The organism is Micromonospora sp. NPDC048905 (assembly GCF_040649655.1).
GTDB lineage: Bacteria > Actinomycetota > Actinomycetes > Mycobacteriales > Micromonosporaceae > Micromonospora.
Genome location: NZ_JBEZFV010000017.1, coordinates 1 through 56,261, shown reverse-complemented (window position 1 = coordinate 56,261; position 56,261 = coordinate 1). Strand labels below are relative to the sequence as shown.

General features: G+C 72.3%; 51 protein-coding genes, 1 pseudogene and 1 riboswitch (1 of these 53 running past the window's edge). Of the genes and pseudogenes, 24 read left to right on the top strand and 28 right to left on the bottom strand.

Annotation, left to right across the window (positions count from 1 at the left end; translation table 11 throughout):
• Together AB0C01_RS30315 and AB0C01_RS30310 are read right to left on the bottom strand one after the other, a co-directional pair.
• A protein-coding gene (locus AB0C01_RS30315) for a response regulator transcription factor (protein WP_357248955.1) crosses the window boundary here: on the bottom strand, positions 1 to 475 show its 5' portion. The gene continues 131 nt to the left of window position 1, outside the view; only the first 475 of its 606 coding nucleotides appear in the window; it begins with the start codon at positions 473 to 475; its stop codon lies beyond the left edge, outside the window.
• Complete coding sequence (locus AB0C01_RS30310; protein ID WP_357572752.1) at positions 472 to 1,623, bottom strand: histidine kinase; 1,152 nt, start codon at positions 1,621 to 1,623, stop codon at positions 472 to 474. The genes AB0C01_RS30315 and AB0C01_RS30310 overlap by 4 nt, the downstream gene beginning before the upstream one ends.
• 132 nt (positions 1,624 to 1,755) lie before the next feature.
• On the opposite strand from AB0C01_RS30310, the gene AB0C01_RS30305 reads away from it, so the two are divergent.
• Together AB0C01_RS30305 and AB0C01_RS30300 are read left to right on the top strand one after the other, a co-directional pair.
• Entirely contained in the window at positions 1,756 to 2,628 is an 873-nt protein-coding gene (locus AB0C01_RS30305; RefSeq protein ID WP_357572751.1) for a hypothetical protein, read from the top strand.
• Between the two features lie 94 nt (positions 2,629 to 2,722).
• A complete protein-coding gene (locus tag AB0C01_RS30300) occupies positions 2,723 to 4,468 on the top strand; it encodes a DEAD/DEAH box helicase (RefSeq protein ID WP_357248948.1) in 1,746 nt (581 codons plus the stop codon).
• Positions 4,469 to 4,569: 101 nt separating this feature from the next.
• Here the strand turns inward: AB0C01_RS30300 and AB0C01_RS30295 are convergent, their stop codons facing one another.
• A complete protein-coding gene (locus tag AB0C01_RS30295) occupies positions 4,570 to 4,974 on the bottom strand; it encodes a DoxX family protein (protein ID WP_357248946.1) in 405 nt (134 codons plus the stop codon).
• Between the two features lie 135 nt (positions 4,975 to 5,109).
• The gene (gene lon / locus AB0C01_RS30290) at positions 5,110 to 7,440 is read right to left on the bottom strand and encodes an endopeptidase La (RefSeq protein WP_357572750.1); all 2,331 of its coding nucleotides are present in this window, start codon (positions 7,438 to 7,440) and stop codon (positions 5,110 to 5,112) included.
• 196 nt (positions 7,441 to 7,636) lie between these two features.
• On the opposite strand from lon, the gene AB0C01_RS30285 reads away from it, so the two are divergent.
• Both AB0C01_RS30285 and AB0C01_RS30280 read left to right on the top strand, forming a co-directional pair.
• A complete protein-coding gene (locus tag AB0C01_RS30285; protein WP_357572749.1) occupies positions 7,637 to 8,242 on the top strand; it encodes a response regulator transcription factor in 606 nt (201 codons plus the stop codon).
• 139 nt (positions 8,243 to 8,381) lie between these two features.
• On the top strand, positions 8,382 to 8,729 hold the full coding sequence (locus AB0C01_RS30280; protein WP_357248937.1) for an Lsr2 family protein: 348 nt from the start codon (positions 8,382 to 8,384) through the stop codon (positions 8,727 to 8,729).
• Between the two features lie 127 nt (positions 8,730 to 8,856).
• Here the strand turns inward: AB0C01_RS30280 and AB0C01_RS30275 are convergent, their stop codons facing one another.
• Positions 8,857 to 10,146: a hypothetical protein gene (locus tag AB0C01_RS30275; protein WP_357572748.1), complete on the bottom strand. Its 1,290-nt coding sequence runs from the start codon at positions 10,144 to 10,146 to the stop codon at positions 8,857 to 8,859.
• A 284-nt stretch (positions 10,147 to 10,430) separates the two neighbouring features.
• Positions 10,431 to 11,312: a DUF2726 domain-containing protein gene (locus AB0C01_RS30270; protein WP_357572747.1), complete on the bottom strand. Its 882-nt coding sequence runs from the start codon at positions 11,310 to 11,312 to the stop codon at positions 10,431 to 10,433.
• 162 nt (positions 11,313 to 11,474) lie between these two features.
• Between AB0C01_RS30270 and AB0C01_RS30265 the strand changes: the two genes are divergently transcribed.
• The 5 genes from AB0C01_RS30265 (at position 11,475) to AB0C01_RS30245 (ending at position 14,407) form a co-directional block, all read left to right on the top strand.
• Entirely contained in the window at positions 11,475 to 11,666 is a 192-nt protein-coding gene (locus AB0C01_RS30265) for a hypothetical protein (protein WP_357572746.1), read from the top strand.
• A complete protein-coding gene (locus tag AB0C01_RS30260; RefSeq protein WP_357248925.1) occupies positions 11,663 to 11,977 on the top strand; it encodes an Asp23/Gls24 family envelope stress response protein in 315 nt (104 codons plus the stop codon). Before AB0C01_RS30265 ends, AB0C01_RS30260 begins: the two co-directional genes overlap by 4 nt.
• Position 11,978: 1 nt before the next feature.
• Positions 11,979 to 12,500 carry a DUF6286 domain-containing protein gene (locus AB0C01_RS30255; protein WP_357572745.1) on the top strand — a complete coding sequence of 174 codons (522 nt, stop codon included), beginning with the start codon at positions 11,979 to 11,981 and terminating at the stop codon, positions 12,498 to 12,500.
• Positions 12,497 to 13,057 (top strand): hypothetical protein, encoded by a 561-nt coding sequence (locus AB0C01_RS30250; protein ID WP_357248919.1) that lies wholly within the window; start codon positions 12,497 to 12,499, stop codon positions 13,055 to 13,057. Before AB0C01_RS30255 ends, AB0C01_RS30250 begins: the two co-directional genes overlap by 4 nt.
• 246 nt (positions 13,058 to 13,303) lie before the next feature.
• Positions 13,304 to 14,407, top strand: a complete 1,104-nt coding sequence (locus tag AB0C01_RS30245; RefSeq protein ID WP_357572744.1) for a DUF4037 domain-containing protein — start codon at positions 13,304 to 13,306, stop codon at positions 14,405 to 14,407.
• A gap of 106 nt (positions 14,408 to 14,513) precedes the next feature.
• Here AB0C01_RS30245 and AB0C01_RS30240 read toward each other — a convergent pair whose 3' ends face one another.
• The gene (locus AB0C01_RS30240) at positions 14,514 to 15,437 is read right to left on the bottom strand and encodes a TerC/Alx family metal homeostasis membrane protein (protein ID WP_357572790.1); all 924 of its coding nucleotides are present in this window, start codon (positions 15,435 to 15,437) and stop codon (positions 14,514 to 14,516) included.
• A 317-nt stretch (positions 15,438 to 15,754) separates the two neighbouring features.
• Here AB0C01_RS30240 and AB0C01_RS30235 point away from each other — a divergent pair, with 317 nt between their 5' ends.
• Positions 15,755 to 16,147, top strand: coding sequence for an FKBP-type peptidyl-prolyl cis-trans isomerase (locus tag AB0C01_RS30235; RefSeq protein ID WP_357248913.1), 393 nt, complete (start codon positions 15,755 to 15,757; stop codon positions 16,145 to 16,147).
• A gap of 168 nt (positions 16,148 to 16,315) precedes the next feature.
• On the opposite strand, the gene AB0C01_RS30230 is transcribed toward AB0C01_RS30235, so the two are convergent.
• Entirely contained in the window at positions 16,316 to 16,702 is a 387-nt protein-coding gene (locus AB0C01_RS30230; RefSeq protein WP_357572743.1) for an STAS domain-containing protein, read from the bottom strand.
• A 156-nt stretch (positions 16,703 to 16,858) separates the two neighbouring features.
• On the opposite strand from AB0C01_RS30230, the gene AB0C01_RS30225 reads away from it, so the two are divergent.
• Positions 16,859 to 17,875 (top strand): SMP-30/gluconolactonase/LRE family protein, encoded by a 1,017-nt coding sequence (locus tag AB0C01_RS30225; RefSeq protein ID WP_357248907.1) that lies wholly within the window; start codon positions 16,859 to 16,861, stop codon positions 17,873 to 17,875.
• 57 nt (positions 17,876 to 17,932) lie between these two features.
• Here the strand turns inward: AB0C01_RS30225 and AB0C01_RS30220 are convergent, their stop codons facing one another.
• The gene (locus AB0C01_RS30220; RefSeq protein WP_357572742.1) at positions 17,933 to 19,201 is read right to left on the bottom strand and encodes an Ig-like domain-containing protein; all 1,269 of its coding nucleotides are present in this window, start codon (positions 19,199 to 19,201) and stop codon (positions 17,933 to 17,935) included.
• A gap of 669 nt (positions 19,202 to 19,870) precedes the next feature.
• Here AB0C01_RS30220 and AB0C01_RS30215 point away from each other — a divergent pair.
• Both AB0C01_RS30215 and AB0C01_RS30210 read left to right on the top strand, forming a co-directional pair.
• The gene (locus AB0C01_RS30215) at positions 19,871 to 20,824 is read left to right on the top strand and encodes a sugar phosphate isomerase/epimerase (RefSeq protein WP_357572741.1); all 954 of its coding nucleotides are present in this window, start codon (positions 19,871 to 19,873) and stop codon (positions 20,822 to 20,824) included.
• A 20-nt stretch (positions 20,825 to 20,844) separates the two neighbouring features.
• Positions 20,845 to 22,932 (top strand): PQQ-dependent sugar dehydrogenase, encoded by a 2,088-nt coding sequence (locus tag AB0C01_RS30210; protein ID WP_357248898.1) that lies wholly within the window; start codon positions 20,845 to 20,847, stop codon positions 22,930 to 22,932.
• Positions 22,933 to 23,028: 96 nt separating this feature from the next.
• Here the strand turns inward: AB0C01_RS30210 and AB0C01_RS30205 are convergent, their stop codons facing one another.
• The 4 genes from AB0C01_RS30205 to pdhA form a co-directional block, all read right to left on the bottom strand.
• A complete protein-coding gene (locus AB0C01_RS30205; RefSeq protein WP_357249651.1) occupies positions 23,029 to 24,708 on the bottom strand; it encodes a right-handed parallel beta-helix repeat-containing protein in 1,680 nt (559 codons plus the stop codon).
• A gap of 136 nt (positions 24,709 to 24,844) precedes the next feature.
• Complete coding sequence (locus AB0C01_RS30200; protein WP_357572789.1) at positions 24,845 to 26,254, bottom strand: dihydrolipoamide acetyltransferase family protein; 1,410 nt, start codon at positions 26,252 to 26,254, stop codon at positions 24,845 to 24,847.
• Complete coding sequence (locus AB0C01_RS30195) at positions 26,239 to 27,243, bottom strand: alpha-ketoacid dehydrogenase subunit beta (RefSeq protein WP_357572788.1); 1,005 nt, start codon at positions 27,241 to 27,243, stop codon at positions 26,239 to 26,241. The genes AB0C01_RS30200 and AB0C01_RS30195 overlap by 16 nt, the downstream gene beginning before the upstream one ends.
• Positions 27,240 to 28,439, bottom strand: coding sequence for a pyruvate dehydrogenase (acetyl-transferring) E1 component subunit alpha (pdhA, locus tag AB0C01_RS30190; RefSeq protein WP_357572787.1), 1,200 nt, complete (start codon positions 28,437 to 28,439; stop codon positions 27,240 to 27,242). The genes AB0C01_RS30195 and pdhA overlap by 4 nt, the downstream gene beginning before the upstream one ends.
• Before the next feature lie 145 nt (positions 28,440 to 28,584).
• On the opposite strand from pdhA, the gene AB0C01_RS30185 reads away from it, so the two are divergent.
• Together AB0C01_RS30185 and AB0C01_RS30180 are read left to right on the top strand one after the other, a co-directional pair.
• The gene (locus tag AB0C01_RS30185; protein ID WP_357572786.1) at positions 28,585 to 29,019 is read left to right on the top strand and encodes an Lrp/AsnC family transcriptional regulator; all 435 of its coding nucleotides are present in this window, start codon (positions 28,585 to 28,587) and stop codon (positions 29,017 to 29,019) included.
• 74 nt (positions 29,020 to 29,093) lie between these two features.
• The gene (locus tag AB0C01_RS30180; protein WP_357248895.1) at positions 29,094 to 31,262 is read left to right on the top strand and encodes an acyltransferase family protein; all 2,169 of its coding nucleotides are present in this window, start codon (positions 29,094 to 29,096) and stop codon (positions 31,260 to 31,262) included.
• Positions 31,263 to 31,281: 19 nt separating this feature from the next.
• Here AB0C01_RS30180 and AB0C01_RS30175 read toward each other — a convergent pair whose 3' ends face one another.
• Genes AB0C01_RS30175 through AB0C01_RS30160 form a run of 4 tightly spaced genes read right to left on the bottom strand, consistent with a single transcriptional unit; the run spans position 31,282 to position 35,492 of the window.
• Complete coding sequence (locus tag AB0C01_RS30175; RefSeq protein WP_357248892.1) at positions 31,282 to 32,253, bottom strand: DNA primase small subunit domain-containing protein; 972 nt, start codon at positions 32,251 to 32,253, stop codon at positions 31,282 to 31,284.
• Between the two features lie 36 nt (positions 32,254 to 32,289).
• On the bottom strand, positions 32,290 to 33,582 hold the full coding sequence (locus AB0C01_RS30170; RefSeq protein ID WP_357248890.1) for an acyltransferase: 1,293 nt from the start codon (positions 33,580 to 33,582) through the stop codon (positions 32,290 to 32,292).
• A 21-nt stretch (positions 33,583 to 33,603) separates the two neighbouring features.
• Positions 33,604 to 34,578, bottom strand: coding sequence for an NAD(P)-dependent oxidoreductase (locus AB0C01_RS30165; RefSeq protein ID WP_357248887.1), 975 nt, complete (start codon positions 34,576 to 34,578; stop codon positions 33,604 to 33,606).
• A gap of 23 nt (positions 34,579 to 34,601) precedes the next feature.
• A complete protein-coding gene (locus AB0C01_RS30160; RefSeq protein WP_357248884.1) occupies positions 34,602 to 35,492 on the bottom strand; it encodes a glycosyltransferase in 891 nt (296 codons plus the stop codon).
• A 194-nt stretch (positions 35,493 to 35,686) separates the two neighbouring features.
• On the opposite strand from AB0C01_RS30160, the gene AB0C01_RS30155 reads away from it, so the two are divergent.
• Genes AB0C01_RS30155 through AB0C01_RS30145 form a run of 3 tightly spaced genes read left to right on the top strand, consistent with a single transcriptional unit; the run spans position 35,687 to position 38,874 of the window.
• Positions 35,687 to 37,246, top strand: coding sequence for a glycosyltransferase family 39 protein (locus AB0C01_RS30155; protein ID WP_357248881.1), 1,560 nt, complete (start codon positions 35,687 to 35,689; stop codon positions 37,244 to 37,246).
• A 43-nt stretch (positions 37,247 to 37,289) separates the two neighbouring features.
• Positions 37,290 to 38,021 carry a histidine phosphatase family protein gene (locus AB0C01_RS30150; protein ID WP_357248878.1) on the top strand — a complete coding sequence of 244 codons (732 nt, stop codon included), beginning with the start codon at positions 37,290 to 37,292 and terminating at the stop codon, positions 38,019 to 38,021.
• The gene (locus tag AB0C01_RS30145; protein WP_357248875.1) at positions 38,005 to 38,874 is read left to right on the top strand and encodes an NAD(P)H-hydrate dehydratase; all 870 of its coding nucleotides are present in this window, start codon (positions 38,005 to 38,007) and stop codon (positions 38,872 to 38,874) included. Before AB0C01_RS30150 ends, AB0C01_RS30145 begins: the two co-directional genes overlap by 17 nt.
• A 65-nt stretch (positions 38,875 to 38,939) precedes the next feature.
• Here the strand turns inward: AB0C01_RS30145 and AB0C01_RS30140 are convergent, their stop codons facing one another.
• A complete protein-coding gene (locus AB0C01_RS30140; protein WP_357248872.1) occupies positions 38,940 to 39,746 on the bottom strand; it encodes an SDR family NAD(P)-dependent oxidoreductase in 807 nt (268 codons plus the stop codon).
• A 146-nt stretch (positions 39,747 to 39,892) separates the two neighbouring features.
• A riboswitch (ZMP/ZTP riboswitch) is annotated at positions 39,893 to 39,982 on the top strand.
• A 19-nt stretch (positions 39,983 to 40,001) separates the two neighbouring features.
• Here AB0C01_RS30140 and AB0C01_RS30135 point away from each other — a divergent pair.
• Positions 40,002 to 41,438: a glycine hydroxymethyltransferase gene (locus AB0C01_RS30135; protein ID WP_357248869.1), complete on the top strand. Its 1,437-nt coding sequence runs from the start codon at positions 40,002 to 40,004 to the stop codon at positions 41,436 to 41,438.
• A 135-nt stretch (positions 41,439 to 41,573) separates the two neighbouring features.
• Here the strand turns inward: AB0C01_RS30135 and AB0C01_RS30130 are convergent, their stop codons facing one another.
• The 10 genes from AB0C01_RS30130 to AB0C01_RS30085 all read right to left on the bottom strand — a co-directional run bounded on the left by AB0C01_RS30130 (position 41,574) and on the right by AB0C01_RS30085 (position 50,146).
• Positions 41,574 to 41,825 carry a hypothetical protein gene (locus tag AB0C01_RS30130; protein WP_357248866.1) on the bottom strand — a complete coding sequence of 84 codons (252 nt, stop codon included), beginning with the start codon at positions 41,823 to 41,825 and terminating at the stop codon, positions 41,574 to 41,576.
• Positions 41,826 to 41,994: 169 nt separating this feature from the next.
• Positions 41,995 to 42,312: an antibiotic biosynthesis monooxygenase family protein gene (locus AB0C01_RS30125; RefSeq protein ID WP_357248863.1), complete on the bottom strand. Its 318-nt coding sequence runs from the start codon at positions 42,310 to 42,312 to the stop codon at positions 41,995 to 41,997.
• Positions 42,309 to 43,559, bottom strand: a complete 1,251-nt coding sequence (locus AB0C01_RS30120; protein WP_357249636.1) for a beta-ketoacyl synthase N-terminal-like domain-containing protein — start codon at positions 43,557 to 43,559, stop codon at positions 42,309 to 42,311. The genes AB0C01_RS30125 and AB0C01_RS30120 overlap by 4 nt, the downstream gene beginning before the upstream one ends.
• Before the next feature lie 23 nt (positions 43,560 to 43,582).
• Positions 43,583 to 44,857, bottom strand: a complete 1,275-nt coding sequence (locus tag AB0C01_RS30115; RefSeq protein WP_357248860.1) for a beta-ketoacyl-[acyl-carrier-protein] synthase family protein — start codon at positions 44,855 to 44,857, stop codon at positions 43,583 to 43,585.
• A gap of 115 nt (positions 44,858 to 44,972) precedes the next feature.
• Complete coding sequence (locus AB0C01_RS30110; protein WP_272611493.1) at positions 44,973 to 45,377, bottom strand: cupin domain-containing protein; 405 nt, start codon at positions 45,375 to 45,377, stop codon at positions 44,973 to 44,975.
• Positions 45,370 to 46,125 carry an SRPBCC family protein gene (locus AB0C01_RS30105; RefSeq protein ID WP_357248857.1) on the bottom strand — a complete coding sequence of 252 codons (756 nt, stop codon included), beginning with the start codon at positions 46,123 to 46,125 and terminating at the stop codon, positions 45,370 to 45,372. The genes AB0C01_RS30110 and AB0C01_RS30105 overlap by 8 nt, the downstream gene beginning before the upstream one ends.
• Complete coding sequence (locus AB0C01_RS30100) at positions 46,122 to 47,564, bottom strand: acetyl-CoA carboxylase biotin carboxylase subunit (protein ID WP_357248854.1); 1,443 nt, start codon at positions 47,562 to 47,564, stop codon at positions 46,122 to 46,124. The genes AB0C01_RS30105 and AB0C01_RS30100 overlap by 4 nt, the downstream gene beginning before the upstream one ends.
• A gap of 19 nt (positions 47,565 to 47,583) precedes the next feature.
• Complete coding sequence (gene accB, locus AB0C01_RS30095) at positions 47,584 to 48,075, bottom strand: acetyl-CoA carboxylase biotin carboxyl carrier protein (RefSeq protein ID WP_357572785.1); 492 nt, start codon at positions 48,073 to 48,075, stop codon at positions 47,584 to 47,586.
• 17 nt (positions 48,076 to 48,092) lie between these two features.
• Positions 48,093 to 49,811 carry an acetyl-CoA carboxylase carboxyltransferase subunit alpha gene (locus AB0C01_RS30090; RefSeq protein WP_357572740.1) on the bottom strand — a complete coding sequence of 573 codons (1,719 nt, stop codon included), beginning with the start codon at positions 49,809 to 49,811 and terminating at the stop codon, positions 48,093 to 48,095.
• Entirely contained in the window at positions 49,808 to 50,146 is a 339-nt protein-coding gene (locus tag AB0C01_RS30085; RefSeq protein WP_357248845.1) for a TcmI family type II polyketide cyclase, read from the bottom strand. The genes AB0C01_RS30090 and AB0C01_RS30085 overlap by 4 nt, the downstream gene beginning before the upstream one ends.
• A 444-nt stretch (positions 50,147 to 50,590) precedes the next feature.
• Between AB0C01_RS30085 and AB0C01_RS30080 the strand changes: the two genes are divergently transcribed.
• The 5 genes and pseudogenes from AB0C01_RS30080 to AB0C01_RS30060 form a co-directional block, all read left to right on the top strand.
• Positions 50,591 to 51,388: a BTAD domain-containing putative transcriptional regulator gene (locus AB0C01_RS30080; RefSeq protein WP_357248842.1), complete on the top strand. Its 798-nt coding sequence runs from the start codon at positions 50,591 to 50,593 to the stop codon at positions 51,386 to 51,388.
• A gap of 90 nt (positions 51,389 to 51,478) precedes the next feature.
• Positions 51,479 to 51,796 (top strand): annotated as a pseudogene (locus AB0C01_RS30075) (TcmI family type II polyketide cyclase); the annotation flags it as partial.
• 151 nt (positions 51,797 to 51,947) lie between these two features.
• Entirely contained in the window at positions 51,948 to 53,297 is a 1,350-nt protein-coding gene (locus AB0C01_RS30070; protein WP_357248839.1) for an NAD(P)/FAD-dependent oxidoreductase, read from the top strand.
• Between the two features lie 296 nt (positions 53,298 to 53,593).
• A complete protein-coding gene (locus tag AB0C01_RS30065) occupies positions 53,594 to 54,736 on the top strand; it encodes a hypothetical protein (RefSeq protein ID WP_357572739.1) in 1,143 nt (380 codons plus the stop codon).
• Between the two features lie 334 nt (positions 54,737 to 55,070).
• Positions 55,071 to 56,261 (top strand): low temperature requirement protein A (locus AB0C01_RS30060; RefSeq protein WP_357572738.1); only part of this gene is annotated, 1,191 nt, incomplete at its 3' end.

Here is a 56,261-nt window from a genome sequence, read left to right as displayed (position 1 = left end):
CGACCGGGGCGCCGAACTCGGCCAGCCGCAACGTCTCCAGTTCCCGGGGCGTCAGCGGGCACGCGGGCAGGGTCAACGCGTCGGCGGCCAGCGACGGGTCGACGTACCGGCCGCCGGCGTGCACCCGGCGGATCACGTCGGCGAGCGCGCCGCCCGGCGAGCCCTTGGGCACGAAACCGCGCGCCCCGGCGGTCAGCGCCTGCCGCAGGTGCCCGGGACGACCGTGCCCGGTCAGCACGACCACCGCGCACTCCGGACGGACCCGGGTCAGCTCGGCGGCCACCGCGATGCCGTCCAGGCCGGGCATCTCCAGGTCCACCACCGCCACGTCCGGGCGGTGCGCGAGCGTCGCGGTCACCGCAGCGGCTCCGTCGGCGGCCTGGGCCACCACGTCGATGTCCGGTTCGAGGCCGAGCAGCGCGGCGACCGCGACCCGGATCAGGTCCTCGTCGTCGGCGAGCAGGACCCGGATCACGACGGCACCGGCACGGTCGCCTCAAGGGTGAACACCCGGTCCTCCCGGCGGACCCGCAGCTCTCCCCCGGCCGCGGCCAGCCGGTCGGCCAGGCCGCGCAGGCCGTGGCTGTGCTCGTCCGGACCGTTGTCGTCGGCACCGTCGTTGGCGATTGTCATCCTGGCCCCGTTCTCGTCCCGGTCGATGTGGATCCGGCACCACTCGGCCCGGCTGTGCCGCAGCACGTTGGTGCCCGCCTCGCGCAGCACCGCCGCCAGTTCGGTGGCGGCCGGCTGCGGCAGGTCGACGTCTGGCGGCACCGTGCAGCGCACCCCGCAGGAGCGCAGCACGTCCGCCACGGCGGCCAGTTGCTCGCCGAGGTCGACGGCCCGGTAGCCGTGCACGCTCTCGCGGACCTCGGTGAGCGCGGAGGCCGCAAGCCGTTGCACCTCGGCGGCCTCCCGCCCAGCCCGCTCCGCGTCGACGGGTGCGAGCCGCGCGGCGAGTTCGGCCTTCAGCGCGATCACGGTGAGACTGTGCCCCAGCAGGTCGTGCACGTCCCGGGCGAAGCGCAGCCGCTCCTCGGCGGCGGCCAGCCGGGCCTGGGCGGTCTGACCCTGCCGAGCCTCCACCAGCAGACCCCAGAACCAGACCTGGAACCAGTTGACCGCGGCCACGCCCACCCCGACGCCGCCGGTCACGGCCACGGACCGCCCCAGGGACCCGCCGGTCCACCAGGCCACCGCCGCCGAGACGAGCAGGGTGCCGGCGATGACCGCCAGCGCCCCCGGGAGGCGGACCAGCAGGGGGGCCATCCCCACCAGGGAGGCCCCGATCCACGCCCAGGTCGGCCAGGCCCCGGCCGCGACCGGGGCCACCGACGGCACGGTCAGCGCCGCCACGACGACCAGCCCGAACTGGGCGCGACGTCGCCACCGGTGCGCGAGCCAGGGGGTGACCGCCGCGTACAGCACAGCGGTCTGGGTGGCCGCGAAGACGAGGATCCCGACCGCGCCGAGCACGACGCGGACGGCGGACGGCTCCCGGGTCAGGCCGACCGCGGGCAGCAGGACGGCCGCCCACACGCCGGTGGCCAGCGACAGCAGCGTCGCCTGCCGAGCCCGGTGCAGCCGTCGGTCCGCCCGGGGGGTCACCGCCTCGCTCGCCACGCACCGATCCTAGGACCGCCCGGCACCCGGTCCACCCATGCGAGACGTCACGGTTGAACCGTGCGATCCGCACGGGATTTCCGTGCTCAACGAGCCTGCCGACCGCGCCGGGACACCGGCAGGGTCAACGGCATGGAAAACACACGGGTGTACGCGGACAGCATGGTCGTACCGTCTCCCGCGCCGACGCCGGCAGCGCCCGGCGCCGGCACGCGGCGGCTGTGGTGGCATCTGGTCGAGATGGCGCTGGCGATGGTCGGCGGGATGCTGCTGCTCGGGCCCCTGTGGGACGCTGCCGGCATCCTGCTCGGGCTGACCGGGACGCTGGGCCGGCCAGACGTCGCCGCGCTGGTGATGGCCACGAACATGACGGTCGGGATGACGGTGTGGATGCGCTACCGGGCGCACCACTGGCGTGGGGTCGTCGAGATGGCCGCGGCGATGTACGTGCCGTTCCTGTTGGTGCTCGTACCGTTCTGGGCCGGCCGGCTGGCTGGCGACGCCCTGATGCTCGGCGGTCACCTGCTGATGGTGCCGGCGATGGTGCTGGTGGCGGTGCGTCATCGGCACGAGACGCCGGTGGCGGTACGCCGGCATCCGGCCGTGACGGCGCTGGCCCACCACTGGCCGGCCGGTCTGGCGCTGTTGCTGACCGTGGAACTGTGGGTCGACCCGAGGATGCTCAGCCCGTGGACGATGCTGGTGCTGCCCGGCGGGTACCTGCTGATCGGCCTGGTCCGACGCACCCTGCACGGGCCGGGCGTGCTCGCCACCCAACTGGTCGGCCTGGTCGTCTGGGTGGGGCTGACGCTGACCGCGGTCACCGTCGGGGGTCAGGTGGCCGCGTGGCTGGTGGCGTTGGGCTGGCTGGTGCACGCCGGGTGGGACCTGGTCCACCACCGCACCGGCCGGGTGGTGCCACGCGGGTACGCCGAGTGGTGCGGCGTGCTCGACGTCACGCTGGGAGGCATCATGATCGTGGCAATCCTGACCGGCGCCGTCTGACGGGGGCGACCCTGTGGGGGTGCCGCTGGTCGCCGATCGCGCTCTTGTGGCGGTCGGCGCAGCGGCCTGGACGGCGTAATGAAAGGCTTGGCCCATGAGTTCCGCACCTGCACAGCACGACGCACCGATCGACGCACCGATTGACGCCACCCCCGACGGCACCGACGAGGTGAGCGCCTTCACCGACCTCGGGCTACGCGCCGAACTGCTGGGCGCGCTCGCCGCCCTCGGGTACGAGGAGCCGACCCCCATCCAGCGGGAGGCGATCCCGCCACTGCTGGAAGGCCGGGACCTGCTGGGTCAGGCGGCCACCGGCACCGGCAAGACGGCGGCGTTCGCGCTGCCGCTGCTGAACCTCATGACGCCCCACCGCCGCGACGGCGACCCGGTGGCGCTGGTGCTGGTGCCGACCCGGGAGCTGGCGGTGCAGGTCTCCGAGGCGTTCCACCGATATGGCAAGGACCTGGGTGCGCGGGTGCTGCCGATCTACGGTGGGCAGCCGATCGGGCGGCAGTTGCGGGCCCTGGACAGCGGCGTCGACGTGGTCGTGGCCACCCCGGGTCGGGCCCTCGACCACATCGCCCGGGGCACCCTGCGCCTGGGCGGGCTCGCCACGGTGGTGCTCGACGAGGCCGACGAGATGCTCGACATGGGCTTCGCCGAGGACATCGAGGCGATCCTGGAGCACGCTCCGGCGCAGCGTCAGACGGTGCTCTTCTCGGCCACCATGCCGTCGCGCATCGACGGGATGGCCCGCCAGCACCTGCGCGAGCCGGTCCGGATCGAGATCGGCCGGGAGCAGACGGTCGCCGGTGAGGCGCCCCGGGTGCGACAGAGCGCCTACATCGTGACGCGGGCACACAAGCCGGCCGCGCTGGGCCGGGTGCTGGACGTGGAGTCCCCCACCGCGGCGATCGTGTTCTGCCGCAGCCGCGAGGAGGTCGACCGGCTGACCGAGACGATGAACGGTCGGGGTTACCGCTCCGAGGCGCTGCACGGCGGGATGAGCCAGGAGCAGCGCGACCGGGTGATGGGCCGCCTGCGGGCGGGCACCGCCGACCTGCTGGTGGCCACCGACGTGGCGGCCCGTGGGCTGGACGTCGAGCAGCTCACCCACGTGGTCAACTACGACGTGCCGTCCGCCCCCGAGTCGTACGTGCACCGGATCGGTCGGGTGGGCCGGGCCGGCCGCGAGGGCGTGGCGATCACTCTCGCCGAGCCGCGTGAGCACCGGATGCTCAAGACCATCGAGCGGGTGACCGGTCAGCGGATCACCATCGACAAGATCCCCACCGTGGCCGACATGCGGACCCGGCGGTTGGAGATGACCCAGGCGGCGCTGCGGGAGAGTCTGCTGGAGGACGACCTCGACGGGTACCGGGTGATCGTGGAGACGCTCACCGACGAGTTCGACCTGATGGAGGTCGCCCTCGCCGCCGTGAAGCTGGCCCACGAGGTGACGTCGCCGGGCTCCGACGACGAGGTGGAGATCCCGCAGGTGCCGGTGCGCGGTCCGCGCGAGGGTCGACCGGAGAGCGGCGGCCGGGGCGGCGACCGGCGGGGCGGGGGCCGGCCGCGCTCGGGCGGCGGCAACACCGTCCAGGTCTTCGTCGGCCTGGGCCGGCGGGCCGGGGTGCGCCCGCAGGATCTGGTGGGCGCAATCACCGGGGAGACCGGGATCCGTGGCCGGGACATCGGCTCGATCGAGATCGCCGACCGGTTCTCGTTGGTGGAGGTGCCGCAGGGGGTGGCCGACGAGGTGATCTCCGGGCTGCGGCAGAGCACGATCAAGGGCCGCAAGGCCACGGTGCGCCGCGACCGCGGGGGCGACGAGCGCTGAGCCCGCCGCCGGCGACCGCCGGCCTGAGCACGCCGCCGGCGACCGCCGGCCTGAGCACGCCGCCGGCGACCGCCAGGCACGACGGTCGCCGGCGCTGCGGTTCAGAGGGAGTACGGGCCGAACCGTCCCCAGGCGACCACCGCGGCGAGGATGAGCAGCACGGCGCACACGATCGCGCCCTGAACCTCCCTGCGACGCTCGGCCGCCGTGTCGTACGTCTTCCGGTCGCGCAGGTGCACCAGGATGCCGCCGGCCATGACGATGACCAGCCCGACGGCGGCCAGCGGGGTGAGCACGGTGGCGATGCCGGTGAGCGGGGGCAGCACCAGCCCGAGGGCCGCCAGCACCTCGACCGCGCCCAGCGCCTTCACCTGGGTCGGCGGCACCGGGTCCACCCAGCCCATCCGGTCGCGCAGCTTCTCTTTGGGCTGGGTCAGCTTGGCCAGGCCGGCGCCGAGGAAGACGACAGCGAGCAGGATCTGGATGATCCCGAGCACCAGGTTCACGGGGGTTACCTCCGGGGGCACCGCCTCGCGGCGGAGAGGTGGTTGAGGGTTCAGGCGAGACAGTAGACCTGTTCCGCGTACGCCAAGGACCCCCGCCGTCTGCGCTGACGGCGGGGGTCCTTGGTGGTCGGAGCGTCAGACCTTGAAGAGCGCCGGCCCGTCAAGCGTCGTGACGTCGGCCGGGCGCAGCGCCAGGGCGAGCACGTCGGCCACGTCGGCCAGGGTGTGCACGGTCAGCGCCTCGCGCACCTCGGCCGGCAGGTCGTCCAGGTCGGGCTCGTTACGCGCCGGGATGATCACCTCGGTGAGACCGGCCCGGTGCGCGGCGAGCAGCTTCTGCTTCACCCCGCCGATCGGCAGCACCCGACCGGAGAGCGTCACCTCGCCGGTCATCCCGAACTCGGGGCGGACCGGCCGGCCGGTGACCAGCGACGCCAGGGCCGTGACCATGGTGATGCCGGCGCTCGGGCCGTCCTTGGGCACCGCGCCCGCCGGGAAGTGGACGTGGATCCGGCGTCCGGCCAGGACGTTCGGGTCGATGCCGAACCGGCGCCCGTTGGAGCGCAGGTACGACAGGGCGATGTGTGCCGACTCCTTCATCACGTCGCCGAGCTGGCCGGTCAGGGTCAGCCCCGGCTCGCCCTCCATGCTCGTCGCCTCGATGAAGAGCACGTCGCCACCGGCGCCGGTGACGGCGAGGCCGGTCGCCACGCCGGGCACGGCGGTACGCTCCGCCGACTCCGGGGTGAACTTCGGCCGTCCCAGATAGGTGGCGAGGTTGTCGGTGTCGACGCGTACCGGCGACGGGTCGGTCGCCAGCGTCACCGCCACCTTGCGCAGGATCTTGGCGAGGCCACGCTCGAGCTGCCGGACCCCGGCCTCCCGGGTGTACTCCCCCGCGATCAGCGCCAACGCCTCGTCGGCGATCTCCACCTCGTCGGCGGTCAGCCCGGCCCGCTCCCGCTGCCGGGGCAGCAGGTGGTCGCGGGCGATGGCGACCTTCTCGTCCTCGGTGTAGCCGTCCAGGGTGACCAGCTCCATCCGGTCCAGCAGCGGGCCGGGGATGGACTCCACCACGTTGGCGGTGGCCAGGAACAGCACGTCGGACAGGTCCAGGTCGACCTCCAGGTAGTGATCCCGGAAGGTGTGGTTCTGGGCGGGGTCGAGCACCTCCAGCAGGGCGGCGGCCGGGTCACCGGCGTAGCCGGCGGCCAGCTTGTCCACCTCGTCGAGGAGCACGACCGGGTTCATCGAGCCGGCCTCGCGCAGCGCGCGGACGATCCGACCGGGCAGCGCGCCGACGTAGGTGCGCCGGTGACCGCGGATCTCCGCCTCGTCGCGGACGCCGCCGAGCGACACCCGGACGAAGTTGCGCCCGAGCGCGCGTGCCACGGACTCGCCGAGGCTGGTCTTGCCGACCCCGGGAGGGCCGGCGAGGGCGAGCACCGCGCCGGAGCCGCGACCGCCGACCACACCGAGGTTGCGCTCGGCCCGCCGGTTGCGCACGGCCAGGTACTCCAGGATGCGGTCCTTCACGTCGGCCAGGCCGGCGTGGTCGGCGTCGAGCACCGCCCGGGCCGCGGCCAGGTCGGTGTTGTCCTCGGTACGCGTGCCCCACGGCATTTCGAGCACGGTGTCGAGCCAGGTGCGGATCCAGCCGGCCTCCGGGGAGGCGTCGCTGGCCCGCTCCAGCTTGCCGACCTCGCGCATCGCCGCCTCGCGGACCTTCTCCGGCAGCTCGGCGGACTCGACCCGGGAGCGGTAGTCGGCCGAGCCGTCCGGCTCGTCCTCTCCCAGTTCCTTACGGATCGCGGCGAGCTGCTGGCGCAGCAGGAACTCCCGCTGGGACTTCTCCAGCCCCTCGCGGACGTCACTGTTGATCTGCTCGGTGACCTCCTGCTCGGCCAGGTAGTCCTTCACCCAGCCGACCAGCAGCTCCAGCCGGGCGGTGACGTCCGGCGCGCCGAGCAGCTCGGTCTTCTGGTCCAGGGTCAACCAGGGTGCGTAGCCGGCGGAGTCGGCCAGCTCGGACAGGTCGGTCATCCGCTCCACCGCGTCGATGACCTGCCAGGCGCCTCGCTGTTGGAGCACGGAGGTCACCAGGGCGCGGTACTCGCGGGCGAGTTCCCGGGCGCGGCCGGCGGGAGCGGGTTCGTCGAGTTCGGTCGCCTCGACCCAGAGGGCGGCGCCGGGGCCGGGCACGCCAGAGCCGATCCGGGCCCGGGACAGGCCACGGATGACGGCGGCGGGCTCACCCTCGGGCAGCCGGCCAACCTTCTCGATGGTGGCGACGACGCCGACCGGGCCGTACTCGCCGTCGATGCGCGGCACGGCCAGCAGCTGGCGATCGCCGGTCGCCCGGGCCGCGTCGATCGCGGCCTGGGTGGTCGGGTCGAGGGTCACCGGGATGACCATGCCGGGCAGCAGCACGGCGTCGGTCAGGGGAAGTACCGGAAGAGTTGCCATCGAACACCTGCTATCGCGTTGAGTTGAGCGTGTCTCACTCAAGTAACAAAGCGTTCCCCTTGTTCCGGACTGTGACCCAGACCACTCCAGGGAGGGTTCCACCCGACTTCCCTCGTTCGGTGCGTACCCGCATGATCGGTACCCGCTGGGGAACGGCGCAGACATGCCGGGAGCAGCAACCCTTCGACTCGTCGTCGTGGACGATCACCCCCTCTTCGTCCGCGGGCTGGAGTTACTGCTTCCGATCACCACCGACGGCCGGGCCGAGGTGGTCGCGTCGACCGGCGACGCCGCCGCCGCGGCCGCGCTGACCAGCCGCTGCCGGCCCGACCTGGTCCTGGTCGACCTGCACATGCCGGCACCCGGCGGGATCCGGGCGGTGGCCGCGATCAGGCGGACCACCCCACGGGTACGGGTGGTCGCGATGTCCGGTTCCGTCGACACCGCTCCGGCGGTGGAGGCGCTGCGGGCCGGCGCCGAGGGGTTCCTGCCGAAGACCAGCGAACCGGAGGAACTGCTGCCCCCGCTGCTGGCCATCCTCGATGGCTGGGCGGTGCTCCCCGCCGAGTTGCTCCGTGCCATGCTGCGCCCCGCACACGCCACGTCCGTCGACCTGGACGGCGAGGAACGGCGACTGCTGCGCGCGATCGCCGCCGGCCGTACGACAGTCGACATCGGCGAGGAACTGCACGTCTCGGAACGGACGGTGAAACGGATGACCGCCGCGTTGCTGCGCAGGCTGCGGGTGTCCAACCGGGCCGAGGCGGCCGCTGTGGCCGGGCACACCGGCCTGCTCGATTGAGGTTCCGTCATCGCACCGATTCACGGTTTTTTCGGTACGGGAATCACGACGCGCCGAATGGGACGCATATTGTTGCGGATTACCGGGGTGATAGGTCAGACTTTGGACACATCCCGCCGGACACAGGGAGTAATCGGCAATGGCGAGAAAAGTAATCACGGTCCTGACCGACGACCTCGACGGCGGCAAGGCCGACCGGACGGTCGAGTTCAGTCTCGACGGAGTGGCCTACACGATCGACGTCTCGGACGAAAATGCCGGCGTCTTGCGGAAGTCGCTGGATCCGTACATCAATGCGGGTCGGCGGATCGGGCGCGGCCCGGTGGAGAGCACCCGATCGATCCGGAGGCCCGGACGACCCGTCGGTGCCGGAATGGATCGGGAGCAGAACCGGGCCATCCGGGAATGGGCCGTCAAGAACGGCTACAAAATTTCCGAGCGGGGTCGGATCCCGGTTGAGGTCGTCGAGGCGTACAAGGCGCGCTGACACGTACGTTGCCGACGGGGTCCCGCCGTGACGGCGGGACCCCGTCGGATTGTTCCGGCACGACACGACGGTGGCCGGTCACCCAGGGTCATCGCCCGGGTGACCGGCCACCGCCGGTCGTGCCGGGTCAGTTGACGGTGATCCGTACCGAGTCGAAGGCGGGGGTCTGGTTGGCCCGCTCCATCATCGGCAGGCGGTGCGAGCCGTCACCGGCCCAGACGGAGCACTGCGCGGTACCCGACTCCGGCAGGCCCGGAATCTGGATGGTCACCTCGTCGGGCTGGGCACCACCGCGGCCGTCCTCGGTCGCGACGAAGAACGCGGGCACCTCCTGCGGCTCCGGCGGGGCGGTCAGACTGTCCAGCATCCGGCAGGCGGTGTGGAAGTGACCCCGGACCAGGCCCTGGGCGTTGAGCAGCGAGCTCTCCACGTAGTAGCCACCCTGACCGGCGGCCAGGAAGCGGTCCCGGATCAGGTTGCGGGTGCTGACCCGCAGGGTGAAGGCCTGGTTCTGGCCGACCTGCTGGGGGAACTGGGTAATCAGCAGGGACGGGTTGTTGGCGGCGGCGCCGACCTCACCGAACTCGGTGCTCACGCAGCGGTTGCCGATCTGGAAACCGTCGTGCGGCTGGAGCCGGCTCTCGTCGCAGTCGTTGGCCAGCACGCCGAGCCCGGCGCCGGGGGCGTTGCCACCGTTGTTGCCGCCACCGTTGTTGCCGCCACCGTTGTTGCCGCCACCGTTGTTGCCGCCACCGTTGTTGCCGCCACCGGGAGTGGTGGTGGGCGTGCTGCCGCCGCCGTTGTTGCCGGTCGGCTGCACCTGACAGTCGGCGAGCTGCGCGAGGCCCTGCGGCCGAGGTCCGACCCGGTCGATCGCGGTCGTGATCCGGTCCAGCACCGCGCGCCGCTTGCCGGCCAGCGGCTGGAGGATGGCGTTGCGGATGAACGCCTCACCCTTGTTGCCCTCGGCGGCCAGCCGGCGGTCCGCCTCGGCGATCTGGGCCTGCAACTGGGCGAGACCGCGATCCACCTCGGCCCGCGCCTGGGCCGGCACCTGCGGCAACTTCGCCGTCACATCCGGACACGCGATGGCCGTGCCGGTGCCCACCGTGCCGTCCTTGCCGTCCTCGCACTCGGGGACCGACTGCTGTCCGTCACCCCAGTGGTTACGCACCCACCGGCCGTTCTGCCAGGTCCGGCTGGTCGAGGCGCCGCCAGCCGGCGCGGTCGAACCCGGGCTCGGCTCCACGCACTGTCCGGCAGCCGGACGCGGCTTATTTGTCCGCCGGTCCTGGGCCGACGAAATCTGGGTCACGGCGACGACTCCGCCGAAGACCACGAGCGTGCCGACAACGGCCAGCAGACGCTTGCTCCGCGCGTTGCCGGATGGCCGGCTCGCCCGTGTGGACCTGCGCATCGAATTGCTCTCCTTCTCGATCCGGTAGTGGATTCCTGCCCTCGGCGGACCGACGGATGTGAGAGGGCACGCCACGGCGGTGAGCACCGTGACCTACCCGGGTAATGCGTCGATGGCCGACGATGCCCTTTCCGCACCGTCTCCCGCGCCCGGCGGACGCGGATGGGGAGATCCTGTTCATTCGCGCAGGAGTACGGGACGGCGACCGGGAAGGTTCAACCGTCGGGCAGGAAATTGCCGGGGCCGGATCCGGAGCCGGTGTCAGCAGGAAGAACGGGCGCCGGTCAGTCGGCGCAGAGGTGGTCGAAGGCGAACCCGCCGACCAGTTCGTCACGGCGGCGGCTCAGCGCGACAATCTGCGCGGTCAACTCGGCGCAGGGCAACAGGTCAGTGCCGGCGTTCGTGCGCAGCCGCTCCCCCACCGCGACGGTGGCGAGATCCTCGGCCAGTTGGGCCGCGTTGATGCCGCAGGAGAAGCGGTGCTCGGTCACCGAGACCCGCTCGACGAGGCACGCGTCGGGGCGGACCTGCACCCAACTCCACCCCTGTGCCGTCCCGTCGGCCCACCGCACGTGCAGTCCTCGCACGATCGGGTCGGCAACCCGTCCCGCCACGTACGCGTCGACCACCGCCGCGCGGCTCAGCGCGCCGAGGTCGTTGACCGGCCCGGTACGGCCGTCCGGTAACCGACCGAGGATGTCCCGGAAGCTCACCGGGGCCGGGTCGTCCCCATCGACGGTCGCCCCGGCGCCGCCCGCCACGTAGGCGCGTGCGTCGATCACGTACTCCACGAGGCGCCGGCCGTGCTCGGCGGCCCGCAACGTGGGCGACCCGATCCGCAGCACGGGCAGGCCGGCGGCCGCGCTCACCGCGTCGGTGAGTCGCTCGACGCGCTGCTGCGCCGAGCCGGCGGAGGCGACCGGCCCCATCTGCACGGCGACGATCGCCCGGCCGGTGTCGGCGGCGCAGATCACGAGGTCGAAGCTGGCACGGCTGGCCGAACTCCACTGACTGCCGGTGACCCCGGGCGGGCGACCCTGGACCAGATCGCTGAGCCGAAGTGCCGGGTGGACCCGGTGGCCGGCGCGACCGAACAGCGGCTCGCGTCCGCCGTCGGCGGGCAGCGCCCGCAGCCAAGCGCGGTCGTCGCTGCCGATGCTCGTCATCTGCCTGATCCATCCGCCGGTCGGTCGAGCCGGGCCGAGTCTAGGTGCTCGATCATGGGACTCCGAGTCGGGCTGTGACCTGAATCACAGACGACCGACGTTCCAGGGACGCCCGACGGGTGTATCCAGCCACCGCCGGTACCGGACCGGCCGGAGGTGAGCATGTCGCGACAGCAGTTCGGCTTCCTCGCCGGGTTTCTCGCCGTGGCGGTCGGGGCACTCGCCGGCATCGGCGTGGCCGCCCTCGCCGTGCTCGCGGGCCTGCTCGGCTGGCTGGTGGTCCGGGTGCTCGACGGTGACCTCACGGTGACCGGCCTCGGCGACCGCCACCCGCACCCGCGGCGCCGCCGATGACCACCCACCCCGCCGACGCGGCCGAGGTCGCGCGGATCGCGGTCCAGACGGCCGGCCACGTGCCGGGCGTGTCCGTCGTCCGCCCGGCGGCGGTCCGCCTCGACGACCGGTCCGTCGGCCTCGACCTACACCTGATCACCTGGTACGGGCACAGCGTGCCCGCCATCGCCGAGACGGTCCGGGCGGTGGTCGCCGACCGGGTGGCCGCCAGCACCGGGCTCCGCGTGGCGGTGGTGACAGTCACCGTGGACGACCTGCTCGTCCCGGGCGTCGACGTCTCCGCCGCCCCCGCGACCGCCGAGGGCGGCTGAGATGCGCAGCGTCAACCGGATCGCCTCGCTGCTGCTGGCCACCGCCCTGCTCGTCGGCGGGACGCTGGTGGCCGTCCAGGCACTGCTCCTCGCCCTGCACCGGCCGGCGCCACTGGACCCCACCGGCTGGCTCGACGCCCTGAGCGGCACCCGGTGGCGCGACCCGGTCGTCCAGGCGGTGGCCGGCGGCGCCGTACTGCTGGGCCTGGCCATCCTGGTCGCCCAACTGCGCCCCTGGACGCCCGCGCGGTTGCGCACCGACGACCGCGACGGCTGGCACCTGCACCGGCGCAGCGTGGAGCGGCGGCTGGCCGACGCCGCCAGCGCGGTGCCGGGCGTACGCCGCGCCCGGGTCCGGGTCCGACGGCGCGGCGGCCAGTGGCGCCCCCGGGTGCGCGCGACAGGTGACCCGGCCGCCCGGGCGGAGATCGAGTACGCGGTGCACCAGGAGTTGCACCGGCTCACGGCGCCCCGCTCCGGCCACATCGACGTCCGGCTCCAACCCCGCCGGCGCCCGGCATGACCAACGCCGGACACCGCCTGCTGTGGACAGTCGTCGCGCTGCTGTTGGTGGGAGGCGGCGCGGTGACGCTGGCGGCCGGCCACGGCAGCCTGCCCGGCGCCGATCCACAGGCGGTGGTGCTCAGCGTCGGGCTGCTGGAACGGTGGCGGATGGCCACACCGTGGAGCACCCTGGCGGCGGCGGTCGGCGGGGCGCTGGTCGCCCTGGCCGGGCAACGCCTGCTGGCCCGGGAGGTGCGACGACCCGCCGGTACGCTGCGCGGCACCCTGAGCCACCCCGGGCGACGACCGGGCCGGACCCGGCTGGCCGCCGACGTCCTCACCGACGCGCTGGTCCGCGACCTGACCGGCAACCCCGGGGTACGCCGGGCCCGCGTGGTGCTCACCGGCGAGCCGCCGCACCCCGACGTGTGGATCCGGGTGGACCTGACCGCCGACGCGACGACCGCGGGTGTCCGCGAGCACGTCCGCGCCGCCGTCCGCCGGTTCGCGGCGACGACCGACTGCCAGCCGGCGCACCTCGACGTGACCGCCCACATCGAACCGGGCCGGCCCTGACCGACGCCCAGCCGGCCCGGCGCCGAACCGGGCCGACCTGTCGATCGCCGCGATCCGCGAAGACCGCATCCTCGACGGGGCCCACGCCACCGGCGGCGATGTTCGCCGCCTGGCCGACCTGTTCGGCCTGAGCATCCAAGTTGGCACCCGCTACACCGGCGTCGTGGCCACCTGGCCCTCACCGACGATCGGGCTTGCCCCGAAACAGCGGAAATCCGTCGCCGACGATCGGTCCGCGCTGCGAGGATGCCGAGCGTGTCCGTGAACTTCATCTCCGGCGTCGAGCTGTCCCGGCGGCTCTACGCCGACGCGGTCCAGCCCTTGCTGTCTCGGCACCTCCCCGACGTCACCCACAGCGCGGCGTTGATCGGCGCCGGATCCGAGGTCCTCGGGTTCGACACACAGCGCTCGACCGACCACGACTGGGGTCCGCGACTGCACCTGTTCCTCACCGCCGAGAATCTTGCCCGCCACGGCACCGGAATCGACAACCTGCTCAGCGAACGGCTGCCCACCACGATCGCCGGCTATCCCACCAGCCTGGTCCCCACCGACCACGGCACCCGCCACCTGCGGCACACGACCGGACGCGCCCAGCACGGCGTCGTGATCGCCGAACTCGGCGACTGGCTGACCGGTCACCTCGGCTTCGACCCGCTGACCGGCATCACAACCCGAGACTGGCTGGCCACCCCGACCCAGACCCTGGCAGAGGCCACCACCGGCGCCGTGCACCACGACGGAATCGGTGTCCTGCACACGGCGCGGCGAGCGCTGGCCTGGTATCCCGACGACGTGTGGCGCTACGTGCTCGCCTGTCAATGGCAGCGCATCAGCCAGGAGGAAGCATTCGTCGGCCGCTGCGGCGAGGTCGGTGACGAACTCGGCTCGGCGGTCGTGGCCGCCCGCCTGGTCCGCGACCTCATGCGGCTGCGCCTGCTGATCGGCAAGACCTACCCGCCCTACAGCAAATGGCTCGGCACCGCCTTGACCCGCCTGCCCGACACCGGCCAACTCGCCGCCACACTGACCGCCGCGCTGGCCGCCGACAACTGGCGTGACCGCGAGCACCATCTCGTGACCGCCTACGAGGCCACCGCGGCCCAGCACAACGACCTCGACCTGACCGCGCCGGTCGACCCGCGCGCCCGGCTCTATCACGACCGGCCCTTCCGCGTCCTGCACGCGGAACGCTTCACCAAGGCGCTGATCCGCGCCATAAGCGACCCCGCCCTGCGAGCACTGCCGGTGACCGGAGCCATCGACCAGTTCGTCGACAACACCGACGCACTCGGCCACCACACCCGCAGCCGTGCGCTTGCCGCCGCCCTCTACCCGCCCGACCAGTAGCGAACACGCACCGTTTGCCGACAAGCAGGAGCTTCAGTAATTCCGAATCCGAGAGCTCTCGACCGGTAGTGGTCGGCTGAGGCGGGCGGTCCGGCGGGTCAGCGGATCAGCGGTCGACGCCGGGTCGGCGCGCGGCCACGACGCTGGCCCCGATGGAGATCGCCAGGGTCGCCACCACCACCGCGAATGTCGACCAGACCGGCAGCTTGCCCACCGGCGTCTCGGCGAGGATGAGCTTCAGCCCCGCGAAAGCGAGCAGCAGCGCGAGCCCGTACCGCAGGTAGCCGAACTGGCGTAGCAGGCCGGCGAGGCAGAAGTAGAGGCTGCGCAGTCCCAGTACGGCGAAGGCGGTCGCCGTCCACACCAGGAACGTGTTCGTGGTGATGGCGAGGATCGCCGCGACCGAGTCGATGGCGAAGACCACGTCGGTGGCCTCGATGGCGACGAGCGCCACCAGAAGCAACGTCGCGACCCGCCGGCCGGCGACCCGAGCGGTGAACCTGTCGTCGTGGTAGCGGGCGTCGGTGGGCACCAGCCGTCGGAAGAGTCGGACCACGACGTTGCGGTCCGGGTCGACGTCCGGTTTACCGCGGACGGCCAGCCGCCAGCCGGTCCAGATCAGGAAGGCGCCCAGCACGAACCCGGCCCAGGTGAGCCGGTCCAACAGTTCGGCGCCGGCGAAGATGAACAGCAGGCGGAAGACGAGCGCCCCGACGACACCCCAGAACAGCACCTTGTGCTGAAAACCCGGTGGCACACGGAAGTAGCCGAAGAGCAGGGCGAAGACGAACACGTTGTCCACCGAGAGCGCCTTCTCCAACAGGTAGCCGGAGAAGTACGCGATGGCCGGGTCGCCGCCGAGGCCCCACCAGAGGGCCAGCCCGAACAGCAGACCCGCGCCGATCCAGACGGCGCTCCAGAGCACCGCCTCGGGTAGCTCGATGACGTGGTTGTCCCGGTGCAGGAGCACGTCCACGGCGAGCAGCGCGGCGATCAGCGCGCTGGTCGCCGCCCAGGCCCACAGCGGCACCGTGACCGTCGCCTCAGCCACCGGTGCCCTCCGCCTCGACCACGGCCCACCCAACCCGCGGACCGCTTTCGAGCCTAAGGGTGCGCCCCCGCCCCCACCGGGGCTCCGAGGAAGTCGGTCCCGCCCGCCGATCTTGCACTTACTGCCCCGACGAAGGGCGTGAATACGGGCATACCGGCGACCGAAAGTGCAAGATCGACGCATGGTTGGGGTGGGGCTGGGGTCGGGGTGGGCGGGTCTGCCGCACATCGGTGGGGGGTGATCCGGCAGGATCGAGGTGACCGGACACATCAACCGACACGGCAGGAGATCCCCGCATGAACCAGGCAGCAGGCGCCTCATCCGGCAAGCCCGAGGTGGGTCCGATCGAGGGTGCGCCGCCGGCCGACCTCGTGATCGAGGACATCACCGTGGGTGAGGGACCGCAGGCCGAACCGGGCCAGCTCGCCAGCGTGCACTACGTCGGCGTGTCGCACTCCACCGGCGGCGAGTTCGACTCGTCCTGGAACCGGGGCGAGGCGTTCGAGTTTCCGCTCGGCGGCGGTCAGGTCATCGCCGGCTGGGACCAGGGCGTCGTCGGCATGCGCGTCGGCGGCCGCCGTCGTCTGACCATCCCGCCCCACCTGGGGTACGGCGACCGCGGCGCGGGCGGCGTCATCAAGCCGGGCGAGACGCTCGTGTTCGTCGTCGACCTGCTCGGCGTGCGCTGACCGACGCTCGGGGGGTCGTCGGCGCGTGCCGACGGCCCCGCAGGTCGGATCGCTCGGAGGTCGCCGGCGCGTGGCGACGGCCCCGCAGGTCGGATCGCTCGGGGGTCGTCGGCGCGCCGACGGCCCCGGGGCGGTCTCCTCGGATCGCGGGGGCCGCTCCGGGTCAGGTCAGGCGGCCAGTTGCAGGTGTTCCGGCTCGACTGTCGGGCGACGGGCGGCCTCGACGACCCGGGCCGGCTCCACGATCGGCATCACCCGGTGCAGGCCGGTGGCGCGCAGCACCCGGGCCACGACCGGGCTCGGGTCGACCAGGACCAGTGCGCCACCACACGCCCGCACCCGCAGGTGCGCGGCGAGCAGCGTGCGGACGCCGGCGGCGGAGAGCAGCCGCAGCCCGGACAGATCCACCTGGAGCACCGGACGGGCCGGCACCGACCACAGCGCGGACCGGAAGGCGGCCACCGTGGCGATGTCGACCTCGCCGGCCACCCGCACGAGGACCATCTGGTCACTCACGCTGACCTGCACGTCCAGCCGGTCGTTCCGCTCTTCCATGCCGAGAAATCTAGCCGCACCCACCGACAGTTTCGGCCTCTGCCGGAGTGATTCCGGGTACGCCCAGGGTCTTACCCCGAGCTTCTCCCCATCCTCCTCGGGGTGGAGGTCGTGTCGATCATCGGTCGGCGGCCGCCGGCGGTGGAGGATGGGCCGATGCTGGTCCCTCGTCCCCGGCCGCCCCGGTTGATCCGTCCCGTCCGTGAGCCGGCCACCACGCCCCCGCCGTTGGCCGGGGAGTGGGCTCCGACGGACCAGAGGCTCGACCGGGCCGAGTTGCTGCCTCTGCCCGAGGGCGCCGTCGGCCCGGAGGACGTGCTCGTCGACGACGCCGGCCGGGTGATCAGCGGCGACGAGGACGGCCGGCTCTGGTGCTGGCCGGTCGACGCGCCGGTCGGCACCCGCCCCCGACTGCTGGCCGAGACCGGTGGCCGACCGCTCGGCATCGAGCTGGACACGTCCGGCGAGGCTCTCGTCGTCTGCGACGCGTACCGGGGGTTGCTGCGGGTGACGCCCGACGGCGCGGTCCGCGAACTGACCGGGACGGCACCCCTGGTGCACCTGGCCAACAACGCGACGGTGGCGCGCGACGGCACCATCTACTTCACCGACTCCTCCGACCGGTTCCCGGTCTCGCACTGGAAGCGGGACCTGCTGGAGCATCGCCCCAACGGTCGGGTGCTGGCCCATCATCCGGGCAGCGGCCGCACCGACGTGGTGGCCGACGGGCTGTACTTCCCCAACGGGATCGCACTGACCCCGGACGAGTCGGCGCTGATGCTCGTGGAGACCAGCACCCACCGCCTGCTCCGCGTCGACCTGGGCGGCGGCGTCCGGGTGCTCGCCGACCTGCCCGCGTACCCGGACAATCTCTCCGCCGTCGGCGACGGGACGTACTGGATCGCGTTGCCCAGCCCACGGGTGCCGATCGCCGAGCGGCTCCTGCCGCACCCGCGACTGCGTCAGATCGCCGCGTTGCTGCCCGACGCGTTGCAGCCGCAGCCGCGCCGCTACGGGCTGGTCGCGCTCGTCGACGGCGCGGGCGCGGTCCGCCGGACGCTGCACGGCCCGGCCGGGCGGTACCGGATGATCACCGGGGTACGCCAGCACGGCGGGCGCCTCTGGCTGGGCAGCCTGGTCGGGCCAGGGGTGGCCCGCGTACCGCTGGGCTGACAGGTCCGGGCCGGCCCGTCGTGGCGGCGGGCCGGCCCGGGTGTCGGCGCCGGTGTCTCAGCGACCGCTGACCGAGGGCGCCGGGGCGGGCGAACCGCCGGCCACCGCGCCCGGGTGCGCCGGAGCGACAGGTGCGGGCTTGAGGCCGGGCGGCACCGGCAGGGCGCTGCCCCGGACGAACTCGTCCCAGCTCACGTTCCACGCGGTCCAGCCGTTGCCCGGCTGCAACTCCACCTCGGTGCCCTTGACGGTGATCAGGTCACCGACCTGCGTCATCCCCATCAACCAGTCGGCGGCGGTGGCGGAGACGTTCGCGCAGCCATGCGAGACGTTGGTGTTGCCCTGGTCGCCCTCCGACCAGGGCGCGGAGTGGATGAACTCACCACCCCAGGTGTAGCGCTGGGCGTCGTCGACGTCGACCACGTAGCCACCGTTCGGCTCACCCCGGGTGTCGAAGGTGGTCCGCTCGTGCTTCTCCATGATCACCATCTTGCCGCTGGAGCTTGGCGTGCTCGGCTTGCCCAGGCTGACCGGGATCCGCTTGATCTGCTTGCCGTCCCGCAACACCGTCATCTGCTTGGTGGCATTGTCGATCTCCAGCGCCGTCTGGCGTCCGATCTTGGAGGTGGCCCTCCGCTCGGCGTCGCCGACCCGGTCCTTGCCGATCGGCAGGCCCTCGAGGCCGGCCCGGACACTGATCGTGGTCCCCGGCTTCCAGAAATCGGGCGCCCGGTAATAGACCTGACTACCGTCCTCGATCCACGACCAGGTGCCCGGCTGCGGCGGATTCGTCTTCACGAACAACCGCCGCTGGACATCTGCTCTGGCCTCTTTCGGAATTGCCGGGTCGAACGCGACGGTTACCGGCATCGCGGTGCCGTACGTCCGATTGCCCACGAAATAGAGAGTGCTGGTGATCTGCGGTTTGGTCGATCTGGCCATGGTGGTGAACGACGTGGTGCGGGTGGTGGTCGCACCGGAGTCCCCGGTCGCGGTCACCTCGGCGGTGTACGTCCGCCGCGGTTGCAGGGGCGCCGTCGGCACCCAACCCGAGCCGTCCTCGCGCGGCTCGGCGCCGACCTGCTTGCCCTTGTCGTCGGTGAGGCGTACCCCGGTGACCCGTCCACCCGTGACCACGGTGCCCACCTCGGCGCTGACCGGGACGTCGCGGGCCTTGTCCGCCGGCGTCACGGCGAGTTCCGGGCCGGCGACGTGGTCCTTGGCCGAACCATTGGCCGGATCCCGGTCGGCGGTGCACCCACCCAGGACGAGTGGTGCGGCTGCGATGGTTACCGCCAACAGCGTCAATCGCCGCCTAGACGTCATGTTCAGTCCCCCCCGTTTCGACTTCCCTCCGCCACATTCTCACCTGCTCAGCAGGCATATCCGTCGCATTCCGAAATAATCGGCGGCGCATTTACCGACGCATTTTCCGGTGATGTTCCAGTTGGCGGATCAGGCGTTCAACCGACAGGTCTCTGGCCCTCTGCTCCGCTTGAGCCGGGCGGGTGCGGTCGTCCCGTTCGTGATCGACTCGGCGTCGGTGCAGCCGGCGCGTCGGTACGTCCCGATGCCGCGAGTTGCCTGAGCGCGAGTGGATCATGCCGGGAAGCGCGGCGATGCCGCTCGGGTCCCGGGTGGATCACGCTCGGTTCGCGGCCGGGTCGGGTCCGGTGAGATCGGGTCCGCGCACCTCGGGGCCGGACTTTTGTCGACTGGAGCGAAACTTCTGCCGAACGCGACGAAGCTTTGCCTTCGTCCGGGGGCAAGGGTAAGGTCACTTTCCAGATAGAGGGTTGCCCATTAGTCGATCAGCCTGCCGCCACCCCTGCCGGGTTGCCGTGTTCCGCCCCCGACGGGGGGCCGGGCCGCACCGGAGCGCCGTCCTCACCGTCCAGCCGAAGCCCGCCTTCGGCCGGTTCGGCGCGCCCGGGTGGCGACAGCCAGGTCGACCGCCGCCGACGGCGTACCTGCCGTCAGGAAGGGACCACCACCATGGATCAACAGCTCAACCCACCGACACCGACGTCCGAGCCGATCAGCCGGCGCGGAGTGCTGCGCGCCGCGACCGTCTCCGCCGCCGCCGTCGGCACCGCCGGTCTGCTCGCCGGCCCGGCCACCGCCGCCCCGGCCGCCCCCGCCGCGCAGTCCCGGCGCCGGGTGCCGGTCGACCGGATCAGCATCCAGCTCTACACCCTGCGCGATCAGCTCACCGCCGACCTGCCCGGCACCCTGGACGCGCTGCGCCGGATCGGCTACCGGCGGGTGGAGCACGCCGGATTCGTCGGACGCACCGCCGCGCAGTTCCGGGCCGCGCTCGACGAGGCCGGGCTGCGATCCACCTCCGGGCACACCGGCATCCCGCAGCCCTTCGACGCCGCCACCTGGGAGCAGGCCCTCGAGGACGCCAACGTCGTGGGCTGCAAGAAGATCGTCCACCCCTACTTCGGTCGGGACGCCAACGGTCAGGCGATCCGGGACCCCAACGTCTACCGGGCCCTGGCGCGCGACCTGAACAAGGCCGGCCGGCTGGCCGAACGCGCCGGGCTCGACTTCGGTTACCACAACCACCAGCTGGAGTTCACGCCGCTGACCGACGGCTCGACCGGCTTCGACATCCTCACCGGGCAGACCGACCCGCGCCTGGTCCACTTCGAGCTCGACCTCTACTGGACCTGGCGGGGGGCGCACGACCCGGTCGACGTGATCCGGGCCAACCGCGGCCGGATCCGCCAGGTGCACGTCAAGGACCTCGACGTCGAGGGTGGCTTCGCCGACCTCGGCGACGGCCTCATCGACTTCGGCCGCATCTTCGCCCACGAGCGGGAGGCCGGCATCGAGGAGTACATCGTGGAGCGCGACGACGCGGGCACCGCGCCACGCTCCCCCGCCGACGCCCTGGACACCGCACGGGTCGGCTTCGACTTTCTCGCCTCACTCCGGTACTGAAACACCTCGGGGGACAATTGATGAACAGAACCGCATTCGTGTCTGCCCTGCTGCTGGTGACGGCCGGTCTCGCCGTACCGCCGGCGGCCGCGGCCGCCGCACCGGCCCCGCCGCCGGACAGCAGCTTCCAGAAGGTGACACTCAACGACTTCCCGGGCGAGCCGATGAGCCTCGCCGTCCTGCCCGACCTGCGGGTGCTGCACACCTCCCGCACCGGCGAGGTCCGCATCCACGACCCGCGCACCGGGCTGAACACCCTCGCCGCCGACATCCCGGTGTACGAGCACGACGAGGAGGGCTTGCAGGGGGTCGCCATCGACCCGAACTTCGCCCAGAACAAGTGGGTCTACCTCTACTACTCGCCGCCCATGGACACGCCGGTGGACGACCCGGCCACCCCGGGCGTCAACGAGGGCGACGCGCCGGAGACCGGCACCGCGGCGGACTGGGAGCCCTTCAAGGGCGCGCTGCGACTGTCCCGGTTCAAGCTGGAGGGGACGAAGCTCAACCTCGCCAGCGAGCAGCAGATCATCGACGTGCCGACCGACCGGGGCATCTGCTGCCACGTCGGCGGCCAGATCGACTTCGACAGCAAGGGCAACCTGTACCTGTCGACGGGTGACGACAGCAACCCGTTCGCCTCCGACGGCTACGTCCCGATCGACGAGCGGGCCAACCGCCACCCGGCGTTCGACGCCCAGCGCACCTCGGCCAACACCAACGACCTGCGCGGCAAGCTACTGCGCATCAAGGTGAAGAACGGTGGCGGTTACACGGTGCCCGCCGGCAACCTGTTCAAGCCGGGCACGGCGCAGACCCGCCCGGAGATCTACGCGATGGGGCTGCGCAACGCGTTCCGCTTCTCCGTCGACAGGCGTACCGACAACGTGTACGTGGGCGACTACTCCCCGGACGCCTCCAACCCGAACCCGGCGCGCGGCCCGGCCGGGCACGGCCGCTGGATGCTCGTCGACAAGCCGGCGAACTACGGCTGGCCGTACTGCGTGACGCCGACGATCGCCTACCGCGACTACGACTTCGCCACCGGCCAGTCCGGCGCCAAGTTCAACTGCGCGCGCCCGGTCAACGACTCACCGCACAACACCGGCAAGCGCGTGCTGCCGCCGGTCGAGCAGCCGCAGGTCTGGTACGCGGCAGCCCCCTCGGCCGAGTTCCCGCAGCTGGGCACCGGCGGCATCTCTCCGATGGGTGGCCCGGCGTACAACTACGACGGGACCAGCACGTCGCGTACCCGCTGGCCGGCCTACTACGACGGGGTGCCGCTGTTCTACGAGTGGAGCCGGGACTACATCAAGGAGTTCCGCCTCGACGAGGATGGCGACGTCGCGGACATCCTTCCGGTGGCGCCGTCGCTGGTGGTGGACAACCCGATGGACATGGAGTTCGGCCCGGACGGCGCGCTCTACGTGCTGGAGTACGGTGACGGCTACTTCGCCGAGAACCCGGACGCCCAGCTGTCCCGGATCGACTTCGTCCGGGGCAACCGGACGCCGATCCCGAAGATCAGCGGCACGCCGACCGTTGGGCAGGCCCCGCTGACCGTCGCGTTCTCCAGCGCCGGCACCACCGACCCGGACGGTGACACGCTCAGCTACGCGTGGGACTTCAACGCGGACGGTTCGGTGGACAGCACCAACCCGAACGCGACCTGGACGTTCTCGAAGAACGGCTCGTACACGCCGACGCTGAAGGTGACCGACCGCACCGGACGGTCCGCCTCGGCATCACTGCCGCTGGTGGTCGGGCCGACCGCGCCGGTGGTCGAGTTCGTCACCCCGGAGGCTGGGCAGCCGTTCCAGTTCGGGCAGACGGTCGCGTACGAGGTGAAGGTCACCGACGACCTGCCGGTGGACTGCTCCAAGGTGAAGGTCACCTACGTGCTCGGGCACGACGAGCACGGGCACCCGCTCTCCACCTCGACGGGTTGCTCCGGAAGCATTCCCACCTTCCTCGACAGTGGGCACAGCGGTGCGGACAACCTGACCGCCGTGTTCGTCGCGGAGTACACCGACGCGGGCTCGCCCGCGCAGTCGGGCTCGGCCGAGGTCGTGCTGGACCCGACCCCGGTGGCCGGTCTGGCCGGCTGACCAACCCACGATGACAGCGGCGGCGGCCGGATCACTCCGGTCGCCGCCGCTCGTCGTTCAGCTCCGGTCTCGCCGGGACCACCGACGGGTCGCCGCTCAGGTCCAGTCACTGTCGACGTGGTTGTCCCGCCAGCGCCCGCCCACCGGCGGGGTGTCCAGGAGCATCCCGTCGCCGGCGTTGCCGGCCAGGTCGTTGTCCTCGACCCGGCAGTCCACGCAACTGCCGCGCTCGGTGATCCACAGCCCGTGCGTCTGGGTCTGGTAGTCGTGGTTGTCCCAGATCCGGTTGCCCCGAACCGTGGCCGAGTCGAACGGCGCGTCGATCGTGATCCCGGCCCGCCGCTCGGGTGCGGGCGACAGTTCGTATCCGATGCCGGGCGGCGGCACGTCCCCGCTCCACGCGGTGAACCCGTCGGGGCGTACCGGGGCGAGGGTGAGTTCGTCGCCGGTGTTGGAGGCGACCATGGCGACGGCTCGTCCGACCCGTAGGACCTTGCCCCGGTGCCCGTCGTGCGGCCAGTTGGCCGACCGGTCCACCAGACACCGTTCGCTGTAGCGGACGGCGTCGCCGGTACCGCCGGCCCCCTCGGCACACTGCCGCCCGTTGTTGCGGATCCGGTTGTTGAGCAGCACCGCGTCGGTCATCTGGTGGTCGATGCGGACCGCGTCCAGGCCGTTGCCCCAGAACTCGTTGCTCTCGATGACCACGTCCCGGATCGAGCCCTGGTAACCGCGTCCGAGGTCGTGCGCGTGATAGCCGTGCCGCCCGTTGCCGCTGATCCGGTTGCCCCGCACGGTGTACGGGCCGGGGCTGTTGCCGATGCTGACCCCGTCGCGCATGTTGCCGTCGATGACGCAGTCGGTGAGCAGCCCACCCCGGCCGGCCACCGACGAGGTGCCCTGCGCCGACACGTCGAAGCCGGTCTCCAGGTTGCCGGTCATCGTGCAGGCGGAGACGATCAGACCGTCCGCGCCCCAGTCGGAGATGCCGAACCGGTTGCCCTGGCTGTGACAGCCGATGATCCGGTAGCCGCGCGGCGGCGGCCAGTAGTCCTTCTGCAACTCCAGGAAGATGCCGTTGGTGCCGTTGGCCAGGGTGGTGCAGTTGGCGATGGTCAGCCGCTCCACCGTGCCCCACCCGCCGACGCCGACGCCGATGCCGGCGCCGCCCATCTGCTCGCCGTTGTCCAGTCGGCCGCAGCCGACCACCACCACCCCGTCGATCAGGGAGTCCTGGAGGAAGTCGCAGCCCAGCCCGGTGGCTGCGGTGTGGTGGATGTAGAGGTTGCGGAAGACGCCGCGCACCACGTACTGAAGGCCGAGGCCCTTGGCCAGGTAGTTGTACTCGGCCATGGCCACCCCGGACCCGTCGATCTGGAAGTCGGCGAAGGTGCAGTCGGCGATGTGCCGGTCCCGGTCGGCGCCGTGCTGCACGGTGGTCCAGAAGGCCAACGGGGTCGGGTCGGCCCGGTTGCCCTCGTTGCTGAGCATGAACCGCGTCGCCGCCGGGCCGGCCCCGATCAGCGACACACCGCTGCGCCACACCGTGCCCGCGTCCCGGATCGAGTAGATGCCCGGTGGGCAGTAGATGACCCGGGCCCGCCCGTCCGACGCGTACCCGGCGCCCAGGCGGTCCACGAGGGCAGCCAGCGCCGGCTGGTCGTTCGTCGCGCCGTCGCCGGTCAGCCCGTACTCCAGCGCGTCGCAGTAGAGCGGCGCGCCGGCCGAGGCGGGCCGTCGTACCCGGACCGAGTTCAGTAGCAGCTCGTTCGCCACGGCCACAGGCCGGCTCCCTTCGACACGTTCGGTGCGCTCCGGCGGGGCCGCCTTCCCGATGACGCCGCCGGGAAACCCCGGGCGTGCGTCGGTCCCGGCGCCGAGGGGGCAGCGCCGGGACCGAGGGGGTACGCCGTCAGACGGCGGCGATCAGCAGCGCCGGGCGCTCCACGCAGTCGGCGACGTGCCGCAGGAAGCCACCGGCCACCCCACCGTCGCAGACCCGGTGGTCGAAGGTGAGGCTGAGCTGGGTCACCTTCCGGACGGCGAGTTGCCCGTCGACCACCCACGGCTTGTCCACGATCCGGCCGACGCCGAGCAGCGCCGCCTCCGGGTGGTTGATGATCGGGGTGGAGCCGTCGACGCCGAACACCCCGTAGTTGTTGAGCGTGAACGTGCCGCCGGTCAGTCGGGCCGGCGGGAGGCTACCCGCCCGCGCGGCGGCGGTGGTCGCCGCCAGTTCGGCGGCCAACTCGGCGGTGGTGAGCCGCTGGGCGTCGCGCAGCACCGGCACCAGCAGACCCCGGTCGGTCTGCGCGGCGATGCCGAGGTGTACCCCGGCGGACTGGACGATCCGCTGCGCCTCGGTGTCCACCCGGGCGTTGAGCTGCGGGAACCGGCGCAGCCCGCTGAGGCAGATCCGGGCCAGCAGGGCCAGGATGCTCACCGGGGCGTCCGGCGTCGCCGCGTTGATCGCGGCCCGGGTTTCCAGCAGCCCGGTGGCGTCCACGTCGACCCAGATGGTCACCTCCGGGATCTCCCGTCGGCTGCGGGAGAGCTTGTCGGCGATGGCCTTGCGAACGCCGGTGAGCGGGATGATCACGTCGTCGCCCCCGGACGGCACCGGCGCGACGGGGGCGTCCGGCACGGCGGCGAGCCGGGCGGCGGGCACGGCCAGCGCCGACTCCACGTCGGCCCGGCGGATCACTCCACCGGGACCGGTGCCCCGCACCGCGTTCAGGTCGACGCCGCGCTCCCGGGCCAGTCGCCGCACGATCGGCGAGATGACCAGGGCGGCCGGCGCCGGGTGGCCGGACGCGTCGCCCGTACCCGAGGCACCGCCGGCAGCCGCACGGATCCCACCGGTCGGGGCAACACCACCGGGCGAGGCGATGTCGGTCCGCGCGGGGTCGGTCGGTTCGGGAGCGAGCGTCAGCCGAGGCCGGCGCCGGCGGCGGGTGGCGCCGCCGTGGCCCGTGCCGTAGCCGATCAGCACGTTTCCGGAGCCGGCCTGCTCCTCCTCGCGGTAGGTGGCGTGCCCGGCGGGCTCGTCACCGCCGTCCAGCGGCGCGATGGTGATCAACGGTTGGCCGACCGGGCGTACCTCACCGGCCGCGCCGTGCAGGGTGACGACCCGGCCGGCGTACGGGCAGGGCACGTCCACGACCGCCTTGGCGGTCTCCACCTCGACCACGCTCTGGTCGACGGTGACCACGTCGCCCACCGCGACCCGCCACTCGACGATCTCGGCTTCACTCAGCCCCTCGCCCAGGTCGGGCAGGAGGAAGACCTGCGTGCGCGCGACCGTGGTCATGCCGCCGCCCAACGCGCGTCCGGCTGGTCGTCCCACTGGAGTCGGGCCACCGCGTCGAGCACCCGGTCCACACCGGGCAGGTGGGTGTGCTCCAGCATCGGCGCCGGGTACGGGATGTCCAGCCCGGCGACCCGCAGCACCGGGGCGTGCAGCGCGTGGAAGCAGCGCTCCTGCACCCGGGCGGCGATCTCCGCGCCGACCCCCGCGAAGCCCTGCGCCTCCTGGATCACCACGCACCGGCCGGTACGGCGGACCGAGGCGGCGATGGTCTCGTCGTCGAACGGCACGATGGTGCGGACGTCCACCACCTCCAGGTCCCAGCCCTCCTCGCGGGCGGCCTCGGCGGCCTCCAGCGCGACCGGCACCGCCGGCCCGTACGCCACCAGGGTCGCGTCGCGGCCGGGGCGGCGCACGACGGCCCGGCCGAACGGCTCGGTCCGCGTCGGCAGGACCGCGTCGGCGCTGCCGAAGTAGAGCTTCTTGGGCTCCATGAAGACCACCGGGTCGGGGTCGTCGATCGCCTCGCGCAGCAGCGAGTACGCGTCCTCGACGGTCGCCGGGGTGACCACCTTCAGGCCCGGGGTGTGCGCGTAGTACGCCTCGGACGAGTCGCAGTGGTGCTCGACCCCGCCGATCCCACCGGCGTACGGCACGCGGATGACGATGGGCACGCTGAGCTTGCCCCGGGTCCGGTTGCGCAGCTTCGCCACGTGCGAGGCGATCTGCTCGAACGCCGGGTACGCGAACGCGTCGAACTGCATCTCGACCACAGGCCGCAGACCGGACATGGCCAGGCCGACGGCGAAGCCGACGATGCCGGCCTCGGCGAGCGGGGTGTCGAAGCAGCGGTCCTCGCCGAAGCGGGCCTGGAGGCCGTCGGTGATCCGGAAGACGCCACCGAGCGCGCCGACGTCCTCACCGAAGACGACGACTCGCTCGTCGGCGGCGAGGGCGTCGGCGAGCGCCGCGTTGAGGGCCTTCGCCATGGTGGTGGCCATCAGGCGTCCCTCTCCTCGTCGCGGGCGGCGGCCAGCTCGGCGCGGACCTGCTCGCGCTGTTCGATCAGCTGCGGGGTGGGCTGGGCGTAGACGTGGTCGAAGAGGCTCAGCGGGTCCACGGTGGGCTGCTCGTTCATCCGGGTCCGCAGGTCCGCCGCGTACGCCTCGGCCTGCTCGGCGACCTCGGCGACCGCCGCGTCGTCGAGCACCCCGCGGGCCCGCAGGTAGGTCTCCAGCCGGGCGACCGGGTCGCGGTCGCGCCAGGCGTCGACCTCGGCGCCGTCGCGGTAGCGGCTGGCGTCGTCGGCGTTCGTGTGCGGTTCCATCCGGTAGGTGTGCGCCTCGACGAGGAACGGCCCGTTGCCGGCGCGGGCGTGGGCGACCGCGCGGGTGAGCACGGCGAGCACGGCCACCGGGTCGTTGCCGTCGACCTGCTCGCTGGGTACGCCGTAGCCGACGCCCTTGTAGGCCAGCGACGGCGCGGCGGTCTGCCGCGACAGCGGGACGCTGATGGCGTAGCGGTTGTTCTGCACGAAGAAGACCACCGGCGCCTTGAACACGGCGGCGAAGTTGATCCCCTCGTGGAAGTCGCCCTCGCTCGTCGCGCCGTCGCCGATGAAGGCCAGCGCCACGGTGTCCCGACCCTGGTACGCCTCACCGTGCGCGAGGCCGGCGGCGTGCACGCACTGGGTGGCAAGCGGGGTGCACTGCGGCGCGGTGTGCACCTCGGTCGGGTCGTAGCCGCAGTGCCAGTCGCCGCGCAGCAGGGTGAGCACCTCGACCGGGTCGATGCCCCGGGCAACCAGCGCCATCGACTCACGGTAGGTGGGGAAGACCCAGTCGGTGTCGCGGACCGCGAGCGTCGCGCCGACCTGGCACGCCTCCTGGCCCCGCGAGGACGGGTAGACGGCCAGCCGGCCCTGCTTGGTCAGGGCGGTCGCCTGGGTGTCGAACCGGCGGCCGAGCACCATCCGGCGGTACAGCTCGCGCAGCACCTCGACGGGTGGTTCCGGATAGTCGCCGCGGGCGGGCAGTGGCGTGCCGGTGGGGTCGAGCAGGCGGACGGGTTCGGTGTTCGGCAGCAGCGGGCGCGCCGGGTCGGGCGGGGTGGCCGCTCGACGCGTACGCGGGGATGCCCTGCGGACCGCCTGGGGAGTGGTCGTCACGGCGGAACCTCCTGGGACGTGTGGTGAGCCTATGCTTCCGCGTGTCGGATGATTGACTCAAGATCCACGCAGAACGCGGGACGGTTGGCACGCGGAGGGGGTCACAGTGAGCCAGGAGAGCGGCGACGACCCGGACCGGGTGGCGGGATCGGGACGATCGGTTCGAGCCCTCGACGAGGTGGACCGGCGGATCCTCGACGAGCTGGTCCGGGACGGGCGCACGTCGGTGCGCACCCTGGCCGAACGGATCCACATCTCCCGTACCAACGCGTACGCGCGGGTGGAGCGGTTGCTGCGCGACGGGGTGATCACCGGGTTCCACGCCCAGGTGGCGCCCGAGGCGGCCGGGTTGGGCACCTCGGCGTACATGGCGTTGACGATCGAGCAGAACACCTGGCGGGAGGTGTCGGCCGAGCTGGCCCGGGTGCGCTACGTCGAGCACGTGGCGTTGCTCAGCGGCGAGCACGACGTGCTTGCCCTGGTCCGGGCGCCGGACAACGCCGCCCTGCGGGATGTGGTGTTGGACCGGGTGCAGCGCATCGCCGGGGTGTTGTCGACACGGTCCTGGCTCGTCTTCGAGGAGTTCGGCGGAACGCAGAGCCCGTGGCAATAGAGGCCATAACACGAATTCATTAGCACGATGATGAAATAGGCGAATTACCGTAGAGCGCCGCTACTATCCGCGACGTGGCTATATCGAATGAGTTGTGGGAGCAGGCCCGGGTCGCCGCCCCGCCACCGACCAGGCCGACGTCGACCAGGCCGACGGCACCCGGTGCGCGGTCCTTCCGCGGGGACATCGAGGGCCTGCGGGCGGTGGCCGTGCTGCTGGTGCTCCTCGGTCACGCCGGCGTGCCGTACCTGCCCGGCGGTTTCGTCGGTGTCGACGTGTTCTTCGTGATCTCCGGCTTCCTCATCACCGGCCTGCTGCTGGAGGAACTCGACCATCGTGGACGGCTGTCGCTCACCGACTTCTACGCCCGCCGAGCGAAGCGCCTGCTGCCGGCCGCCGCCACCGTCCTGCTCGCGACCCTGGTGCTCACCTACTTCTTCCTGCCTCGCGGCCGCTGGTCGTCCACCGCCTGGGACGTCATCGCCAGCGCCTGCTACGCCATGAACTGGCGGATGGCCGCGCAGTCCGCCGACTACGTGGCCGCCAACGACGCCGCGAGCATCGCCCAGCACTTCTGGTCCCTCGCCGTCGAGGAGCAGTTCTACCTGGTGTGGCCCCTGCTGCTGATCGCCCTCGGGTGGTTCGCCCGCCGCCGGGGCCACGGTGGCCGCGGTCTCTACCTGCTCGGGTTGGCGCTGATCGCCCTCCCCTCGTTCGCCTGGGCGCTGTACGTCTCGCCGACCGACCCCTCGGCGTACTACGTCACCACCACCCGGATGTGGGAGTTGGCCCTCGGCGGCGCCGTCGCCGTCACGGCGATCTGGTGGAGCCGGTCACCGCGCCTGGTCGCCGTCCCGCTGGCCTGGGCCGGGCTGATCGCCGTCGGCGCCTCGGCCGCGCTGATCACCACGGAGGCCGGCTTCCCCGGCTACGTCGCGCTCGGCCCCACCCTCGGCACGGCCACGGTGATCGCGTTCGGGCCGGCCGCCGGTCGCGCCGGGCCCGCTCTCCTGCTGGGCCGGCAGCCGCTGCGCTATGTCGGCGGGATCTCCTACTCGCTGTACCTGTGGCACTGGCCGGTGCTGATCGCCGCGCAGGCGCACTTCGGTGACCTCGGTGTCGGCCCCGCGCTCGCCGTCGTGGCCGCCTCGGCGGTCCCCGCCGCGCTCACGTACCACTTCGTCGAGAACCCGGTCCGCCGGTCGCCCACCCTCGCCGACCGGCCCGCCGCCGCCCTGCGCATCGGCGCCGTCTGCACCGGCGCGGCCGCGCTCGCCGGCCTGACCTTCCAACTGGCCATTCCGACAACGACGGGTACGACACCCCCGTCGGTCATCATGGGCCAGGTGCCCGGAGGCTCCCCACAGGCGACGCCACCGGCCGCGCCCGGCGCCGCCGCGCTCGGCACATCCCCCCGCACCAGCCGGGCCGGGGTGCCCGTCGACAAGGTCGCGTCGATCACCCCCGAGCCGGCGCGCGCGGCCCGGGACGCACCGCTGTTGCAGGCGACGAAGAGTTGCCACGTGTCGCTGGAGTCCGCCACGCCGGAAGTCTGTGTCTACGGGAAGATGAACTCGGCGACCACGATCGCGCTCGCCGGCGACTCCCACGCCGACCAGTGGGTCCCTGCCATGCGGCTGGCGGCGGAGACCAACGGCTGGCGCCTCGCCACCTACACCAAGGGCGGCTGCCCGTTCCTGACGGCGGAGATCTCCCTGAACGACAGGCCCTACTCGGCCTGCACGGAGTGGAACAGGAAGGTGCGGGAGACATTGGTCGGCGCGGGCCGCCCCGACCTGCTGGTCGTGACCCACGCCGAGTACCCGGTCCACGGCGAGCCGGCCACGAAGTGGCGGTCGGCGCTGGTCCGGGAGCTGCGCAAGACGTGGAGCGGCATGATCGCGGAGAAGGTGCCGGTGGTGGTCCTGCGGGACACGCCGCTGCACCTGAAGGACGTCGCCGAGTGCGTGTCGAAGAACCCGAACCGCCTGACGAAGTGCGCCGACAGCCGCGACGAGGTCCTGGGCCGCGGGGGCGGTCCGGCCCAGGAAGAAGCGGCCGACGGGTTGTCCGGCGCCCACCTGATCGACCTGAACGACTGGATCTGCCCCGCGGACCGGTGCGCCCCCGTCATCGGAGGGGTGCTCGTCTGGCGCGACGCGCACCACCTGAGCGCCACGTACTCGACCACGCTCGCACCCCAGGTGGGCGCCGCGCTCAAACCCGTGCTCGCCGAGCTGTGACCCGCCGGGCTGGCGGACCTCACCGTTCGGGTGGGGCCTCCAGCCCGTCCCGGTCGGCCAACGCCAACAGCGGCTCCAACGAGTGCCGGTCGCCGTCCAGCCCGGCGTGCGGGTCGCCGCGCTCGGCGAAGCGGGCCGGCATGCTGAGCACGTCGAAGTCCTCCGGACGGGCGTCGTCCAGCTCCGCCCACTCCAGCGGCGCCGACACCAGCGCCTGCGGGGTCGGCCGGATCGAGTACGCCGACGTCACCGTGTGGTCGCGGGCCATCTGGTTGTAGTCGATGAAGACCGGCCGGTCGCGTTGGTCGCGCCACCAGGTGGTGGTGACCAGCTCCGGGAGCCGGCGCTGCATCTCCCGGCCCAGGGCGAGCACCGCCCGGCGACACTCACCGAAGCTCCACCGCGGCTCGATCGACAGGTAGACGTGCAGGCCCCGCCCGCCGGTGGTCTTCGGGTAGCCGGTCATCCCCAGCTCGGCGAGGAACGCGTTGACCTCGCGGGCCACCGGCACCACCTGGTCGAAACCGACGCCGGGCATCGGGTCGAGGTCGATGCGCAGCTGGTCGGGTCGCTCCACGTCGGCGGCGGTGACCGGCCAGGGGTGAAACCGCAGGGTGCCCAGGTTGGCCGCCCAGATCACCACGGCCAACTCGCTGGGCGCGACCTCGTCGGCGGTCCGGCCACTGGGGAAGGTGATGTGTGCGGTACGCACCCAGTCGGGCGCGCCCGCGGGCAGCCGCTTCTGGTAGAACGCGTCGCCCCGGTTGGTCTGCCGGGTGGCGATCGTCGCGCCCTCGAAGACGCCACGCGGCCAGCGTTCCAGCATCGTAGGCCGGTCCCGCAGGGCGCGCAGGATCCCCTCACCCACCGACAGGAAGTAGCGGACCACGTCCAGCTTGGTCAGCCCACGCTCCGGGAAGTACGGCTTGTCGGGGCTGGAGACGCGGACCAGCCGCTCCCCCACCTGAATCTCCTCCGCCACCGTGGCCACGCCCCCGAGCGTACGGCTCGGGGGCGGGCCGGCGGGTTAGCGGCCGGGAACCAGTGTGGCGGGTTGCTGTGGCAACTCCTGGGTCGGGCCGCCGACCTGCGCCGGCGGCTCCTCGGCCACCGCGGTCTGCTGCTCGACCGGCACCCGCTGCGACGACCGGCGGGCCACGAAGCCCGGCGTCCAGTCCTTCAACCGCAGCGCGGGGCGCTCGACCAACTTCCAGGACAGGAACGCGGCGGCGAACGCGACCGCCACCGACATCGCCGCGAACGGCACGTAACCCCAGCGGCTCCAGCCGAGGCTCGTCATCACCTGTTGGAGGACGAACCCGTAGATGTAGATGCCGTACGAGTAGTCGTTCTTGCGGCCCACCCAGTGCAGTTGGCGGGGCATCCGCACCGACAGCCAGACCAGCAGGTACGCGAACGCGGGCAGCCCGATGACGAAGAAGCCACCGAAGAGCAGGGACAATCCGAGCGCCACCGCCGAACCGATGCCCAGCGCGTCGTTGATCGGCACCCGCTCGCGGTAGAGGTCCAGGGTCGCCCCGGCGGCGAAGAGGAAGCCCAGGTAGACGATGTAGTGGAAGGTCATGGTGCCGACCAGCGGCGACACGAAGCTCCAACTCGCCGTCGACACCGGGCCGCTGATCCGTCCGGAGCTGACCCAGTCCTGCAGGATGCTCAGGTAGAGCGCGACGGTCAGGAACAGCACGAACCGCCGGGCGTTCCGCAGCACCGCCGTCACCGCCAGCACGCCCACCATGACGTAGCAGAACATCTCGTACTTCAGCGACCACAGCGCGCCGTTGAAGACGCTGTAGTTGACCTTCTCGCCCCACGGGGTGGTGTCCGTGAACAGGTCCCGGACGCCGTACTGACGGACGCCGGTCCACCAGTTGGCCTGCAGGTAGGCCAGCGGGCCGCCCCGGTCCCAGGGGTTGTCGAAGAACCCGGCGATGGTGCCGTGCTCGCGCAACGCGACGAGCGGGGCGATCACCAGCGCGCTGACCAGCAGGCAGACCCAGAGACCGGGGAAGATCCGCAGGGCCCGGTGCCAGGCGTAACGGAAGATGCCGGTACGCCGGGCGCTGCGGGTGATCAGCAGGCCGGACAGCACGAAGAAGCCGTACACGGCCATGGTGCCGACGTTCGTCTGCCGACCGGTCAGGTAGTAGCCCAGGTCGTTGGCGCCGAAGCCGAGCGGCTTGGAGTGTGACAACACGACGCCGACGGCGAGGCAGAGCCGGATCAGCCCGATGCCGTTGCTCCGGCCGGAGAGCAGGTCGGCGAGGGTGCCCCGGGACCGGATGAGAGCGGGGGTGGTCATGCGCTCAGGAACCTCTCGGCATCAGGCGGGCACATCGGCGCCGGCGTGCTCCCACAGCTGCTTCATCTCGGTGTGCAGGTCGTCGCTCGGCGACCAGCCGAGCACCTCGGCGGCCAACCCGATGTCCAGCCGCTGCCAACTGGTCTCGGCGGGACCGGTCTGCTCGGCCTCGACGAGGTCGGTCGGCACCTCACTGACCTCGATGAGGAGCCGGACCATATCACGCGCGCTGGCCGCCACACCCCGACCAATGTTGATCACACGACCGGCCGCGTCGGGACGGGTCGCGGCCAACTGCACGGCGGCGACCACGTCACCGAGACCGATGAAGTCACGCCGGGAGCCGAGCGGAGCCAGCTCCAACCGGGCTCGCTCACCGGCCCGCTGGGCGTCGCGGAGCCGGCCCGCGACCACCCCGAGCAGGCTGTGGCCGGGCTGGCCGGGGCCGATGACGTTGCCGACCCGCAGCGTGACGCCCTCGATCAGGCCCTGCCGGTCCGCCGCGGTGACCGCCTCGGTGCAGCGCACCTTGAACTCGCCGTACGGCATCACGGGCGCGGGGGTCAGCCGCTCGGGCATCGACGTGTCGACCGGGACCAGCCCGTACTCGTGCACGCTGCCCATCTGGAGCACCCGGACCCGCCCCGGCAGTCGGCCCGCGGCCGCCAGGAGCCGCTCGACCAGGGTGACGTTCACCGCGAGCATCTGCGCCTCGCTCAGGCCCCACATCCCACCCGCCGCGTTGATCACCACGTCCGGGGCGAGGTCACGCAGCACCGCGGTGATCTCGTCGACGTCGGCGGCGGCGAGGTCCAGTGCGCGGACCTGGACACCCGGGCCGATCGTCTTCGGGGTACGCGCCACGGCGACCACGGTGTGCCCCTGGTCGGCCAGGGCGCGGCAGATCGGGCGGCCGAGGAATCCGGTGCCGCCGAGCACCACCACCCGGACGGGCGGTTCGGCGTGCTCCGCCGGACGTCGTGGTCGGACGGTCATGGCGCTCCTCTGGCTCTCGTCGGTCATCGGCCCGGCCCGAACGCGTGCCGGGACAGACTGCGTACGCCGGACATCTTGCCGGAGAGGACCGCCGTCGGCAGCAGGGTGATGGCGTGCAGTCGGGACGAGGTGTAGCTGCGGGCCGCCCGAGCCGCCCGCGGCCAGCCCTGCTCGTCCATCCGCCGGGCGACGTCGAGGAAGAACGCCCGCGCCTCGGTGAACCGGGAGCCGTTGACCGCGTCGGCGGCGGACTTGCTGACCGCGTGCCGCCGGTACTGGAAGCAGAGGGTGTTGTCGATCGCCATCTGCTCACCACGCTGGATCAGGTCGATCACCAGGGCCAGGTCCTGGATGACCTGGAACTCCTCGCGGAAGCCGACGGCCTTGATCGCGTCCGTGCGCCAGCACATCGACGGAAAGTAGAACCAGCAGCCCCGTAGAAGGCTGGCTGCCAGGTCCTCGCCGCCCATCAGCTCGCGGGAGTCGATCCGCGGGGCGTAGATCCGCCGCTTCGCCTCGTCGACGATGGTGTTGACCACCGTGCCGTTGGCGTCGATGATCTCGACCCCCGGCTGGATCATGCCGACGCCCGGGTACTGCTCGGTCACCGATCGCACGGTGGCCACGTAGTTGGGGTGCATGATGTCGTCCGTGCCCATCATCACCAGGTACTCGTGCTCGGCGAGGCCGACGCACTTGCGGTAGTTGGCGGTGATCCCGAGATTGTGCTCGTTGCGCTGGTAACGGACCCGCTCGTCGTCGATGCCCGCGAACCACTCGGGCACACCCGGCTCGGTGCCGTCGTCGACCACGGTGAGGCGCCAACCAGGGTCACTCTGCGCCATCACGCTGCGCACCGCCGCCTGCATGAGGGGCACGCTTCCGTAGTACGGCAGCATAATGTCGACAATCATTGGGTCGGTAGGCCTCACTGTGCGTGGTGGAAATGCGCGACGGGCGCGGCCACATTATCAGGCCCACCCCCACGATCGGCCAGCGCCGAACCGGGCGGCGCGCCCACCCCGAGCGCACCGAGTCACCGCCCGACGCCCGACTTCGCGGGCGCTATCATCGTCGCGCCCCGTAACCCGCCCCCGATCGGACGCCGATGTCGAACCGCGCCGTCGCCATGGACGCGCAGCCCGCGCAGACCGACGGGAAGAATCCGCCCCGGCCCGCCGAGCCGGACCGCCAGCCGGTCCCCCTCGCCCGCCGGCTGGCACTCAGCGTCTGGTTCTGGCCGACCGCGTTCGCCGCGCTCGTCGTCGGGTGGCGGATCGGCAGCCCGGAGATGTGGCACGACGAGTTGGTCACCATCGACGTGGCGACGCGCTCCACCGGACAGATCCGGGCCATGCTGGCGAACGTCGACGCCGTGCACGGGGCCTACTACCTGTTCATGCACGCCTGGACGACGCTGTTCGGCACGAGTCCCGTCGCGGTACGTCTGCCGTCGGCGCTGGCCATGACCCTGGCCACCGCCTGTGTGGCGTTGGTGGGGCGCCGGCTCTTCGATCACGCGACCGGTGTCGCGGCCGGCTTCGTCTTCGCCCTGGTGCCCACGGTCACCCGGTTCGGGCAGGAGACCCGTTCGTACGCCTTCGTCGTCCTGGCCTCGGCGGCGGCCACCCTGTTCCTGCTCCGCGCGCTGGAGCGGCCCCGGTGGCAGCGCTGGGTGGCGTACGCGCTCGCGGTGGCCGGCATCGGCCTGGTCAACGTGGTGGCGCTGACCCTCCTGCTCGGGCACGGCACGGTCGTGCTGATCCACACCTGGCGGCAGCGCCACCGGTGGCCGCTGGTCTGGTTCCCCCTCGCCGCCGTCGCCGGGGTGGCGATCGCCGCGCCGGCGATCCTGCGGGGCATGACACAGGCGGGCCGGCAGATCAGCTGGATCCCGGACCTCTCACCCTGGACGGTCTGGGAGCAGGCGTACGGCTCGACGCTGCTCGCCGCCGCGGTGACCGCGCTGGCCACGGTGGGTCTGCTGACCCACCTGCGCGGCGACGCCCTGCATCGGGCGGTGAGCGTGACGCTTGTGGCCGTGCTGCCGGTGCCGGTGATCCTGCTGGCCTCGACCGGCGAGATCAACTACTTCTTCTCCAAGTATCTGCTGTTCCTGCTGCCGGCCTGGGCGGTGCTGGCCGGCGCCGGCATCACCGCGCTGCGCTGGACCCCGCTGATGGCGGCGGGGCTCGTGGTCGTCGCCGCGCTGTCCATGCCCGGTCAGCTCGCGCTGCGCGGCGAGTACTCGCACGGCTGGTACACCTACCCGCGGACACGCGCCTTCGACCCCCTGTCCTACTCCCAGGCGGCCAAGGTCATCGAGGCCGGCTACGAGCCCGGGGACGGCCTCGTCGTGGGCGGTGTCTGGTGGTGGATGACCGAACCCGGGGTGCGGTACTACCTCCCGGAGGACATCTCCCCGCGCAACGTGTTCCGGCAACGGACGGCGGCCCAGCGCAACGAGCTGTACGGCACGGACTGCGCCGAACCGGCGGGCTGTCTGCGTGACGAGCCACGGCTCTGGTTGGTGTCGCCGACGGTCACCGACGCACCGTTCAACGGACTGTCGAGGGAGCGGGCCGACCTGCTCGGCAAGCGCTACCAACTGGCCCGGATGACCCACGTGACCGGGCTGACCGTCTCCCTCCTGCAGCGGCGCGGCTGACCCGCCGCGATTACCGCCGCCGGCACCCGGGTAGGGGGTCGGCATGGCGGAACTGGCGACCCTCTGGATCATCCGACACGGTGAGAGCACCGCGAACGTGGCGGCGACCCACGCCGAGGCGTCCGGCGAGGAGCTGATCGGGCTCAGTCACCGCGACGCCGACGTGCCGCTCTCCCCCACCGGTGCGGAGCAGGCCCGTGCCACCGGCCGCTGGTTGGCCGAGCTGCCGCCGGAGCGCCGGCCGGACGTGGCGGTGGTCTCGCCGTACCTGCGGGCGGTGTCCACCGCGGAGCTGGCGCTGCGCGGCACCGGCGTGCCGGTGAGCCGCGACGAGCGGCTGCGCGACCGGGAGCTGGGCATTCTCGACGGCCTGACCGGGCGCGGGGTGCGTCGGCGTCACCCGGACGAGGCCGAGCGCCGGGAGCGGCTCGGCAAGTTCTACTACCGGCCGCCCGGCGGGGAGTCCTGGACCGACGTGGCGCTGCGACTGCGCACGCTCCTCGGCGACCTGCGCCGGGACCACGAGGGCCAACGGGTCCTGCTCTTCGGCCACGACGCGCTTGTCTTCCTGCTGCGTTATCTGGTGGAGGGGCTGACCGAGGAGGAACTGATGGCGCTGACCCGCCAACACGTGATCGCGAACTGCTCGATCACCGACTGGTCCGCCGACGCCCAGGGCCGGCTGACGCTTGGCGGGTTCAACGAGGTCGGTCACCTGCACCGGCAGGGCGCCGAGCCAACCAGGGAGGACGAGATCCATGCCGAACCGGTCTGACGTTCAGGTGATCACACCGGGGCTGCTGCGGGAATGGGCGCTGCCGGTGCCGGTCGGCGGCAAGGAGAGCCGGGGCACCGTGCTGGTGGTCGGCGGCTCCCGTTTCACCCCCGGTGCGGTGCTGCTCGCCGGGGTGGCCGCGCTGCGCGCCGGCGCCGGGGTGCTCCAACTGGCCGCCGCCGAGTCCACCGCGGCCACGCTGAGCATCCAGGTGCCCGAGGCGCTCGTGGTCGGGCTGCCGGAGACCTCCGACGGCGCGGTCGCCGCGGACCGGGACGGCCAGCTCGGCGAGCTGGTCGCGCAGGCCGACGTGGTGGCCCTCGGTCCCGGACTGAAGGCGATCGACGAAACGAACCGCCTGCTGAGCCTGGTCCTGGACGCGGCCCGACCGCGCACGTCACTGGTGCTCGACGCGTACGCCCTCGGCGCGCTCAGCCATGCGCCGGACCTGCTGGTCGGCTCGGGCCGGCCCGTGGTGCTCACCCCGAACGTCACCGAGGCCGGGCACCTGCTCGGCCGGGAACCGGGCGACGACCTGGACGCCGAGGCGGCCGAGCTGGCCGCCCGTTACGAGGCGGTCGTCTCGCTCTACGGGCACGTGGCCGCCCCGGACGGGCGGGGTTGGCGGGAGGAGAGCGGCGACGCCGGGCTGGGCACCTCCGGCAGCGGGGACGTGCTCGCCGGGTTGCTGGCGGGGTTGTTGTCCCGGGGCGCCGACCCGGCGCAGGCCGCCTGCTGGGGCTCGTTCGCGCACGCGGTGAGCGGGCAGCGGCTGATCCCCCGGTACGGCCGCATCGGCTTCCTCGCCCGGGAGTTGCTCGACGAGATCCCCGGAACGCTGTCGATGGTCTGATCAGCCGCGAGGGGCCCGGCGTGCTGCCGGGCCCCTCGTCGTGCGTCACCTCACGAGGACCGGGGTCAGCTACCGGAACCCGGCTCGGCCATGTGCCGATGCTGCTCGGACTTGAGCTTGTCGGGGATGATCTTGCCCGCGGCGGTCTGCACCTTGTTCATCAGCGACCCCGCGGTGATCGTCTGATCGCCCTTCATCAGCGCCTCGAAGCCCTGCGCGGCGACCTTCGCCGGGTCGTCCTTGGAGCCGGAGCCGACCCGGGTGTCCTCCATGTCGGCCCGGTCGAAGAACTCCGTGTCGGTCGGCCCGGGCATCAGCGCGGTCACCGTGACGCCGGTGTCCTTCAGCTCGTTGCGCAGCGCCTCGGCGAAGGACTGCACGAACGACTTCGACGCGTTGTAGACCGCCTGGAACGGCCCCGGCATGGTGGAGGCGATCGACGAGGTGAACAGCACCCGACCCGCGCCCCGCTCCACCATGCCGGGCAACAGCCGCTTGGCCAGGTGCACGGTCGAGCGCACGTTGAGGTCGACGATCTCCAACTCGTCGCGCAGGTCGGTACCTCCGACGAAGGCGCCGCCGGCGCCCCGGCCGGCGTTGAGCGCCAGGGCGGCCACCGGACGCCCGGTGGCGGCGATCGCCGACGCCAACTCCTCCACGCCCTGCTCCCGGGCGAGGTCGACGCGGACGGGCTGGACCTGGGGGCCGCCGTCGCGGCGCAGCTTCTCGGCCGCCGAGGAGATGCCGTCGTCCTCGGCGGCCACGACCAGGTCGAACCCGTGCTCGGCGAACTGCACGGCCAGCTCGTACCCGATTCCGCTGGACGCTCCGGTCACCACGGCGAGCGGTCGGTCGGTGGACGGTGTGGTCATGATGGGTGACTCCTCTCGGGCGGGTGGCGGTCGTACCGGCAGTGGTAACCGCTCCCTTCCGTGTGCCCCGACGTCGGCCGCTCAACCCTGCCGACGCGTGGCGTACGGAGGTCGCCCGGGACGGCCCCGGCCGGCCCGGTAGGATCGGCGCGGGCCGTTACTGGCGCGTGGGGATGGACAACCATCGGGGAGCGGCCCCGTCACGAGGACGTTTGCCGAGCGCCTGGGCCTTCCCGCACGTCTGTTGGAGGTCGCATGTCGCACAACGCCGAGTCCACCGCATTCCGGAGCGCCCTTGAGGTGATCCGGGCTGTCGAGCCGCGGGTGGCCGACGCCATCGGCGCCGAGCTGACCGACCAGCGGGAGTCGCTCAAGCTCATCGCCAGCGAGAACTACGCCTCCCCGGCGACGCTGCTGGCCATGGGCAACTGGTTCAGCGACAAGTACGCCGAGGGCACCGTCGGCCGCCGCTTCTACGCCGGCTGCCAGAACGTCGACACCGTCGAGGCGCTCGCCGCCGAGCACGCCCGGGAGCTGTTCGGCGCCGCGCACGCGTACGTGCAGCCGCACTCGGGCATCGACGCCAACCTGGTCGCCTTCTGGGCGGTGCTGGCCGACCGGGTGGAGTCCCCCGCGCTGAAGAAGGCGCAGGTCCGCCACGTCAACGACCTCACCGAGGCCGACTGGTTCACGCTGCGCCGCGAGCTGGGCAACCAGCGGATGCTCGGCATGTCGCTGGACGCCGGCGGCCACCTCACCCACGGCTTTCGGCCGAACATCTCCGGCAAGATGTTCGACCAGCGCAGCTACGGCACCGACCCGACGACCGGCCTGATCGACTACGACCGGGTCGCCGAGGCGGCCCGCGAGTTCAAGCCGCTGATCCTGGTCGGCGGCTACTCGGCGTACCCCCGGAAGGTGAACTTCCGGATCCTGCGGGAGATCGCCGACTCGGTCGGCGCCACCTTCATGGTCGACATGGCGCACTTCGCCGGCCTGGTGGCCGGCAAGGTGTTCACCGGCGACTTCGACCCGGTGCCGCACGCGCACATCGTCACGACCACCACGCACAAGTCGCTGCGCGGTCCGCGCGGCGGCATGGTGCTCTGCCAGCCGGAGCTGGCCGACCAGGTGGACCGCGGCTGCCCGATGGTGCTCGGTGGTCCCCTGCCGCACGTGATGGCCGCCAAGGCCGTCGCCCTCGCGGAGGCTCGCCGCCCCGACTTCGCCGACTACGCCCAGCGCATCGTGGACAACGCGCAGGCGCTCGCCGAGGGGCTGCTGCGCCGGGGCGCGAAGCTGGTCACCGGTGGCACCGACAACCACCTGGTGCTGATCGACGTGTCCGGCTACGGGCTCACCGGTCGGCAGGCCGAGCAGGCGCTGCTCGACTCGGGCATCGTCACCAACCGCAACTCGGTCCCGCAGGACCCGAACGGGGCCTGGTACACGTCCGGCATCCGGATCGGCACCCCGGCGCTGACCACCCGGGGCCTGGGCACCGCCGAGATGGACCAGACCGCGGATCTGATCCACACCGTGCTGACCCAGACCACGGCCGGCGCCAACGCCGACGGCACCCCGTCCAAGGCGAAGTACGTGCTCGACGCCGACCTGGCCGACAAGATCGCCCGGCAGGCGACCGACCTGCTGGCCCCCCACCCCCTCTACCCGGGCATCAACCTGGCCTAAGGGTCAGACCACGTCGGCTTAGGCCACGTCGGCTCAGACCACGTCGATCATGGAGTTGTGGTGCCCGGAACGGGACGGTAGGCGACTTTCGTCCCCCACCACAACTCCATGATCGACGAGAACCGGCTTGCGGCGTCACTCCAGGGGGCGCTTCAGGTGGTAGCGGTGGACCTCGGTGCTGCCCTGGACGTTGTTCACGTCCTCGGCCGCGGAAACCAGCTCCCACCCCTCCCGACCGGCACGGTTGAGGTGCGCGATGGCGGTGTCACCGAAGGCGGTGATGTCCTTGCGGGACCCGTCCGGGGCGTACCAGACGAACGAGACGTGGAAATTGCGGCCCTGTCCCTGATAACGGCGAACGAGCAGGGCGTACTCCCAGGCAATCATGCGGACATTATGACCGTCCACCCAGGACCGGCCCACGCCGGCCGTCGCGCATTGCCATCCGGTGAACGCGGTGCGTCAACCCGCGGGTGGTCGCCCCGCGATCGGCCCGGCCCCGGCGATCACCTCCGACGACCGTCGCGGCCCCCACCCGGGAGATCGTGCGGGAGCGTCAGACCAGCGCGGGTGTCTGCGCGTGGATGTGGAAACGCAGCGAACGGGCGTCCGTGAAGCACTCCCGCATCGGGCGTACCAGGTCCCGGTGCTCGGGGCTGCGCTCCCAGGCCTCGAAGTCGGCCAGGGTCACCCACTCACTGGTGATCAACCACTGTTCCGGGTCGGTCGACGAGCGGCACACCTGGTCGACCAGGTGTCCCGGCACCCCGTCGGCGACCAGGTGCCGCACCTCCTCGTAGGCGGCGAGGAACTCGTCGGTGCGTGGCACCGGAACCCGCACCAGGAACACGACCCGCGCCCGCTGTCCACTCATGGCGTCTCTCCCCTCATCGGCACGGCCCCGCGCAGGACCAGCGCACTGTTGAACCCGTCGAAGCCCCGCGCGCAGACCAGCGCGAGTCGGCTGCGCGGCTGGCGGTGCTCGCGCAGGAAGTCCAGTTCGCACCCCTCGGCGACCTCCTCCGGGCCGGCCGACGCGGGCAGCGTGTCGTGCGCGAAGGCGAGCAGCGCGGTGGCCACGTCCAACGCCGAGCCACCCTGGTACGCCCGCCCGGTCAGCGGCTTCTGCGTCGTCACCGGGACCGGCCGCTCGGCGAACACGGCGCGCAACGCCTCGGCCTCGCTGCGGTCGTAGCGGGGCACCCCGAGGGCGTCGGGCAGCACGACGTCGATACCGGCCGCGGCGACGCCGGCCCGGTCCAGGGCCAGCCGCATCGCCCGCGCGTACTGGGTCGGGTCGCCGGCGCTGTCCGCGGTGGTGTGCGCGGCGTCGTGGGTGGAGCCCCAGCCGCTCACCTCGCCGTAGACGCGGGCGCCCCGGGCGAGGGCGTGCCCCAACTCCTCCACCACGAACACCGCGCCGCCCTCGGCCGGCAGGTAGCCGCTGGCCGAGGCGTCGAACGGCCGGTACGCCCGCTGCGGATCGGAGACGTCACTGAGCAGCCCGGACCGCAGTTGGCACGCCAACGCGTACGGGCTCAGCGGGCACTCGGTGGCCCCGGCGATCACCACAGGGGTGCCCCGGCGTACCGCGCGGGCGGCGTGCGCGAGGCTGTCCAGCCCGCCGGCGGCCTCCGCGACCAGCACCCCGCTCGGACCCTTGAACTGGTGGTGGATGGACAGTTGCCCGACGCTCGCCGCGTAGAACCAGGCGATCGACTGGTACGCCCCGACCGTGCGCGACGATCCGCCCCACAGCCGTTGCAACTCCCGCTGGCCGAACAGGTTGCCCCCGGACGAGCTGGCCAGGGTCACCGCGTAGCCGTACGGGTCGGGGGCCCGCTCGGGCAGGCCGGCGTCGGCCAACGCCAACCGGGTCGCGGCGAAGCCGAGGTGCGTCCACCTGTCGGTCTGCACCACCTGCCGGCTGTCCGCGTACGAGTCGGCGGTGAAGCCGGGCACCTCCCCGCCGAATCGCGTCGGATAGCCGGCCGGGTCGAACAGGGTGATCGGTCCGGTCCGGCGGGTGCCGGTCAGCACCGTTCGCCAGTGCGCGTCCACGCCGATGCCACTCGGGGCGACCACGCCGATGCCGGTCACCACCGCCCGCGCGGCGCTCACGCCGCCACCGGGCCGAACGGCGCTCACGCCGCCACCGGGCCGGCCGACCGGCGGAACACCATGGCCGACTGGAAGCCGCCGAATCCACTGCCCACCGACAGGGCCACGTCCACCGGGACCTCCCGCGCCTCGTTCGGTACGTAGTCCAGGTCGCACTCCGGGTCCCGGGTGCTCCAGTTGGCCGTCGGTGGCACCACGCCGAACTCGATCGCGAGGGCGCACGCCGCCATCTCGATCGACCCGATCGCGCCGAGCGAGTGCCCGACCATGGACTTGATCGAACTGATCGGCACCCGGTACGCGGCCTGGCCCAACGCCCGTTTGAACGCGGCCGTCTCGTGCCTGTCGTTCTGCTTGGTACCCGAGCCGTGGGCGCTGATGTAGGACACCTGCTCGGGCAGGATCCGCCCCTGTTTCAACGCGTCGGTCACGGCGAGGCTCATCTCCAGGCCGTCCGGACGCAGCCCGGTCATGTGGTAACCGTTGCTGCGGCTGGCGTAGCCGGCCACCTCGCAGTAGATGTGCGCGCCCCGCCGGCGGGCGTGCCCGAGCTCCTCCAACACCAGCACCGCCCCGCCCTCGGCCAGCACGAACCCGTGCCGGTCGGCGTCGAACGGGCGGGAGGCGTGCGCCGGGTCGTCGTTGTCCGGGCTGGTCGCCTTGATCGCGTCGAACGAGGCGACGGTGACCGGCGAGATCGGCGAGTCCGCCGCACCGGCCAGCATCACGTCCGCCTCACCGTCCACGATGAGCTGGTGGGCGTAGCCGATGGCGTCGATGCCGGAGGTGCAGCCGGTGGACACCACCTGCGCCGGGCCGTGCAGCCCGTGCCGGCAGGCCACGTCGGCGGCGAGGCTGCTGGGCACAAGCGCCTGGTAGAGGTACGGGCCACCGCGCGTGGCATCGACCAGCCAGCGCTGACCGTGCTCGCTGACGGTGACGTACTCCTGTTCCAGCGCCATCGTGCCGCCCACGGCGGTGCCGAGCACCACCCCGGCCCGGTCCCGCTCGGCGTCGGTGAGCACCAGTCCGGCGTCGGCGACGGCCTCGACGGAGCAGGCCAGCGCGAACTGCACGTACCTGTCGGCCCGGCGTTGTTCGGCCTCGGTGAGCCCCGCGGCGGTCGCGTCGAAGTCGCATTCCGCGGCGATCTGCGACCGGAACGCCGACGGGTCGAAGAAGCTGATCCGCCGGGTGGCGGTCCGCCCCTCGGTGATGGTCTTCCAGAACCGGTCCCGGCTGGCGCCGCCGGGCGCGACCACCCCGATCCCGGTCACCACCGTGCGGCGTCCGCTCACGACGTCACCTCGGTTCGCGACTGCGGGGCTCGCAAGCCCGGCGCGCTCCTCGCGCTCACCCACGCCACCTCGGTTCGCGACTGCGGGGCTCGCAAACCCGGCTCACTCCTCGCGCTCACGACCCACCGCGCTGTTCGGCCAACTCGGTGTCGACGTGACCCAGCTCCGGGCGGGGGGCGAGCGGACCCAGGTGGAAGACCACCTCGGCCGGTTCGACGCCGGTGTTGCGGAGTCGGTGCCGCACGTTCACGGGCACGAACAGGGCCTCACCGGCGGCCAGCAGCGTCGGCTGGTCGTCCAGGTCGACGGTGATCGCGCCGCGCACCACGTACAGGAACTCCTCGCTGTACGGGTGGTAGTGCTCGGCGATCCGCTCCCCCGGCGCGAGGGCGGCGACCCCGAGGAAGCCCGAGGTGCTGCCGACCGTGCGGGGGCCGAGCAACACGCGCAGCTCACCGCCGCGTCGCCGGTCGGCGGGTACGTCCCCGGCGGCGATCGGTCGGGTACTCAGGTCACTCATCGTCGGCCTCCGTCGGCTCGGTGCTGGTCAGGGGGACGTCCTGGTCGGCGCGCTGCCGGGCGATCCGTTCCACCCGATCCTTGATCACCGTGAGTTGGATGACGCTGTTGGTGTTGATCCGCTCGGTCATCGCGGCGTTGTCCAGCGGTGCGGTCGGCTTCATCGCGAAGTCCTGCGTCCAGGTCATCCGGGCGCCGCCGGCCTCCTCGGTGTAGCGCCAGTGGATCCGCATGTACTCGAACGGCCCGGTCTCCACCCGGTACGCCCGCACCTGCCTGCTCACCGGGTCGGAGGTGCGCTCGCTGACCCAGCTCCAGGACACCCCGTTCTCGTCGGGGTACATGGTGAGCCGGAACCGCACGGTGTGGCCCTCGCGGTGCAGGATGTCCACCACGGCGTACTCGGTGAACAGTTCGGTCCAGTTCGCCACGTCGTTGGTAACCTCCCAGACCAGCGCCAGCGGCGCGTCGATGACCACGCTGTTCTCGGTGTGCCCGGGTGGGTCGACGCGGCGGGCGACCAGGTCGGCCACCGCCGGGATGCTCAGCTCCCCGGCCTGCTCGGGGATGCTCACCTGCCACCGGTCGGCGACGACCGCGGAGAGTTCCAGCAGTGCGAGGGAGTCCATCCCCAGCTCTTCCAGCGACGCGGCGGGCGCCCGGGCCGCCGCGTCGGGGTCCAACCCGCAGTGCGCCACCAGGATGTCGGTGATCTCGGCGGTCATCGGGCGACCATGGGTGACGGTCATCGGGTCCTCCTGAGGGTCGTGTCGGGTTCCGCGGCGGGCGCGGGGCGCGGAGCGGGGGTGGCCGTCGACCGCCGCGCGGCCGCCGCGTCGGGCGCGGCGAGCAGACGGTCGACCAGGCCGGTCGTGTAGCGGCCCTTGCGGAATGCGGCGTCGTCGAGCACGCGCCGGACGAACGGGATGGTGGTGTGGACGCCCGGCCCGGCGATGTCGAACTCGTCCAGGGCCCGTTCCAGCCGGTTGAGGGCCAGCTCCCGGTCCGGCGCCCAGACGATCACCTTGGCCAGGAGCGAGTCGTACCAGGGGCCGACGAGGTAGCCGGCGCTGGCGTGGGTGTCCACCCGGGTGAACGGGCCGCCGGGTGGGGTGAACCGTTCCAGCCGGCCGGGGGTTGGTGCGAAGTCCCGGTCGGGGTCCTCGGTGTTGACCCGGCACTCCACCGCGACGCCGTGCAGGCGGATCTCCTCCTGTCGCCAGCGCAGCGGCACCCCGGCGGCGATGTGCAGTTGCTCGTGCACCAGGTCGATCCCGGTGACCATCTCGGTGACCGGATGCTCCACCTGGATCCGGCAGTTGATCTCCAGGAAGTGGAACTTCTCCTCGGCGTCGACAAGGAACTCCAGGGTTCCGGCACCGACGAAGCCGACAGCCAACGCGCCCCGAAGGGCGGCCTCGGCGATGGTGTCGAGAACGGCGGCGGACAGCGCCGGGGCGGGCGCCTCCTCGACCAGCTTCTGGTGCCGGCGCTGCACCGAGCAGTCCCGGGTGCCCAGGTGCACCCCGTTGCCGTGGGAGTCGCAGAGCACCTGCACCTCGACGTGTCGCGCCTCGGTGAGGTAGCGCTCGACGTACACCCGGTCGTCGCCGAAGGCGGCCTGGGCGGCGGCCCGGGTGCGGGCGTACGCCCGGCGCAGCTCGCCCGGCGTCCGTACGACGGTCATGCCGCGACCGCCTCCGCCGGCGGCGGCCTTCACGATCACCGGGTAGCCGACTGCCGCGGCGACCTCCGCCGCCGCGGCGGCGGTGGGCACCGGTGCGACGCTGCCCGGCGACAGTGGCAGGCCGGCACGGCTCAGCAGTGCCCGCGCCGAGGACTTGTCGGCCAGCGCGGCCATCACCGCCGGTGGTGGGCCGATGAAGGTCAACCCGTTGTCCACGCAGATCTCGGCGAAGTCGGCATCCTCGGAGAGGAAGCCGTAACCGGGGTGCACGGCCTGCGCGCCCACCTGCCGGGCGGCCTCCACGATCGCGGCCGCGTTCAGGTAGCTGCGCCGACTCGACGCGGGCCCGATCCGGACCGCCTGGTCGGCGAGGCGGACCACCGGCGAGTCGGCGTCCGCCGCGGAGTAGACGACTGCGGTTCGCACACCCAGCTCCTTGCAGGCGCGCAGGACCCGCAGGGCGATCTCGCCCCGATTGGCGATCAGCACTGTCTCGAACATGGTCAACCACCCTGCGCCGTCATGCCGGGTCCAGCTCGACGAGCGGCTGGTCGTACTCCACCGGGTGGCCGTCCTCGACGAGGATCGCGACCACCCGACCGGCGCGATCGGCGGTCACCTCGTTCATCAGTTTCATCGCCTCGACGATGGCGACCGGTTGGCCCGGACGGACCAGGTCGCCCACCGCGACGAACGGCCTCGCGCCGGGCTCCGACGCGCGGTAGAAGGTGCCGACGACGGGTGCCCGCACCGCGGCCCGGCCGGGCGCCGGTGGCGGGGCCGGCGCCGGGCCGGCGGGCCGCGCCACCTCGGCAGACCCGGGAGGTACGTCCACGCGGGCCGGCTCCTCCGGGTGCCACTCGACCTCCAGCACCGCCGGCCCGCTGCGTAGCCGGATCCGGCGCACCGGCCCGGCCAGTTCGGCGATCAGGTGTTGTGCCTGCCGGCGCAGGACGGCGAGCGCCTCCTCGCCCTCCACCCCACCGTCGTGGGGCGCCTCGACTGTCGACACCGTCGTGTCCCCGGCGCTCACCGGGCACCCGCCCGAGCGTTGGCGCGTGCCATCCCGAACCGGCGGAAGCGCTGTCGACGCAGGCGGACCAGCATGGCGGGCGGCACGTCCAGCAGCGGCAGCAGGTTGCTCAGCAGGGCCGCGCGCAACCGGTGGGCGGTCTCCGCCGGGTCGCCGTGCGCGGCGGTGGTCGGCTCCGGCACGACCTCGTCGACCACCCCGAGTCGGCGCAGGTCGGGCGCGGTCAGCTTGAGCGCGCGGGCGGCCTGCGGCGCCGCCGAGCGGTCCGGCCACAGGATGGCCGCGCATCCCTCCGGGCTGATCACCGAGTAGACGGCGTTCTCCAGCATCAACACCCGGTCGGCGACGGCCAGGGCCAGCGCGCCGCCGCTGCCCCCCTCTCCGGTGATCACCGCCAGCACGGGGGTGGGCAGCACGGTGAGGGTGAGGATGTTCTCCGCGATGGCCGCCGCCTGGCCCTGCTCCTCGGCGCTCACCCCGGGGTCGGCGCCGGGGGTGTCCACCAGGGTGATCACGGGCAGGCCGAGCCGGGCGGCGAGGCGCATCAACCGCAGCGCCTTGCGGTGCCCGGCCGGGCTGGCCATGCCGAAGTTGCGGGCCACCAACTCGGCCGTGGTGTGCCCCTTCTGGTGGCCGATGACCATCACGTGCCGGTCGGCCAGCCGCGCCACTCCGCCCACGACGGCCGGGCAGTCTCCGCCGAGCCGGTCGCCGTGCAGTTCCAGAAACCCGTCGAAGACCGAGTCGAGGTAGTCCAGTGTGGTCGGTCGGCCGGGGTGTCGCGCCAGTCGGACCGTGTCCCACGCGTCGCGTACCGCCGGGGTGTCACCTCCGCCCGCCGGGGCCGCGTCGGCGAGGCGCTCGCGACACGCCGCCGGGTCCTGCCGGGGTACGGGCGGACGGGCCGGGCGGGCGGCGCGGGTGGCGGCGAGCAGCGCCCCCAGCCGTGCCCGCAGTGACCGGCGCTGCACCACCATGTCGACCTGACCGTGGCGGAGCAGGACGTCGGCGCTCTGAAAGCCCTCCGGCAGCGCCCGGCCGGTGACCTGGCGGATCACCCGGGGACCGGCGAAACCCATCCGCGCGCCGCTCTCCGCGAGGACCAGATCGGTGTTGGTGGCGAACGACGCGGCCACCCCGCCGTAGGTCGGGTCGGTGAGGACGCTCACGGTGAGCAGTCCCGCCTCGCGCAGCGCGGCGATGGCCTGGCTGACGGTGGCCATCTGCATCAACGACAGCACGCCCTCCTGCATCCGCGCCCCGCCGGAGGCGGTGACCAGGATGAGTGGGACGCGGTCGTCCAGCGCCCGTTCGGCGGCCCGGGTGATCAGCTCCCCCACCGCGCAACCCAGGCTGCCGCCCAGGAAACGGAAATCCATCACCGCCAGCACGGCCGGGTGAGCGCCGATGGTGGCGGTGGCGCAGACGACCGCCTCGGCCAGTCCGGTGCTGGCGCGGGCGGCGCTGAGCCGGTGCGGGTACGGCAGCACGTCGACGAAGTCGATCGGGTCCGTCTCGGGAAGCTGGTCGGGCAACAGCCGCAGCGACCCCGGGTCGACAAGCTGACGCAGGCGTTCCGGGGCGCCGAGCCGGGCGTGCTCCCCACACTCCGGGCAGACATCCAGGTTGCGGCGCAACCGTTTGCGGTAGAGCAGGCTGGCGCAGCCGGGGCAGCGGGACCAGAGCTGCTCCTCCCGTGGCGCGGTGGCGGTCACGACCGCCGCCGGGGGTCCGGGGCGTCGAACCGGTAGAAGCACCGCGCCATCGCGTCCCGCGGTGAGCGCCAGGTGGGCAGGTACGGCGACACGTACGGGCGCAGGCGGTCGCTGACCCGGATGAACTCCGGGTGACCCCGGGCACCCTCCACCGCGTCCGCTGCCGGATGCTCGGTCTCGAGCAGGTGCACATAGAGATCGTGGAGCCGGTACAGCGAACGGTGCCGGACGCCGACCAGGCGCGGCAGCTCCGTCGCGTCCGACTCGGCGAAGATCTCGGCGACCCGCTCCTCGGCGGTCGGATCCACCTTCGCGACGATCAGTGATCGGTCCATACTGCTCCTCCCCCACGGCGTCCGGGCGGCGACGGGTGTGCCCGGACGCGCTGGACGACTGCGGACACGATGCGGCAGTCCTCGTCACGGCGGCGTCACCGTGGCGCACCGGTCAGCAACGTAGGACGGTGACGCTGCGTTGACGCAGCCTGTGTATCAGCTATGCGTACGCTGCATCCCACACGGGCGGACCGACGGACGTTTCCGCAGTTCAGAACCGATCTCAGGTTGACTGTCGGCCAATAGAACATTCACCGCGGCGTTGACTCACCGTTACTGCTATTGATAATCTTCACGGTGGTCAGCCCGGCCGCCCCGGCGGGCGGGGCCGCCCCCGGCAGCCGTGGGCCGCGCCCCCACCGCTGGGGCCGACAGTGGCGTCACGGGCAACCGATCCGGGACACAGCAGACAGTCGGGACGAGCGTTCCGCAGGGGGTGCCGCCGTGACCGCTGACCCGTCCGTGCCGACCGCCGGGGCGCCGCCCGGGGAGGGCGTCTCCCTTCACCTGCTCGGTGGTTTCCGCCTGTTGTGCGAGGCGGTGCCGGTCGTGGTGCCCCGCGGGCTGCAACGGGTGATCGCCCTGATCGGGCTGCGCCCCGGCGCCACCCGCAGCCAACTCGCGGGCCTGCTCTGGCCGGACGCGTCGGAGGAACGGGCACTGTCCTCACTGCGCACCGCGCTGTGGCGGCTGCGGCAGGACCCGTGTTGCCCGATGACCGTGGCCAGCGACACCGTACGGCTCGGCCCGACGGTCCGGCTCGACGTCGACGACCTGGTCGGCACCGCGGCCCGCGTGCGGGACGGCGACGACCCGCGCATCGCGGCGGGAGCGCTCGCCGCTGGCCGGCACGACCTCCTGCCCGGCTGGTACGACGACTGGGTGCTGCTGGACCGGGAGAGACTGCGCCAACTGCGCCTGCACATGCTGGAACAGGTGGCCGGGCAGCACCTGACCGCGGGGCGGCACGGTGAGGCCCTCGACGCCGCGTTGGAGGCGATGGCCGCCGAGCCGCTCCGGGAGACGCCGCACCGCCTGGTGGTCCGCATCCACCTTGCCGAGGGCAACGCCTTCGAGGCCGTGCACGCCTTCTACGTCTACCGGGACCTGCTGCGCAGGGAGTTGAGTCTGGAGCCGAGCCCCGCGATGAACGCCCTGCTCGACGACACGCTCGCCCCGATCCGCCAGGCCACCCGCGAGGCCGTCACCGACGGCCCGTCACCGGCGGGCCGGCGTACGTGACGGTGATGTGACAGACGCTGCGGCACGGTAGGCGCACAGAGCACGTGGCGCCGATCCGAGGATCGGGAGGCCACCGGCGGAAGGGGTTCCATGAGTCGTCTACTGATCGTCAGCCGGATCATCCCGGGCGCGGAGGGGCGGGTCGCACAGATCTTCGCCGAGTCCGACGCCACCGACCTGCCCGGTCTGACCGGCGTCACGCACCGATCCCTGTACTGCCTGCACGACCTGTGCGTACACCTGCTGGAGACCTCGGACGACATCGACCCGGACGCCCTCGCCGCGGCCCGCAACCACCCGCTCTTCCAGCAGGTCAACGAGCGGCTCTCCGCGCACACGTCGCCGTACCTGCCGACCTGGCGCTCCCCCCGGGACGCCATCGCCGGCTGCTTCTACCGGTGGGATGCCCCCGACGCGCCCGCGGCACGTCCGGCCAGCACCGACGCGCCCGCGGCGCGTCCAGCCAGCACCGACGTACCTGCGGCGCGTCCGGCCAGCACCGACGCGCCCGCGGTGCGCCCGGCCAGTACCGACGCCGCGGCACAGCCGGCGGGCTGACATGCCCACCCCTCCACCGCACGTCCTGATCATCGGCGCCGGCACGGGCGGGTTGTGCCTGGCGCACGGCCTGCGCCGTGCCGGGATCAGCGTCGCGGTCTACGAACGGCACCGCGACCGCGCCGAAGGGCTGCTCGGCTACCGGGTCGGCATCGGCCCCACCGGTAGCCGAGCGCTGCGGCAGTGCCTGTCCCCGGAGTTGTTCGCCATCTTCCTGGCCACCTGCGCGCGGCCGCCGCACTACTTCAACGTGGTCACCCAGGGGCTCCGCCAGACCGCGTCGTTCGCCCTACGACCGAACGCCGACCCGGTGCACACCGAACACTCGGTGGCCCGGATGGTGCTGCGGCAGGTGCTGCTGACCGGCCTGGACGACGTGGTGCACTTCGACAAGACCTTCACCCGCTACGAGCAACGCGACGACGGCACGGTCACCGCGTACTTCGCCGACGGCACCAGTGCCACCGGCAACCTGTTGGTCGGCGCGGACGGCACCCACTCGGCGGTACGCCGGCAGTACCTGCCGCACGCCGTCACCCGCGACGCCGGCACCATCAACATCGCCACCCGGATCCCGCTCACCGCCTACACCCGCGGCCTCGTCCCGGAGCGGGTCCGTCAGGGCATCTCGCTGATCTTCGGCGTCGGCGGGATGATGGGCGTCCTGCACGTCATGGAGTTCAAGTGGGACGCCCGGCGGGCTGTCAAACCCGACGTCAGCGACGCCGACGCCGCGGTGCTGCGAAATTGGCCCGGCCTGGCCCACGACACCACCACCGACAACATCAACCTCATCATCTGGAGCACCGGCCGCCGATTCCCCGCCGACGTCCTGGAGCGTCGCGGCGAGAATTTGGTGAACGTCGCCCTGGACCTCACCTCCAACTGGCACCCGAACCTGCGGGAGCTGCTGACCCGCGCGGACCCGGCAAGTGCCCTACCGATCAGGGTGTCCACGTCCGAACCGACGCCGCCCTGGAAGAGCAGCACCGTCACCATGCTCGGCGACGCCATCCACACCATGACCCCCGGCCGCGGGGTGGGCGCGAACACCGCGCTGCGAGACGCCCGCCTGCTCTGCGACCAGCTCGGGCACGCCGTGACCGGCGACAAGACGTTGGTGCAGGCGGTCGCCGACTACGAGGCAGCGATGGTGCCGTACGGCGTCGCGCGGGTCGCCGAATCGCTGAACCGCAGCGGCACCAGCGGCGACGACCGGATGTACCGGCCGGTGGTGGGTCGACTCGCGTTGCTCGGCGCGCGCGGCTACTTCGGAGTGACGAGCCGGGTGCCGCGGCTGCGTCGCCGGTTCGTCGACGACTTCCACACCTACGAGGGCGACCAGGACTGAGCTGGACATCGACCCGGGCTCGGCGTCCCCCGCCGGGTCCGGGTCTCGTCGTGCCGGGCCTTTCCGCGCTTCGGTGCGACGCTGCTTGTTCGGTGCGGTGCTGGTTGTTCGCTGCGACGCTGCGTCACTCGGCGGGCACCGCATGACGTGGTCGCCACACCCGGGTCGCCTGCGGCCGATCCTCTCACTTGCCAGCAACACGCGTGTGCGAAGCTGCGGCGAGTTTTTCTCGTACCTTTTCCAACGAGCTGAGAGGGAGGTTCGCCGTGGCGTGGTCTATCGGACACTCGCTGATAGTGGTACTGGCACTGTTGCTGGGCCTGGCCGCCGGGTGGCTGCTGCGCGGCCGGCGGGGCGTGCAGGGTAAGTCGATAGTGGACGGAGATCCCGTCGCCGGCCTGGCCGTGATCGAAGCGCCGACGCCGGCGGCCACCACCGACGAGGCCCGGCCCGCGGCCGCCGTCGACCCGGCCCCCGTCGCGGTCGCCGACGAACCGGTGCCGGTGGACACGGTCAGCGCGCCGGCCGCCGTCACCGGACCGGACAGTGGGCCCACGCCGGTGGAAGTGCCGGCGGAGGCCCCGAGCGCCGTCGACCCGGCCGACATGGCACTGACCGAGGCCCCGCCGCCCGTACCGTCCGACGCGGATGACCTTCCGTCGGAGCCCGTTGTGGAGTCGACCCCCGAGCCGGTCGCGGTCGACGAGCAGCCCGCCCCGGCGGCCGTGATCGCCCCCCGCCAGCCCGCGGACGACCTCCCGCTCGACACCACCCCCGCCGACGAGCCGACCGCGACCGACCCGGCCGACGATGCGGCGACCAAGGCCAGCCCGGCCAACGAGCCGGTCGTGGCCGACCCCGCCGACATGGCGCTGACCGAGGCCCCGCCGTCGGCACCGTCCGACGCGGATGACCCGGCCGACGGTGCGGCGACCAAGGCCAGCCTGGCGGACGAGCCGACCGCGACCAGGCCGGCCGACGGTGTGGCGGCCGAGGCCGCGGTGCCGACGCCGGTGAACGCCGACGCGCCGCACACCGACCCGTCGGACGCCGGCGGCGTGGAAGCAGCTCCGACGGACGCGGACGCCGAGCCGGAGTCGGTGCCGGCGGCGGCGGCGGCCGTGCCTGCGGTCGTACCGCCCGTGGCCGAGACTCCTCCGGTCGTCCCGGCCGCTGCCAGCGACACGGACTCCGGACCGGCCGACGACTTCCGCCGGATCCAGGGGATCGGGCCGAAGATGGCGGCGGCGTTGCAGGACGCCGGTGTGCGCACGTACGTCCAACTCGGTGCGCTGGACGAGGCGGCGCTGCGTGACCTGATCCGGGCCGCCGGCCTGCGCGCCGCATCCGCGCTGGCCACCTGGCCGCAGCAGGCGCGCGTACTCGCCGGTGCCGGCGACGAGATGGCCGCCGTACTCCCGGGCGGCAACCCGTCCTGACGCGCGACATCGAGCCCCCGGTCCACCGTCCGACGCGACGGTAGGCCGGGGGTTCGGCCGTCGAGGTCAGTTCACCACGGACCCAGCCGCCGGCGTGATCGACTCGGGATTCAGAAGACCGGGCCAACCGACCCGGACACCCCGGCTTCCCGGAAGCCGAGTGGATCACCCCCGGTTGGGGGACGCACGGCGAATTCGCGGCCGGGCTGCCGACCGCTCGTTACCGTCCGTTCAGGTGGGCCGGACGGGTCCGTCGAGCCGACCGGTTCCGCAGGAGTAGCCCGTGCACCACGCCGCGCCGGAGCCCGGGTCCCCGCGGTCCCGTCGTCCTCCGGTGCGTGATCCGGAGGCCCCGCGCCGGGTGACCCTCCTCGAACTCTTCTTCGACCTGGTGTACGTGGTCGCCCTGGCGCTCATCTCCCGGGGCATGGTCGACCAACTCGACTGGCACCGGGCCGGACAGGCGCTGATCCTGCTGGCCGCCGTGTGGTGGACGTGGGTGATCACCACCCTGGTCACCGACCTGTACAACCCGGAACGCACCGAGATCAAGCTGCTGATCAGCGCCGTGATGTTCGGCGCGCTGCTGATGACCACGGCGATCCCGGAGGCGTTCGGCGACCGTGGGCTCGCGTTCGCCGGCACCTACGTGGCGATCCACCTCGGGCGCGGGCTGTTCCTGATGCCGGCCGTCCGCCGCGAACCGCAGACCCAGCGCCGCGCGGCACGCATCTTCATCTGGTTCGCGGTGTCCGCGATCCCGTGGCTCATCGGCGCGTTCGTCAGCGACGACGCCCGCCTGGCGTGCTGGGCGCTCGCGCTCGCCATCGACTACGTCGGCTTCCGGCTCGCGTACCCGGTGCCGGGGCTCGGGGTGGTGCCCGAGCCCCAGCGCAACGTCACCGCGGAGCATCTCTCCGAGCGCTACCAGCAGTTCTTCATCATCGCGCTCGGCGACGCCATCCTGACCATCGGCACCATGTTCAGCGCGGCGCACACCGAGGCGCAGAACATCGGGGTGTTCGCGGTGGCGTTCCTGACCACCCTGCTGCTCTGGCGGATCTACGTGCACAAGTCCGGTCAGCTGCTGCCGATGGCCATCAAGGGGTCCGGGTCACCCAGCAAGTTCCTGTTCACCGCCCCGTACACCCATCTGCTGATGGTGGCCGGGGTGGTGACCACGGCGACCGGGTTCGACCTCGTGCTGCACGAGTCGACCGGACGGACGCCGCCGGCCTGGGCGGCGGTGATCCTCGGTGGCCCGGCCCTCTTCCTGGCCGGCCGGGCCTCCTTCGAGTACGAGGTGTTCAGCCGGGTGTCGCTGTCCCGCCCCGGTGGTGTGCTGGCGCTGCTGACCATCGCGCCCGCCGTGTTGTACCTGCCACCGGTGTTCGCCTCTCTCGGTGCCCTGCTGGTGCTGATCGGAGTGGCCTACGCGGACTTCCGGCGTAGCTACGGCAAACCACCCGAGGTGGCCGCTGTGGTCACCGCCAACGTGGCGCTGGGCGGGATGCGGGCCATCACC

Excerpts from the sequence above, each read along its gene's own strand:
- AB0C01_RS30105 (WP_357248857.1), bottom strand. The coding sequence starts at position 46,125 with ATGACCGTCACCCATGGTCGCCCGATGACCGCCGAGATCACCGACATC.
- AB0C01_RS30235 (WP_357248913.1), top strand. The coding sequence starts at position 15,755 with ATGAACCAGGCAGCAGGCGCCTCATCCGGCAAGCCCGAGGTGGGTCCG.
- AB0C01_RS30270 (WP_357572747.1), bottom strand. The coding sequence starts at position 11,312 with ATGACGAGCATCGGCAGCGACGACCGCGCTTGGCTGCGGGCGCTGCCC.
- AB0C01_RS30160 (WP_357248884.1), bottom strand. The coding sequence starts at position 35,492 with ATGATTGTCGACATTATGCTGCCGTACTACGGAAGCGTGCCCCTCATG.
- AB0C01_RS30070 (WP_357248839.1), top strand. The coding sequence starts at position 51,948 with ATGCCCACCCCTCCACCGCACGTCCTGATCATCGGCGCCGGCACGGGC.
- AB0C01_RS30250 (WP_357248919.1), top strand. The coding sequence starts at position 12,497 with ATGACCAACGCCGGACACCGCCTGCTGTGGACAGTCGTCGCGCTGCTG.
- AB0C01_RS30110 (WP_272611493.1), bottom strand. The coding sequence starts at position 45,377 with ATGAGTGACCTGAGTACCCGACCGATCGCCGCCGGGGACGTACCCGCC.
- AB0C01_RS30140 (WP_357248872.1), bottom strand. The coding sequence starts at position 39,746 with ATGACCACACCGTCCACCGACCGACCGCTCGCCGTGGTGACCGGAGCG.
- AB0C01_RS30255 (WP_357572745.1), top strand. The coding sequence starts at position 11,979 with ATGCGCAGCGTCAACCGGATCGCCTCGCTGCTGCTGGCCACCGCCCTG.
- AB0C01_RS30145 (WP_357248875.1), top strand. The coding sequence starts at position 38,005 with ATGCCGAACCGGTCTGACGTTCAGGTGATCACACCGGGGCTGCTGCGG.
- AB0C01_RS30305 (WP_357572751.1), top strand. The coding sequence starts at position 1,756 with ATGGAAAACACACGGGTGTACGCGGACAGCATGGTCGTACCGTCTCCC.
- AB0C01_RS30165 (WP_357248887.1), bottom strand. The coding sequence starts at position 34,578 with ATGACCGTCCGACCACGACGTCCGGCGGAGCACGCCGAACCGCCCGTC.
- AB0C01_RS30280 (WP_357248937.1), top strand. The coding sequence starts at position 8,382 with ATGGCGAGAAAAGTAATCACGGTCCTGACCGACGACCTCGACGGCGGC.
- AB0C01_RS30125 (WP_357248863.1), bottom strand. The coding sequence starts at position 42,312 with ATGAGTGGACAGCGGGCGCGGGTCGTGTTCCTGGTGCGGGTTCCGGTG.
- AB0C01_RS30260 (WP_357248925.1), top strand. The coding sequence starts at position 11,663 with ATGACCACCCACCCCGCCGACGCGGCCGAGGTCGCGCGGATCGCGGTC.
- lon (WP_357572750.1), bottom strand. The coding sequence starts at position 7,440 with ATGGCAACTCTTCCGGTACTTCCCCTGACCGACGCCGTGCTGCTGCCC.
- AB0C01_RS30275 (WP_357572748.1), bottom strand. The coding sequence starts at position 10,146 with ATGCGCAGGTCCACACGGGCGAGCCGGCCATCCGGCAACGCGCGGAGC.
- AB0C01_RS30150 (WP_357248878.1), top strand. The coding sequence starts at position 37,290 with ATGGCGGAACTGGCGACCCTCTGGATCATCCGACACGGTGAGAGCACC.
- AB0C01_RS30170 (WP_357248890.1), bottom strand. The coding sequence starts at position 33,582 with ATGACCACCCCCGCTCTCATCCGGTCCCGGGGCACCCTCGCCGACCTG.
- AB0C01_RS30225 (WP_357248907.1), top strand. The coding sequence starts at position 16,859 with ATGCTGGTCCCTCGTCCCCGGCCGCCCCGGTTGATCCGTCCCGTCCGT.
- AB0C01_RS30265 (WP_357572746.1), top strand. The coding sequence starts at position 11,475 with ATGTCGCGACAGCAGTTCGGCTTCCTCGCCGGGTTTCTCGCCGTGGCG.
- AB0C01_RS30220 (WP_357572742.1), bottom strand. The coding sequence starts at position 19,201 with ATGACGTCTAGGCGGCGATTGACGCTGTTGGCGGTAACCATCGCAGCC.
- AB0C01_RS30085 (WP_357248845.1), bottom strand. The coding sequence starts at position 50,146 with ATGGACCGATCACTGATCGTCGCGAAGGTGGATCCGACCGCCGAGGAG.
- AB0C01_RS30130 (WP_357248866.1), bottom strand. The coding sequence starts at position 41,825 with ATGATTGCCTGGGAGTACGCCCTGCTCGTTCGCCGTTATCAGGGACAG.
- AB0C01_RS30135 (WP_357248869.1), top strand. The coding sequence starts at position 40,002 with ATGTCGCACAACGCCGAGTCCACCGCATTCCGGAGCGCCCTTGAGGTG.
- AB0C01_RS30100 (WP_357248854.1), bottom strand. The coding sequence starts at position 47,564 with ATGTTCGAGACAGTGCTGATCGCCAATCGGGGCGAGATCGCCCTGCGG.
- AB0C01_RS30300 (WP_357248948.1), top strand. The coding sequence starts at position 2,723 with ATGAGTTCCGCACCTGCACAGCACGACGCACCGATCGACGCACCGATT.
- AB0C01_RS30230 (WP_357572743.1), bottom strand. The coding sequence starts at position 16,702 with ATGGAAGAGCGGAACGACCGGCTGGACGTGCAGGTCAGCGTGAGTGAC.
- AB0C01_RS30210 (WP_357248898.1), top strand. The coding sequence starts at position 20,845 with ATGAACAGAACCGCATTCGTGTCTGCCCTGCTGCTGGTGACGGCCGGT.
- AB0C01_RS30245 (WP_357572744.1), top strand. The coding sequence starts at position 13,304 with ATGCCGAGCGTGTCCGTGAACTTCATCTCCGGCGTCGAGCTGTCCCGG.
- AB0C01_RS30215 (WP_357572741.1), top strand. The coding sequence starts at position 19,871 with ATGGATCAACAGCTCAACCCACCGACACCGACGTCCGAGCCGATCAGC.
- AB0C01_RS30155 (WP_357248881.1), top strand. The coding sequence starts at position 35,687 with ATGTCGAACCGCGCCGTCGCCATGGACGCGCAGCCCGCGCAGACCGAC.